Raw genomic sequence first — 57,093 nt, 5'->3', positions numbered from 1 at the left:
GAAATAGGAAGAATACTTGCAGAAGAGAGCCCACCAAAAAACAATGTAGATATGGTTGTACCAATACCTGATTCTGGAATACCTGCAGCTATTGGATATGCAAAGCATTCAGGATTACCTATGGAACTGGGAATAATTCGTAATCATTACATAGGAAGAACTTTTATACAACCAACCGCTGAAGTACGTAAAGTTAGAATAAAATTAAAATTCAATGCTAATAAGCACACTTTGAAAGGTAAAAACATAATTTTAATAGATGATAGTATAGTGCGTGGTAGTACGTTAACAAATATAATAGTTATGCTAAAGGATGCAGGAGTAAAAGAGATTCACCTCAAAATTTCAAGCCCACCAATTAAGCATTCTTGTTTTTATGGAATAGATACGCCAGAGTGCAAAGATTTAATTGCTGCAAATAAATCTGTGGAGGAAATTAAGGAAGTTATAGGAGTAGATAGCCTAGCCTTCTTGAGTATTGATGGATTATATCAGGCTGTTAAAGGAGAAGTGCGTAACAATGCTACACCACAATATTGTGATGCTTGTTTCACTGGTGATTATCCAATTGGCAAATAGTCTACGCAAGATCTTAAGTTTTTAAACCGCCAAAATTTCTCTTGGCCTTTACTAATTCCGATTCTCGGAGTGCACACATAATCTGGTTTGAGGTGAGATTCATAAACACAAAATTCGTGGCTTATAGTAAGGTCCTGTTTGTTATGTTCTTTTGTAATATTTAATCTTTTACACAATATTCCTGGCCCACCTAAATTTGCCTCAAGCGGTTCAATGAGCTTTAATCCCCGTATTAACACTGCTGCTGGGAACCCTTCTGCTTCTGTTACAATATTTAAACAGTAATACATTCCATATATAAAGTACACATATGAAAACCCCGGCATACCAAACATTACTGAGGTTCGGTTAGTATAACCCTTAGCTGCATGACAAGCTGGGTCACTCATTCCTATATAGGCTTCAACTTCGGTTATTATTCCACTAAAGTTAGAAAATTTCAGCATCTTTCCTAGTAACTCCCCGGCTACAACCAAAGTTGGCCGCTCGTAGAAATTTCTTGGTAGTATTGTGTTGCTCATCATAAAAGTATAAGTTACTTGCAGATGCAAGCAACTTATACTGAATTTTCACTACTTTACCTATTTTGAAGCAGCAGGAGCTTGATGCTTTTGTGATGCGCCGCTCAAGTCTTCTACATTTGTTGAATGCTGCTCCAAAAATTTTACTTCTTCAGAGCTTTGTTGTAATTGTGTTTGTGGCAATTGTGATGCTAACACTTCATGTAAAGGCTTTGCTTCATATTGCCTTCCTACTTTTACTTCTTTATGTGCAGCTAATTGCTCCATAGTAACACCATTACCCTCAATAAGTTCTACGGAGCCATTATCATGAATATTAATTTTAATATTACATTCTTTTCCTTGAGCATTCCACTTTAAAGTCATTTGATATGACCCATTAGCTACTTCATAAATTCTTGTTCCATGTTCATCAACCCGGCAACGTAGCCCCCTTGCTTTACTTTGAGGTAGCAATAATGTAATTGCTTTCACGCCATATTGTTTACACAAATCGTTATTTAGAATGTCACTCATGCTTATTTCTTTTGTATTACTACCTATCGCAATTCTTACGGCAGGCTCAATAATATTATCTTCATTTTTGCTTTCTTTAAGTTTTATAAATTCTATATCATTATTTTCTATATTTTTAGATATCTCTTCTTTAATTTGTTCAGCAATTTTGCCTATAATGTTCTTACCACCATATTTATTCTCATCCCGAGCAGTATATGTACATATACCATTACTATCCTTATGAATATAAGGTTTTGGTTTCTTTTTATTAGTGGTATTAGTAGAAGTGTTGTTCTGCATTATAAAGAACTCATTCCATTCTTCTGCATTATTAAGAGTGACATATTTAGGTACGTTCTCATCTAGTGTTGATTTAGGTACATTTTTAGTATCCGAAATCGAATTATTATCAGAAGGACTGATATTTAGATTAGAAGAAGTTTCAATTAAAGATACAGTTTCAGTGCTATTAGTTAACATATATGCCTCCATTATTTTTAATATATAAATGTTGGCATATAGATACCACGCCAATTAGTCAATATAAATTATGATGTTTAATGTTGAAAGCTCAAATACTCCTTTGCTTGATCGGTTAGAACGCGCCCTCTTGGTGTGCGCTTTACAAAACTAATTTTGATTAAATAAGGTTCTACTGTTTCTTCAATATTGCCAACATCTTCGGATAGCGCAATAGATATGGTGTCAATTCCAACAGGGCCTGAAGTGTTGAATAAAAATCTTAGATAATTCATATCAAGTTTATTGAGTCCCATTTTATCTACACCCAATTTTAGTAATACAGAATCAGCGACTTCATAAGTAATTTTTTTATCATCTTTCACTTCAACAAAATCCCTTATTCTTCTGAGTAACCTCAAAGCAATTCTTGGAGTGCCGCGCGCACGGCAGGCAATTTCCCGTGCTGCATCCTCTTCAATTTCAGCAGAAAGAACTCTTGCGCCTCTTTTTATAATATTAACCAGCTCCTCAAAGGAATAAAACTCAAGATGCAAAGGAATGCCAAAACGATCTCTGAGTGGCGCAGAAAGTAATCCAAGCCGTGTTGTTGCTCCAATTAGCGTAAATGGTGGTAGATCTATCCTTAAAGTGCGAGTAGATGGACCTTCACCTACTAATATGTCCAGGCAAAAATCTTCCATAGCAGTATATAAAACTTCTTCGATGCTGCGATTTAATCTATGAATTTCGTCGATAAATAGAACATCTTTTGCATTTAAAGTGGTAAGCACTGCGGCCAAATCTCCAGCTTTACTAAGTAAAGGACCAGAAGTTGCTCGAAAGCTAACTCTTAATTCTTTAGAAACAATTTGTGCTAAAGTTGTTTTGCCAAGCCCTGGAGGACCATATAATAAAACGTGATCTAAAGCTTCAGTTCTCGTCTGTGCAGCGTTTATAAACACTTTTAAATTTTGTATTAAGTCTTTTTGCCCGACAAAATCATCAAGTTGTTCAGGCCTGATGTTGATATTGCGCACATCTTCAGTATATTCTTTACCGCACGATATTGATTTCATAGTATTGAAAGCTCCTTAAGCGCCATGCGAATAATATCCTTAGTGTCCAGATTTGGCCTGTATTTTTTTATCGTATCATAAGCTTTCATTTTTTCATACCCAAGATTGATCAATGCTGAAAGGGCATCTTCATTAATTGGATGAAAATTATTGTTATTTATTTCTAGTTTACTCACTTTGCCACTCAATTCAGTGATGATTCGATTTATGAGTTTCAGGCCAAGTCCGCTCATCTTGAGTGCTACTTTATCTTCATTCATAATTGCCAAAAATAGCTGTTCTGGAGTTAATTTGCCCAAAATTGACATTGCAGTTTTATAGCTAACGCCGCTTACTTTGACAAGCAACCTCAAGCACTGCTGTTCTTCTTTGCTTATAAAACCATATAGCTGAGCGACATTTTCTCTGTTATTTGCATAGGTTTCGATAAGTAATTTAACTCTACTTCCGATGGAACATGCATTTAAAGTTTTGGCTGAAAGATACACCATATAGCCAACATCATTCACATTCAGGATTATGTGATCACTGCGCACTTCATCAACTATTCCGCTTAGATTTCCTATCATTTTTAACACTATATAGAGTTCAGTTTAAATACTCCTGGATCTTAGGTCAAGCAAACGAACATTATAACAGGGAAACGTGGCTAAAAAACCACTTGACAAACTCCGCCAGCCCCCTTATCATAAACACTGAAGCTATTTATTTATCTTCGCAATCTCTGCAGTGGATTAATGACAAAAAACTTAATGTATTTGGCGTAAATCATGCTTAATTTTTTGCACTATGTGCACCTTATTTCTTTATAAAATTTCTAGGCTTTTACCTAATATAAGCTGAAATGCGCTATTTAAAACATTAAAAAACGCCAACTTAAAAAATGGATAGTGAATAATTAGCTACCCTAGGGTTTCTTTTGCCTTTTTTTCTGTTTAGTAAATTTCTTAATGTTTATAATTTAGATTAGTTGCAGCTTAAAAGCAGCTGAGTCGTGGTTATTAAGCGTTTAGAATAAAAAAACGCCATACTTGAAAGTATAATGTAAGTAATTAGCCAACCACGGGGCTTCTTTTGCCTTTTTTTTATTTGGTAAATTTCTTAATGTTTGTAGCTAAACGACAACCGTCATCCCGCTGCTTGTTAGCGGGATCTATGTTAAGGTATGACGGTTAAGTAAGGGATCTATGTTAAGAGATACCGCGAATGAATCGCGGTATGACGTAGGACTGCTGTCATCCCAGTGCGTGGGCTTTGTTGCATCGCTCTTCGGATAGTAGGTAACGCACAATAAATTTATGAAGCTATCTCAAATTTAGCCATACCAATATCAGTGAACTTATTGAGCAAATAGCATTTAACAAGTAGTTCCTTCTCTCTATTTGTCTCAGATTTATTCCTAAAACTAAACCCGAATGTTTGTTTCAGTTGCGAGAAAAAACTTTCTATATAAGATCTTTTTCCATAACTCATCTCTTTTTTCCACTTCTTTATACCATCTTCATCATATGACTTTATGAGCTTGACTGCAGAATTTCTCTCAGCCATATAGTCTAACTTTGGATGCTCTGCTGCGTTGTTTTTCGGAGGAATTTTCGTTTTTATACCATATTGATTACACAGCTTATAGAGCTTTTCTCTGTCATATGCCCTATCTGCATATAGTACTTTTATGACATACTGAAAATCGACTTCTTTTAGCAAATCACAAGCTCCATAGTGATCAGCCGTTACTGTATTTTACAGCTATGGCTTTTTTGCTGTTTGTATTCAACATTACATGCAATTTTCTTGTCTGTTCATAGCTGCGATACTTTCTATCTTCGCTATTTTCTTTGCTATGACCAGGAGTGTTGTTGTATATACTAATTCCTGTACTGTCTATAGCAATTTCGATATCTTCCATATTATTTTCTGCAATCATTTATCTTAATATTAAGTTTCTTTTGATGATTGTGAATAGCTGATAACTTGCAAATTTTTCCCAATTTGCTCAAGGTATCCTGCTATAAACCCAACTGTTTGCCTCAGGCCTATTCTAAATAAACAAGTTATTATGTGCACCAAAATTACAACTTTATCGCTATAAATATTGTTGCCACCTGGTATTTTTGGACCATTCTCGTACCACTTTTCTATGGCTTCGTTGATATAATGAAAAATATTTCCTCTTTTTTCTAGAAATTTGTTATATTCGCTATGGTTACTGACCCTCATTTTTTGTGGCATATTTTTTCTTTCAAGGTTAAATGGCTATTTTATAATGAATTTTGTCAGTAGCCACCAGATTTTTTCAGTTGCTATGCAACAAAGCCATCCCAGTGTCGGCTACTTGGATGACAAGAAGAGGGTACTTGGATAAGAGGCATTGCCCTCCTGGTAGGCCCAAATTGCAATGTCCGTACAGTTATGGATTCATTCGCGGTATAGATTCCGCTAATGAGTAGCGGAATGACGAATTTGTTGTTTTTCAAATTGTAGGTAAACCTAAGCCACTTTAGCTATATATAATAGAATTTCGCTTTCTACTATCTTTCCAGTTGTTTTATACATAATTCTCGAATTTTGAAAATTTGCTCCATATCTAATTTCTCACTTGTATAAAATTTGTTTTCTTACTTCGAGACCTAATCTACCACAACTTTTATATGGCGTTTCTTTCCTGCAGATAATTTTATAAATGGCTGATCTTTAAAGCTTTCGAAATTTATTACATGATCAATATTGTTTACAACATTATCATTAATCTTGCATCCGTTGCCCTGTATTAAACGCTTTGCAGCGCCTTTTGAAGGTTCAAAACCGGTGTCATGTAGTAGGTCTACTAAGGATATGCCGCTTGCAACTTGTTCTTTTTTTATGATGTAATCAGGAAGTAGTGAGCTATCTTCATTCTCAAAAGCAGAAATTGCAGCAAATTGTGCAAGTTCCGCTTCTTTGTCACCATGACATATTTTTGTCACTTCTGTTGCCAAGACCTTTTTTGCTTCATTTATTTCTTGATCCTTTAAAGACTCTAATTTTCTAATCTCATCAATTGGCACATCAGTGAGCAATCTTAAAAAACGTCCAACATCTTGATCATCAACGTTGCGAAAATATTGCCAGTAGTCGTAAGGCTTTAGCATATTATCATCAAGCCACACTGCTCCACTTTCAGTTTTGCCCATTTTTTTTCCTTGTGCATTTAATAAAAGAGGCATGGTAAGGCCAAATAGCTCAGGTAAATTCAACTTTTTTCCAAGTTCAATTCCGTTTACTATATTTCCCCACTGGTCTGACCCTCCAATCTGCAGACGACAATCATATTTTTTGTTTAATTCAATAAAGTCGTAAGCTTGCAATAGCATGTAATTAAATTCTAGAAAGCTTAAGGTTTGCTCTCTATCCAGCCTGGTTTTCACACTATCAAAACTTAGCATACGATTTACAGAAAAATAAGCTCCTATATCACGCAAAAAATCTATGTATTTTATGTTATCCAACCAATCTGCGTTATTTACTATCATTGCACCAGTCTTGCTGTCATTAAAAGACACCATTTTCTCTAATATTCTCCTTATACTGGATGTATTTTGATTGATGTTCTCTACAGGCAAGATGCTTCTTGCTTTATCTTTGAAGGATGGGTCACCAATTTTTGTTGTGCCACCTCCAAGTAAGACTATCGGCTTATAACCAAATTTTTGTAGGTGACAGAGCATCATAATCTGAATTAGGTGACCAGCATGAAGACTTGGTGCTGTGCAATCAAACCCAATGTATGCAACTATATAATTGCTCTGCAATAATAATTGATCTAGTCCTTCAATGTTTGTGCATTGGTATAGGTACCCTCTTTCTTGGATGAAATTTAAAAATTCAGATGCGTGTTTCATTTTATAAACCCCAGTCTATCCTGTCATTAATGCCGAAGGTAACCCTAATAGAGAAGCCAGTGCCCAGACACTGGAACTTAATTATAAACAAGCACACTATACAACGTTTCCGATGAAATTGCATGAAAAACTGGATTCCAGTGTCAGCTACTTTCATGACACCACTACCTGTGCAGGAGTTGCCTTCAAAATTACAACGTTTGTGCAGTTGTGCACCAGCTATCCAGGCAATCAGTTCCATAACTCTTCTATTTTATAATACTCCCTTACTTCCGGCCTGAATATGTGAACCATTATGCCTTGAAAATTCAAAACTACCCAATTGCCTTCATCCATACCTTCTACATCTATTTTATCATGTGGCTTGAGGCTTTTTATTACGTGCTCAGCTAAAGCTTTAACGTGACGGCTTGAATCACCAGATGCAATAATCATATATTTTGCAATAACGGTTTTATTCTGCACATCAAAAGTTACTATATCATGACCTTTATTTTGATCTATTATCTCTTCAATTGTACTTCTTATCGATTCCATATCGCTAAGCATTGTTTACAGGTTATATGATTCATTTATAATTATATACTCAAAATTTCTAAATATGAACTATTTTCAACGCAACTACTTGTTAAAGGTATTACCTGCATCTATTTTATCATCATGTTTTTAGCATGTACAATGTATATACTTTTTATATAATTGAAAATAGCTTTTTACTAGTATTCATTATGGGCAAGACTCTCATCTACTTAATCGGCTTTCCAGGCAGTGGTAAGTTTACTACTGCAAAGGAACTGTGTAAAATCATTGGTGCAGTAATAGTAAGCAATAATCTATTCAATAATATTATATTTGATATTGTTAAATTACAAAACGCTGAAGTTCCAGATGACCTATGGGAAAAAATTTTTGCAGTTAGGGAAAATGTATTAGCAATACTGGAAAAACACTACGTAAAATCAAAACATTATATATTGACAAATGAATTGATAGAGGGTGATCCCTATGACCAAAGATTATATAACTCAGTGGTAAATTTAAGTAAAAAAATGGACATGGAAATTTTTTCTGTAGTATTACATTGTAATAATGAAAAACTAGTAAGACGTGTCCAATCAGAAGAGAGATATCAGGAAAATAAAATTACTGATCCGGATTTTGCTATAAAGAAAATTGAAGGGAAAAGGCTATTTATACCTGAGGGTTCGCTTGAAATTGATAACTCGAACTTGAGTGCAAAGGAAGTTGCAAAGAAAATTGTTGAAGAGATGAAGAAAGAAAAAAATGGAAAATTAATTAAAACTTCTGTAACAAATCATTTAAAAACAGAGCGTACTCGTGGTTGAGCAGAAAGATAAGTACCGTCCTTGTGTTGGCATAATGCTATTTAACAGACAAGGACATGCCTTTATTGGAAAACGCTTTGATAGCGATTCTTACTGGCAGATGCCACAAGGAGGTGTTGATGATGGTGAGGAACTGGAACAAGCAGCGTTACGTGAGTTGCTAGAGGAGGTTGGTACTAATAAAGTAAAGGTTATAACTAAAAGCAAGGATTGGATATACTACAACTTGCCTGAAGAAGTTATACCAATATGCTGGAATGGAAAATATTCTGGTCAAAAGCAAAGGTGGTTCTTAATGAAGTTTTGCGGAGAGGATGAGGACATTGATATTAATTATACTGGTCATCCAGAGTTCAAAGAGTGGCGTTGGCAAGGTATAGATAGTTTAGTAGCCAGTGCTATATCATTTAAAAAAGAAGTTTATAAAACAGTGATAGAAGAGTTTTCTTCTATAATAAAAGCCTCAACAATAAGCTCATGATAGTAGATTCTCATTGCCACTTGATTTATTTTTCTGACGATGAAATACCAAAAGTAATTTCAAGGGCAGAGCAAAATGGTGTAAAGGTTTTGCATAACATATGCGTAAGCATTGACGATGTTCCTAAGTTATTAAAAATTTCTTCATCCTATGATCAGGTCTACTCCTCTGTTGGTATACATCCGCTTGATGCTGCTATAGAAAACGGTGAGTGTATACATGTTGATGAATTAGTTGAATTTACCAAGAACCAAAAGGTAATTAGTATCGGTGAAACCGGGTTAGATTTTTATAAATCTGACAACAAAGACAATCAGAAAAAAAGTTTTGCATTACATATAGAAGCGTCAAGAATAACTGGACTACCTTTAGTTATTCACACAAGAAGCGCTGATAATGAGATGATCGATATGTTAAGGTCAGAAATGAAAGCCGGTGCTTTTAGTGGAGTAATGCACTGCTTTGCTTCCTCTAAAGAACTTGCTTATCAATCTATAGATTTGGGGTTATATATTTCATTTTCTGGAATTATTACTTTTAAAAATGCGAGCTTACTCAGAGAAATTGCACAAAATGTACCACGCGAGCGTGTTTTAGTCGAAACTGATGCACCATATCTATCACCTGAGCCTTATAGGGGAAAAAAGAATGAACCAGCAATGGTGAAATACGTTGTTGATTGTTTGGCAGAGTTGTGGAATGAGTCACCAGAACAAGTAGCGAAGGTAACCACAAGCAACTTTTTTAGGCTGTTTGAGCTATAAAGAAGCTCTATAAAACCATTAATTTGCTTACGAACCTAAAGATTTCACCAGCTCTCTCACCGAGTTTACAGACTTATTAAACATTTCTTGTTCACTATCATTCATTTTAACTTCTAGGATCTTTTCAATTCCGTTTTTTCCAATAATTACAGGAACACCAATAAACAACTCTTCTACACCATATTCACCATTAAGGTAAGCAGCACATGGTAATATGCGCCTCTTATCTTTTAAATATGATTCTAACATGCATATAGCTGAAGATGCAGGAGCGTAGTATGCAGATCCAGACTTAAGCAGATCAACTATTTCTTTACCGCCATTGCGAGTGCGTTCAACTATTTCATCGACTTTTTTCTGTGTGATAAGACCCATATCGATAATTTGAGTAAGTGGAACTCCAGCAACTGAAGCACAATTGATTAGTGGTACCATAGTGTCGCCATGTCCTCCAAGCACAAAAGCAGATATATCTTCAACTGAGATATTTAACTCACTTGCAAGAAAGTAACGAAAACGGGAAGAATCAAGCACTCCTGCCATGCCAACAATCATATTAGTTGGAAGGTTTGAAAATTTATGCACCACTGAAACCATAGCATCCAAAGGGTTGGTAACCACTATTACAAACGCGTTTGGAGAATATTTTTTAATATTTTCGCCAACCTCCTTCATTACTTTAGCATTGGTTTGCAGGAGGTCATCCCTGCTCATTCCAGGTTTTCTAGCGATGCCAGCGGTTATTATAATTGCATCGGAGTTTTTTATATCTTCATACCTATTTGTGCCAGTAATATTGACATTAAATCCATCAATAGGGGATGATTCTGCTATGTCGAGTGCTTTACCTTGTGGTATTCCATCACTAATATCAAGTAAAACAACATCACCGAGTTCCCTTAGTGCAATCATATGGGTGAGAGTTCCACCGATATTTCCTGCACCGATTAAAGATATTTTTTTTCTTTGTACTGTCATTTTCTACTCCTTTGTATTTACTTTTATGGTTTTACCTTCCCAAGGCGATAAGCTATCAAACATACGAAAATCTTGCGGTAAATCTATAGGATTATACACAACCCTTTTTGTCTCTATATCATATCTTACTTCCTCATAACCAGTGAGAGGGAAATCTTTTAACATTGGATGACCTTTGAATCCATAGTCTGTTAGAATCCTACGCAAATCAGGGTGATCAGAAAACTCTATTCCATACATATCAAACACTTCACGCTCAAACCACAAAGCCGTACTAAATATCTTCGCTACACTTGGAGGCATGTCGCTTTCACATAACTGAAGCTTTATGTGTACTCTAATATTATGCACAATGCTGAGTAGATTGTATATTAGCTCGAAACGCTTCTCTCTATTTGGATAGTCAACCCCAAAAATATCAACTAATAGTTCAAACCTACACTTTTCATCATCACGTAGAAAGAATAGGTACTTTTCAATTTCATCTAAAGTTGAATATATTACAATAATGCCATCATCTTTTTGAATGCACTCGCATTTGGTCTTTTTTTGTATATACTTTGCAGTTTTATCCATTCCGAGTCCGTTTTATTTTGTTTTGTAGGCATAGCATTCCATATAGCAACGCCTCAGCGGTTGGTGGGCATCCAGGGACATACACGTCAACTGGCACAATTCTATCACAGCCTCGGACTACTGAATAAGAGTAATGGTAATAACCACCACCATTTGCACAACTTCCCATGGAAATAACATACTTCGGGTCTGCCATTTGATCATAAACCTTGCGCAATGCTGCTGCCATTTTATTAGTTAGTGTGCCAGCAACAATCATCACATCTGATTGACGTGGGCTTGCACGAAACATTATACCATATCTATCAAGATCATAACGGCTGGATGCAGTATGCATCATCTCAACTGCGCAACATGCAAGACCAAATGTCATTGGCCACAATGAACCAGACCTTGCCCAATTCATTACATAATCTGTTAAATCACCAAATTTAGTGACAAGAAACCCTTCTTTTTTATAACGACCCCAGTCATCATTAGATAGAATTTGATTTGTCATAAACTACTCCCACTCTAATGCACCTTTACACCATTCATAGATAAAACCTATAGTGAGTATTGCAAGAAATACCATCATAGACCAAAATCCACCATAGCTTATCTTAGATAAAGAAACAGCCCAAGGAAAAAGAAAAGCAATTTCTAAGTCAAATATTATAAATAATATTGAAACTAGGTAAAATTTAATGTCAAAATTTTTCCTTGCACTGGATAGTGGATTGAAGCCACACTCATATGTGGAAAGCTTTTCACCATCTGGCTTACTCACTGCAAGAAACATAGGCAATATACCTAAAGCAAAAGATACTACAATTGATACGCAGATAAAGATTACTATGGTTAAATATTCGCTCATTTAACAAAACATATAACACTATGAGTTTACATGCTTTCCTAACTTTTTACCACCTAAAATATGCACGTGAAAGTGTGGTACAACCTGCTCTCCATTTTCACCGTAGTTAGTGACTAATCTATATCCTGTTTTTTCTAGATTATATTTGTGTGCTATCTCTCTTACAGTTTTGAAGAAATCCGCTATTTCCTCTTCAGGAGCTTTTAGAATGAAATCATCATATGAAATATATTGATTTTTTGATATAACTAAAATATGAACTGGTGCGTCAGGGTACTTATCATGAAAAGCTAGTACATTTTCATTTTCATGTACCTTCTCACAAGGTAACTCACCTCTTAATATTTGAGCAAAGATGTTATCGCTATCATAAACTTCATTGCTCATATTTTAAGAGCGACCTTTCCCTCTTTCTTCGTTTTTCTCTACATTAGGTGTAGATAGTGGTTTTATCGCATCACCAGAAGCATCTTCAAGATTTAAAGAGCTTACAAGTTCCCTTACTTTTACCATGTCCTGCTGTTCTTTCAAAAAGGGTTCTATTCCACTTACCCTTTTTCCAGTAATAACTCCTGGTTGTAAGTGATACATATCCCCAGGAACAGTTAGACTATGATGTCTTTCCTCTATTTTTTTAGCTTCACTCATAATACTCCCCTATAACTTATTTTTGCATTCCACAACTTTGCGACTTACCTGCTTTTATAGCTTCTTGCGCCCATTTTTTCTCACCTGAAGCTATAGTTTCTGAAGGCTGACCAACATCAGACTTCACAACTTTGTCTGATGACTGCTTTTGATTATCATATTCCTTATACAATTTTTCTGCAATACCATACAGCAATTTTAAGTCTGTGTGAACTTTAAATTCTCCACCAGTAATTTTTGCTAGATCTTTAAGGTTACCGTCAACTTTTTGTTTAATTTCTTCAATAGCAAGCTTTTTTATCTCCTCTGGACTCTTTCCTTTATATTTAATGTCTTCAATTATTTTTTTAACATCAACTTCAATTACAATTTTATTTTCTTCTTTAAAGATAGTTACATTTGGCAGGTTTTGCTTTATTTCACCTAATCGTTCTGGCGTCAAATAGGGTATATCCCCTGTCAGAGTCCTTGATGCTAAAAAAGTTACCTTTCCTGTTCCTTTCTTTTGCTCCATTATTTGGACACCAAGATCCTCACTAGCTTGTGTGGTTTCTATAGGTGGATCATATTCTTCAAGTGGGTTGCCAATAATAGAACGTCCGCCATTTTTTATGTCGTGCCGCATTTCATCCCAGGACTTAAACCAATTCTTTGGCCATATAGGGTACACTGCACCCTTGACTAGAACTTTTACACCTCTACCCAGAAAACTTCCTACTCCCGAAGCTGCATTACCAACTTTAGCTAGTATAGAAGTAGATTTTTCATTTTTTCCTGTGAACATATATACCTCCAAGGTACTTTCTACAACTAAATACATTTTAATTATAGACGAAAAAATTTAAACTTCTATATCCATTATAAGATAGAATTATAGGGATTGCAACCATTATTTGCACATTGTCTAAAACATGTAGTATTTTCGCTACTTTTATTGTTCAATTTATTATAAAGAATACTCTAAATTATGTTTAAATGGAACACAAATAATATCATTGATGCAACTGGCGGAAGAGACGTAAATGGTTGTAATTGGATACATAGCTCAAATATTTCAACGGACACAAGAAGCATAAAAAAAGGTGATTTATTTATTGCCCTCAAGGGAAAGAATTTTGATGGCCATAATTTTTTGCATGAAGCGTTTTTAAAAGGGGCTATCGCTGCAATAGTGAGTGAGGGTAAATATAAAAGTTTCCCTCTCATTATTGTACAAGATACCCTGAAAGCTTTGCACGATATGGCATCATATTACATTAGAAATGTTCTTATTGATGCTAAAGTTATTGCAGTTACAGGCAGTGTCGGAAAAACCACTACAAAGGATATGCTACACACTGTTTTATCGCAATATGGAGTGTCCCATGCAAACGAAGGTAACTTAAATAATAATATAGGATTGCCTTTGACAATTCTGAAAGCTCCAAAAAACTGCCAGTACTTAATTCTTGAAATGGGAATGAATAAAGCTGGTGAAATAAAAGAATTATCAAAAATTAGTAATCCGAATATTGCAGTTATTACCAACATCGAACCTGCACATACTGAAAATTTTTCATCACTATTTGACGTTGCACAAGCGAAGTTAGAAATTCTGTATGGTATGAAAAATAACGGTACTTTGGTTTTAAGCAGAGATAATAAATATTATGATTATCTCTCATCACACGCCAATAGAAATGTAATAAGCTTCGGTAAAGATAAAAATGCTGAAGTTTGTTTACTAAACTTAATAAGAAACGATGAATCTTCTGTCATTTCAGCACTATCTTCTGTCATCCCAGTGCTTGACTACTTGGATCCAGGAAGTTCAATTGCAAATGAGCATATCAGACGGTTGTATAATAAAGACTGGATTCCAGCGTCACGCGCTGGAATGACATCAAACCGAGTTGCTAATAGATTAAGTTTAAAAATCAGGCTGAGTGATAATCAAATTATAAACTGTAATTTACGTGTACAAGGTGAGCATTTTGCTTATTCGCTACTTGCTGTTGCAGCAGTTGTGCAAAGCCTCGGACTTGATTTATCAAAATTACCACTTGCACTTAAGAATTTTAGTGTAGCGAAAGGTAGAGGCAATATTCATAAGGTCAAATGCAATAAAAAATATATACATTTAATTGATGACTCCTATAACGCCAGCCCTGCTTCGATGAAAACTGCAATAAAAACTTTGAGTACATATTCTAATCAGAGAAAAGTAGCTTTGCTTGGTGATATGTTGGAACTTGGTGATGAAAGCATAGAGTTTCATACAGATTTGGTTAAGATTATCACAGAAAATAATATAGATAAAGTTTATACAGTTGGTAAATTTATGTTAGAATTGCATGAGCTTTTGCCAGATAATATAAGAGGCACGCATTTTAATGATTCTAATCAATTGAAAAGTGATTTAGCTAACATTATTCAGAATAATGACGCAATTCTAGTTAAAGGCTCACGAGGAATGAAAATGGATCTTATTGTACGGGAATTCGTAATAAAATATTAAGCGAAATCATTGTATTAATTTACAGTAACAAATTATTAGGAACTTTAATTGTGACAAAACGTGTAATTATTTTTGGTGGAACGGGGTTTATAGGGAAACACATCGTAAGACGCTTGGCAGCAGAAGGATATTTAATAAAGATATTCACTCGTAATCAGGAAAAAGCTGCTTGTTTAAAATTGTGTGGCAATTTAGGACAAATATCAATATTTAAAGGCGATTTTTTTGATGAAAAATCAGTTCTGGATGGTATGGAAGAATGTGATGTAGCTATAAACTTAGTGGGAATATTATATGAAGCAAAAAAGCACGATTTTTACGCTGTTCACGTTAAAATAGCTGAAAGGATAGCAAAAGCTGCAAAAATGAAAAATGTACCTATGATGATACATTTTTCTGCTATGGGAATAGAAAATAGCAAGTTGTCAAAATATGCCAAAAGTAAATTGGAAGGTGAAAAAGCTGTAACTTCAGCATTTCAAAAAGCAATAATAATTAGGCCAAGCCTTGTATTTGGTAAAGAAGACAACTTCTTTAATAAATTTGCAAGATTAGCAACTATTCTTCCTTTCTTACCACTAATTGGCAATGGAACAACTAAATTTCAGCCAATATGTGTAACAGACTTAGCTGAAGTGGTATATCGTATTATCAGTTTTAATAAGCAAGACAAGAAAATTTATAACATGGGTGGACCAAAGGTTTACTCTTTCAAAAGCTTATTGAAGTTTATTCTGAATGTTACTAACAGAAAGTGTTTGTTGATCAATGTATCTTTTCCAATGGCAAAGTTAATAGCTTTCTTTTTAGAAAATAAAATTATTTCTATGCTGCTAAAACCAATAACCGGAGATACGAACCCTATGCTTACTCAAGATCAGGTGAAAGTTATGATGAATAGTTCAATCGAAAAGTCAGTTGACCTTGAAACAATGAAGGTTCGACCATTAGCAATTGAAAATGTGGTGCCAGAGTACTTGAAGATTTATAGAAAGTATTGATAAAAGAGTGTGCCCGGTGGGATTCGAACCTACGACCCACAGCTTAGAAGGCTGTTGCTCTATCCAGCTGAGCTACGGGCACACAACATATATAAAATGCTTCTTAGTACAAGTGAAGTCAAGTACTTCGTGTGAATATGATGTTTATCTTGCGACACCTTGTCATTGCAGTTGTGTGTCGCGCGCTGCCAAAATTGGATGCGAGAAGTCTATTTATTTTAGAAAATATTATATAGAAACTTACTTGACACCCTTCGCCAGCGCCCTTATCATGATAGTGAAGCTATTGTATTTGCTTTTGCCAATCTGCAGATTAAAAGGTAAGGATTACTTAATGTATCGGCGTCTTATGTTCAATTTTTTGCAGTATATAGATACTGTATGTCTTTACAAAACTTCATCTACATCTAGATTTTTATCTAAATAAGCTGAACGCGCTTATAAAGCGTTACAAGACATCAAAAAATGCCAATACTCGACAGAGATAGTAAAAGACTAGCTAACTCGGGGATTCTTTGTCTTTTTTTCTGCTTAGTAAATTTCTTAAACATTTGCAGCGTAAGTTAGTTGCAATTAAAAGCGGCTGAATCTCGCTTGTCAAGCGTTTAAAACATAAAAAACGCCAATATTTTAAAGCGGATAATAACCACGGGGCTTCTTTTGCCTTTTTTTTCATTTGGTAAATTTCTTAATGTTTATGGCTAAACGACAACCGTCATCCCGCTGCTTGTTAGCGGGATCTCTTGTTAGCGGCTGAGATACCGCGAATGAATCGCGGTATGACGGTGTAATGATGGTTAAGTATCCCGCTGCTTGTTAGCGGGATCTATGTTAAGGTATAGTAGGGGGATCTATGTTAAGAGATACCGCGAATGAATCGCGGTATGACGGTGTAATGATGGTTAAGTATCCCGCTACGTGTTAGCGGGATCTATGTTAAGGTATAGTAGGGGATCTATGTTAAGAGATACCGCGAATGAATCGCGGTATGACGGTTAAGTAGGGTGTCATTCCAGTGCTCCTTTTTTTGTCATCCCAGCGTCACGCGTTGGTTTCAACATTATATCATGAACTTTCTAAAATTCATTGAACTGTGCTTTCAAACGGTAGTGCCGGGGTGTGAGTATAACGATTATCAGTATATAAAAGTCATAGCAGACAGGCTGGAAGCAGCGAGCGCTGGTGAAGTGAAACGAATAATATTCAATATGCCTCCGCGCTCGATGAAGTCCATGTGCATAAGCGTTGCGTGGCCCGCATGGATACTGGGAAACCAACCAACTGCGAGAATAATAGTTGCAAGTTATTCTCAGCGGCTCAGCGAAAAGCACTCGCTCGACACCAGGTGCGTGATGCAGTCTAGTTGGTATAGAGCGCTATTTCCAGAGATAGAACTATCCAAAGACCAGAATACCAAATATAAATTTCAAACAGTGCAGAGAGGATACAGAATCGCAACATCAGTTGGTGGAACACTAACTGGTGAAGGTGGTGATTTTATCATTGTGGACGATCCGCTCAGTTCTGCTCAAGCTTTGAGTGAAACGCTTAGAAAGCGTGCCACAAACTGGTTTGATCAGACTTTAGTAACCAGGCTGAACGATAGAAAAAAAGGAGTCATCGTTCTTGTAATGCACAGGCTACACCAGGAGGACTTAACTGGACACCTTCTCTCCAAGCCAAAAAACATATGGCATCATATTTGTTTGCCAATGATTTCTGAAAATAAGCAGGTTATTTATTCAATCAAAAAGCCAATGCCTCCCGTTCCTGTCATCCGAGTAGCTCAGCACTGTGCGACCAGGCGATTATATAATAAACCAGCGTCACCTGTAAGGATATTATATTCAAGAGAAGAAGGTCAGTTGTTATATCCCCTCGATGGAGGAAAAGAAGAAGTTGAGATAATAAAAGCTGAACTTGGGAGTTACGCTTTTGCTGCTCAATATCAACAAAACCCTCTGCCGCTTTCAAGTGGTATAATTAAACCAGAGTGGTTGAAACGCTATAAAAAATTTCCTGATAATCTCTCGCATATAACACAAAGTTGGGATACTGCGGTTTCAACAAGTAACATGAGCAACTTTAGTGTCTGCACCACCTGGGCAAAAATAGATAATAAATTCTATTTACTCGACGTATATCGCGCAAAGCTTGAGTATCCAAAGCTTAAAGAACAGGTTTTGTCACTAGCTGCAAGATGGACGCCACACGCAATTTTAATCGAAGCAAAAACAAGTGGTCAACAATTGGTGCAAGAGCTAAAGACAAACAGTGATTTACCGATTATTGAAATAGTGCCACATGATGACAAGCTCACTCGATTTCATCAAATTGTTCCGATTATAGAGTCTGGCAAGGTTTTTCTGCCACATCAAGCAGTATGGCTGAACGATTTTGAGTATGAGATTTTAATGTTTCCTGAAACGCGCCACGACGACCAAGTGGACAGTACCGTGCAATATTTGCAGTGGGTGAGAAACAGTACCTCCAGGGTTGCAGCTATACGAGCATTGTGATTTGAGTCTACCAGTACTGGGATGACAGCTAGGAGACAACCGTCATCCCGCTACTTATTAGCGGCTGAGATACCGCAGCGGTATGACGGTTCGCGGCGGCATGACGATAAGCTCGTCATCCCGCTTTGTTAGCGGCTGGGATACCGCGAATGAATCGCGGTATGACGGTTCGCGGCGGCATGACAATAAGCTCGTCATTCCGCTACTCGTTAGCGGAATCTATGCTGAGATATCGCGGCGGTATGATGTAGGGAAACCTTTCTTGGGTTAGCTATATCAATAGCATTGCTTTAAAAAGAGTGCCCATATTTTCAGTCAACCTTAAGAATTCACTAAAGATCCTATTCTTTTGTTCATCACTTGCGCTTTTCATTAAAGCCTGGGTTCTTTCTTTTATGCCAAAAAGATATAAAAATTCCCTTTGAGTTAAAATCTCACAATCTACATGCTTTAATGGATCTCTTAACGCTTGAAAGTTCACAAGTGCGGTAATATCACTATTACCAACATTCTCAAGAAAATTAGCATACTTATGTTGTTTTATCGATTGCAAAGTGCTCTTATATGCGGGGTATACATAACCGTAATCTACAATCAAAGCAGCTCCTTTATTATTATATATCTTCTTCTCAAGTTTTTTTAATATTTCAACCCCAACTGAACATATTTCCACCACTGCACCATTAAAAAATTTTCCATTTGTCATCTGAGTAGCTGACACTGGAATCCATGATTCTTTTTTTCTGGATTCCAGTGTCACGCACTGGCATGACACCAAGAGACTGCCATCATCTTGTTTTGTCACCATATTTTCATACCACCCCTCATCATGATATACAAACTGATCTATCGGAAGAGCGTCAAAGAACTCATTTGCTAAAAAAATGGTTGGTTGTTCTGGTAGGTTGTCAATATTTTTGTGCCAATTAACATCTAAGCTTTTTAATTTTTCCTTTTGTATCTTCCGTAAAGTAGGGCTTATTTCAACTAAGTGGATCAACATTGAATTAAAAAAGCTGCTGTATTTTTTAGTGACTCTTATTATATCGTGAATGAGTGTTCCTTTGCCTGGCCCAAGTTCAACTAGAGAAAATTTTGATGGCTTTCCTAATTTTTCCCATGTATGCATTATCCAAACTGCAATTACTTCACCAAATAATTGGCTGATCTCAGGTGCGGTAGTAAAATCACCATCCTTACCAAGCGGTAATTTACTTGTATAATAGCCGTATTTTTCATGGTACAAAACGGCATTCATGAAATCACTGATGGATATTGATCCTTGACTTTTGTCAATTAATTCGTGTATATAAGTGAGCATGTTATTAATAAATGTTTAACTATAGCGTGCCATAATATAAAATAGTAGAGTATTTATATATATAGTATAAACTTAAGTTTGTGAGTAATAGTGCTTCAGTTATGGACGACAAAAACACCGATTATGTTGCCCTTATACCTCAAGATGATAGTATTGAATACAAATTTGAAGAAGCTGTCAATTTTATAGAAAACAAGGTTATAAATGCTGATGGGCTAACTTTAGCGGAAGTGTTTCAAGTGCTAGTTCAAATGCTAAATGGTGATCTAGAATTGGTAAAAAAAGTACTAGCATGTGCTAATATTATGGCAAAGCATGGAATGAAGGTAGCAAAAGAGTCGCAATTAAGCAGAGCTGATGTTCGCCGAGCTTTGGAAGGTAGAGAAAGTGTTGTCAATAGACAAGATTTTATAAAGAAACCACCTCTTCCACCTGCTATAAAATCGACCAAAAAGAAAAGTAGAGGTCTTTAAATGGCCGAATCTATAAAAAAATTTACTGTACAATGTGACTTCAAAGGGCAAAGTTCACCTTTTGCAATATATATAGGAAATCCAAAAAGCGATGCTCATCCAATTCATCATCAAGATTCCTGGCTTGTAAAAGAACGTGGAGGGAATATCCCTAATAAAGTAAAAGAAAGTCTACAAAAATTATATAAACTATCTCAAGAAAATGGAGTCTCTTTCTCAGAGTTATGCGCGTATGCCATTACTGTGGTTAGTAATAATGATAAAAAAAGTGACGACAAGGAGTAAGATAGTTTAATCCCTCAATATTTCATTTATAGAGATTTTCGATCTCGTCTTTTCATCCACTTTTTTTACTATGACTGCACAATAGGTTGAAATATTATTTTTAGATGGAATAGACCCTGGTACCACTACAGAATAAGGTGGCACTTCGCCGTAAAATACCTTGCTAGTTTCTCTATCAATAATCTTTGTTGATGCCCCAATAAACACGCCTATGCCAAGGACTGATCCTTCTCTCACTACCACACCCTCGGCCACTTCGCTACGTGCTCCAATAAAGCAATTATCTTCTATAATGACAGGTGAAGCTTGAATAGGCTCAAGAACTCCACCTATTCCCACTCCACCAGAAATATGACAGTTTTTTCCTATTTGCGCACAGCTACCAATCGTTGACCAGGTATCTATCATTGTTCCTGAATCAACATATGCACCAACGTTGATAAAACTTGGCATTAGAACAACATTTGTACCTATATAAGCAGATCGGCGAACAAAACACCCAGGAACTGCTCTAATTTTTAACCGGCGAAATTTCTCCTCATTCCATTCACTAAACTTGTTACCGATCTTATCAAACCAGCAATTGGTATTATCTATTATTTTATTTTCTTCGGTGAGAAAATGTAATAATATTGCTTGCTTTATCCACTTATGTACTACCCATTCTCCACTTGATAGCTTTTCTGCTACTCTAATTTTGCCACTATCAAGGAGCTCAATTACCTCTTTAATTGCTATTCTTGCTGTTTTCTTTAGATTACAGTCATTAAATTTTTCTCTATTTTTCCAAATATCTTTTATCTCACTCTGTGTTTTTTTTAGTTGCAAACCTTCCATTTGTTATATATATATTGATATTAAATTTGTAGCTCGTATCATTTGGGCTTGTTACTACTTATATGTAAGTGCTATGAAAATACAATGTAATAGTTGTACTAAAACTTACTTAGTATCTCCTAAGCAAATTGGCGCGTCTGGAAGAAAGGTAAAATGTACGAACTGCAATCACATATGGCATGAATATCTAGAAGAAGTGTCAAACAAATCGCACTCTGCTAATATACAGGAAAAAAAAGTTAGTGGAAGGAATTTTTTACAAAATCTAGCATTTACCACTCTAGCTTTTGCAACAGCTACAGGGTTATGCGTCGTAATTGCTAACGGCATCTTTCCTAGAGAGATGAACAAAGCATACAAAACGATCAGTTTATACAAGGATTCAATAAGCTATAAATTAGGGTACAAAAAAGAACAAACAGAAAGTCCAAATGTAAAAAAACTTGCTGTAAATAAGTTTTATCAAGACTACCTTTTTTTATCTAATTTAAGATCTAGTTAAATAGGCATACCGATATCGGTCTCTAGCTACTCAGATGGTGCTTAGGGTGACAGAGTTTTGAAAATAAGTTATTTTTTAGCAAAAAAGGCAGCTCATGAGTATTAAAATTGCACCTTCTATACTTTCAGCAGATTTTGCAAAATTAGGGGAAGAAGTAAGAAAAATTAGCGATTTAGGTGTGGATTACATACACATAGACGTTATGGATGGGAATTTCGTTCCAAATATTACAATTGGTCCTAGCGTTGTTTCTGCAATACGTAAATATAGCAATCTTCCTTTTGATGTGCATTTAATGGTCAAATCTCCTGGTAACCACATTGAAAGCTTTATAAATGCTGGTGCTGATATTATCACTGTACATGCAGAAGCAGAGACACACCTTGAGAGGTTGATAAGAAAGATAAAGTCATACAAAAATGTAAACGACGAAAAAAAACCGATTCAAGTTGGAGTTTCAATTGTTCCTTCAACTTCTCCAAGTGTGCTTGAATATATAATACATGAGCTAGATATTGTGCTGATTATGACAGTCAACCCTGGCTTTGGAGGGCAGGAATTCATTCATTCACAGTTGAACAAGATATCTACTATAAAAAAAATGATACAAGAGCGTAACCTTAAAACACAAATTTCAGTAGATGGTGGAATTAACTTTTTTAACGCAGCTGATATAATAAAAGCAGGTGCAGATATTTTAGTTGCGGGATCGGCGATATTCAAGGCTGAAGATATTAAGAAGGCCATAAACTATCTTAAAAATCCATCGTAGTAATCCTATATAGCTAAAGTGGCTTAGGTTTACCTACAATTTGAAAAACAACAAATTCGTCATTCCGCTACTCGTTAGCGGAATCTATGCTGAGATACCGCGGCGGTATGACGTAGAAAAACCTTTCTTGGGTTGTATCCGTTCAGCTAAGCGGTGTGAGAGATGATAGATAAGAGGTTTTGGAAAGGATTGAGACCCCTTTGTTTCCATGTCAAGTATAATGAAATTATCCGTTCAAGTTCCCCACTTCGATTGGGTAAAATATGAATTTTTGCGATAAACGACATAATGCCGTATCTGCTGTTCAGCATGGTTGTTTGTCAGCGGAATGTTTTCTGGGTCATCTAAAAATTTCCACATCATTCTTTCAGATTTCAAAATATTCTTTGCAACTCGAGAAGCTCCAATTGCTTCAGGTAAACGGCTTCAAGTAATACCTTGTACGTTTTCGCAACTTTCTGGCACGTCTGGTAAATCTAAAAACATCTATCTCATTTTTTAGCAAGGCCTTTTTTAGTGCAAATAATTCAGTGGCTACGTTTCTTAAGTAACAGCCCAGAACTTTAACTTCAACTATGTGCTAATCTTTCAAAATCTCTTGATAAATGTGCCCAACAGATTTGCCTATTCTTATCGGCAAAGTAGTTGTATACTGCGTACCTGTCGTAAGCTATTGCGATTGCAGAACTTACTATTTTGTAAAACCTTCATTCCTCTTGACTCTGTCAATTTTATAAAACTTGCTGTATTACTGGCAAACATCCAGCACCAACCAAGTTTACCTTTGTTATAATGGCTCGTTTCATCGATATGCAGAACTTCACTTTTACTTACTTCTTGCTCGATTTGCTCATATGCTTCTTGGCATTTTTCTGCAACTCTAGCCTCGCTATTTGACACGCTACCAACACTGATGTCCAGGTTGAAAATATTTTTTATAATATTTGCTACTTCTCTTTTCGAGTTCTTGTAAAATCCGCTCAGCGCCGCAATTGTTGACTTAACTTTTGGACCAAATGTATCCGCAGTAACACCTTCTGGTAGCCTGCTACTTTTTCTTTTTCCACACTTGCAACAGCGGCCATTGGTATTCCACAACATAAGCTGGCAAATCAACTTTTTGATGAATGTATGGCTCTTTCGATATCGCAATTTCTCCTCCGCACTCGCAAGAACTCTATTTTCACCACTTCATCTGCTTCCATTTTAGGGCGATACTTTCCTTCATGCCCAATCTGTGCCCCTATTTTCCTGTCACTTTTTTTCTTTTTCTTCTTTAGCTTGTATAACTCTTTTGAGCTCGGTATCGATGAATTTTGTGAATTCAGACCTAGTCTTTCTTTCAATTCAGCATTTTCGATTCTTAGCGCCTTATTCTCAGATCTAAAATTTTCGTTTTCTATCTCTAACCTCTTTATCTCTGCTTTTAGTTGCTCTATCTCTATTTTAAAGCTTTCACAGAGCTTGAGAAGACTAGCTAGTAGATCAGACATATTTACCACACATACTACTTGTGATATTATGTTTTTAGCACTCCTTGTCTACTTTTTATTTTACCGCTCCGCTGAACGGATACCTTTTTTTTACTGTTTGAGTATGTAAGGATTATGACGACCTATCCCAAACCTCAACTATATCCTCACTAAACTCTATTATCTTTGTTTTTTTAAACTGATAACAGTTGTTAATGAATTGAATCCCTAAATCTCCTACAAAAGGAGTGGCATCATTGCCTAAAATTTTACCACTGCGGCATATTATCAACCTGTCGATTAAATTACACTTTAATAGTTCTGTGATTAACACTCCTCCACCTTCAACTAATAATCTTGTTATACCAATTTCTGAAACAAGTTTTAATGCCATGTCCTTTAGGCAAACCTTACCTGCGTTGCTTGAATTAACTACTAAGTAGTTAATGTTTTTTATTTTTTTCTCTACTTCTTTATTTGTGATGACCCAAGTTATTACTTTGTCTGCAGTCTTTGCAATGTTATGCTCTTCCTTTAATCTCCCTTGACTATCTATAATTAGCCTTATTGGCGATCTACTTCCGAGTCCTGGTAATCTGCAAGTTAAGAGTGGATCATCATTAATAAGAGTATTGCTGCCAATCATAATTGCATCATATTTCGTTCTGAGCTCATGCACCCAGTTTCTCGTATTTTCACTTGTTATCCATTTGCTATCGCCTGTAAATGTTGCGATTTTTCCGTCAAGAGTTGTTGCGACTTTGCAAGCTATAAATGGTCTATGTAATTCTTTAGTGGTGAAAAAACCGACATTCAGTTCTTTTGCCTCTTTTTGCATAATACCTTGCTCAACTTCAATTCCTGCTTCTTTCAGAGCTTTCATGCCTCTGCCTGAAACTTTACTATCTGGGTCAATAGTTGCAATTACTACTCTTTTTATGCTAGCTTTTATGATTTTTGCAGTGCAAGGCCCCGTGACTCCGTGATGACAACATGGCTCAAGAGTGATATATATAGTTGCGCCATGAGTTGAATCTTTAGCGTTTTGCAAAGCGACTACCTCCGCATGCGGACGCCCACCAATCCCTGTGTATCCCTCACTAACAATTGTACCATCCTTTACAATAATACACCCGACAGCAGGATTTGGTGCAACATTTCCAAGATTTTTTTCTGCAAGCCTTAATGCAATTGACATGAAATGATCATCAGTCATTAGAAAGAAGTCATTTCGTATGAGGTATCAAAAATTCTTCTGTGCTCGTGTATAGCAAATCTATCTGTCATACCTGAGATATAGTCACATATTATTACTGAACGCTGAGATTCACAAGCGAGTTTGCTCCACTCTGTGGGAAGTAATCCTGGGTTTTCATAAAAACATTGAAAGAGTTCCTGTATTATGCGTTTTGCTTTGTTCATCGTTCTACTCAGTTTATAGCTTCTGTATATTTTCTCCATGTTGAATCTTTTCATTTCTTTTGTAGCATTCGCAACTTCTGGTGAAAATGTGACTAGCATTTTATTTAGACTTCTTACGTCTTCTACGCTTTTTATTTTGTGATCTTCAATATTTCTTTCAGTCTGAGAAACAACATCACTTATCATAGTTCCTATAGTTCCACTCAGTGATTCATGTATGAGTTTGCTCTGAGGCAATTCTGAATATCTGCTCCTTATGTCTTTAAACATTTTTTCAATTAAAGGAACATTCAGCAAATCTTCGATGGTTACTAAATTCGCCCTGAGTGCATCATCAAGATCGTGAACACTGTAAGCAATATCATCGGCAATTGAAGCAACTTGCGCTTCAATGCTTGAAAATTCTTCAAGTTTTAGATCATATTTTTTGTTGTATTCTAATAACAGCTGATTATTTGTAGAAGACTCCGCGTTTTGACCAAGCAAGGGACCGTTATGTTTTGCAACTCCTTCAATCACCTCCCAACTTAGATTCATACCATCAAAATCAGCATGTTTTTGTTCGAGGTAAGTTAAAATCCTTATAGCTTGAACATTATGATCAAACTCATACTTCTCGTTATCAAGATTCAAATCTTGAACTGATTTCTTTAGAGCATCTTCACCTGCATGACCAAATGGAGGATGACCAAGATCATGTGCGAGCGCTATGCATTCAGTGATATCCTCATTTAAGCCAAGTCTACGCGCAATGGACCTTGCAATTTGTGCAACTTCAAGGCTATGAGTAAGCCGAGTGCGATAGTAGTCGTGCTCATAATTGATAAAAACTTGTGTTTTGTACTCCAATTTTCTAAACGCATTAGAGTGAATGATACGGTCCCTATCACGCTGAAAGCAGCTGCGATTCTCATCTTCTGGCTCTTTGAAGTATCTCCCTTTTGTTTTGCTTGGAAAACATGCATAATTTAATAGAAAGTTATTGTTTGACATGTAAAATTTCTACTATAATAAGTTATCAATAATAAACGGTGGTTACTATGTCAACAAATTACAACATCAACTTAACTGATAATGCACTAAAAAAAATCCACTCTCTTGCAGAGCAGGAAGGGGATAAGAGTTCCATTTTACGGGTTGCAGTTTCAGGTGGTGGATGTTCTGGCTTCAAATACAATTTTCTTATGGATCAAATGAATAAAAATCTATCTTTGGATGATGAAGACGATGATTACGATGATGAGTTTGATGACGAAGACGAAGATGATGACTATGAAGAAAGTGAGGACTATAGAAGCCACTCCAGTTTTAGCGAAAAAGGTAAAGATATAGTAATTAATGATGAAAATGGAAACCCTGTATTAATGGTTGATAATTGTTCAGCAAAATTTTTAAATAACTCAGTTATAGATTATACTGAGGATCTCAGTGGTTCTGGTTTTCAAATAAAGAATGCCTTTGCTAAGTCTCAATGTGGTTGTGGTAACAGTTTTTCGGTTTAATTATTACTAAAACTTAGATGCCTTCTGGATCTTTTAAACATGGGTGGTAATGTAGCACTAGAACTAACTTCCGTAGATAAAAGCTTCAAGAACAATTCTGCTGTTGTAAAGGATATCAACTTAAGTGTCACAAGAGGGCAAGTAGTAGCGCTGATTGGCGATTCAGGTGCAGGGAAAACAACTATATTGCAAATCGCAGGCTTGTTGGACAAGCCAACTTCAGGTATAGTTACGATAGATGGAATAAATTGCACACAAGCCAGTAATAAGCATAAAACTCATGTAAGAAGAAATTTTCTTAGTTTTGTTTATCAATTTCACTATTTGTTACAAGAGTTATCGGTGTTGGAAAATATTATGCTTCCTCAACTCATTGCAGGAAAAAGCAAAGCTGAAGCAAAAAAAAATTCGCAAGCAATGTTGGAAAAATTTGGTCTGGAAAACAAAGCAAGTAGCATGGTATCTGAAGTTTCGGGTGGGGAAAGGCAGAGAGTTGCAATTGCAAGAAGCATTGTAAATTCTCCAAAGCTTTTACTTGCAGATGAGCCAACAGGAAACTTAGATCCAACAAATTCTTTTAACGTGTTTTTACTGCTACATTCATACGTAAAGGAAAATAACAGCTCTATGCTTATAGTAACACACAATCATCTCCTTGCAGAAAAGGCAGACTGCATTTTCCAATTGAGAGATCGATCATTAGTGAAGTTGTGAATAGGAAAAATAGCACAATTTCTATGCCTTATACTTATCTAACCAATGATCATTAACAGAGTACAACTCGCATGAAATGCTTTCATTGCTTTTTATACACGGACTTTTTAACTTACGCTGTTTACTTAGGGAACACCCCGATAACATAAACACAGCTAAAACAAAAAATAATAGCTTTTTAAACATAACAAAACCTTTTCATTTATATTACTACACTCATTTCTCTTGTTTGTAAAGATTAGGCATATTCTTTTACCCTTACCTCTTTTTTGACCTTTTGAAAAGAAATAGTTGCACTATTCAAGCGCAGTTTTATATAATTGTCCACGATTTGAGTCACTTCCTCTTCTTTATTCTTTAGAAAGTGATTAGTATCATCTATTGTATAGTAGTTCATGTGATCACTTCTTACTGAATTTATCAACCTTTTTGCTAATTCTGTTACATCGCTTTCTTCTGAGATTGTATCATTACTGCTTTGTATTATAAGCCCAGAAACTGGACAGGGAGAAAGAAAAGAAAAATCGTACTTAGTTACCGGAAGAGAAAGAGCAATAAAACCCACTATCTCAGGGCGGCGCATTGTTAGCTGCATAGCCACCCATGCTCCAAAAGAAAAACCAGCTATCCAAATTGGAACATTGCTAGGATTATGTTCCTGAAGCCAATCAATGGCTACCGCAGCGTCAGTTAATTCTCCTATACCCTTATCAAAAGTTCCGGTAGATTTTCCCACACCACGAAAGTTAATTTTCAATGCAGAAAAATTGTTATCGATAAAAGACGTATATGTACTATGTACAATTTTACTATCCATATTACCACCATATTGAGGATGATGATGTAAAACCAGCACAACCGGCGCGTTGGCATCTTTGCTTTGGTGGTATTCACCTTCTATCTTTCTTGTTGCATTATTCAAAAAAACTTCAACCATGGTAACCCCTAATAAGAACCCGCTTGACAGGTATTAATGACGTGAGTTATTAATTATGTATTAATTTCGCTGTTTTTGCAATAAATTTTTTATCGTGTTAAAGCTAACGTACATAGTTATGGCTATAGTTGATGGTAAACTTATTTAAGTGACAGATGAGTCCATTCTCTTTAGAAAATAGTGGTTGCGTATATGCTGATTACAATGCAACTGCTCCAATTAGTGAAAATGTAAAAAAAAGTATATTTGAGGTCTTGTTAAAACAAACGCTCAATCCATCATCACTACATAAAAGAGGACAAGAAGCGAGGAAGATTCTTCAGGATGCAAGAGATAACGTACGTGGTGCTATTGGCGTCTCAAGTGATAAAGAAATAGTTTTTACGTCTGGTGCAACTGAAGCGAATAACCTTGTTCTGAGAGGAATAGCAGGCTACCTGCATATAATTTCAGCTATAGAGCATCCTTCAATTCTTAATTCTGCATGTAATCCATATATAATACCTGTTAATCAGGAGGGCATTGTTGACTTTTTAGAGCTAGAAAAAATTCTAAGCGAACTTAAAGGAAACAAAGCAATAGTTTCAGTTATGATGGCAAATAACGAAACCGGAGTTATTCAACCTATTGAGGAAATAGCTGAAATAGCCCACAAATTTGGAGCAATTTGCCACACTGACACTGCTCAAAGTGTTGGGAAAATTAAAGTTAATATGGAAGATTTAGGAGTGGATTTACTCACTTTATCCGCCCATAAATTTGGCGGTGTAGCAGGCAGTGGAGTTTTAATATTCAATAAAGAACTTGCGATAGAACCTATTATAATAGGTGGTGGACAAGAGAAGGGATTTCGTGGTGGTACGGAAAATATTGTTGCGATTGCAGGCCTTTCTGCTGCACTGCAAAATATTCCAGACCTTCTATCAAAAATGGATGAAGTAAAGGAGCTACGTGATCAATTAGAGTGTGAATTATTAAATCTTGCCAGTGACATAAGAATCTTCGGTAAAAACTCTAAGAGGCTGCCAAACACAAGTTTTATTTATATGCCAGGAGTAAAGAGTGATGTGCAGCTTATGCATTTTGACTTGAATCATATTGCAGTTAGTAATGGCTCCGCATGTTCTTCTGGAAAAGTTGAGCCTTCCCATGTTTTGCTTGCAATGGGGGCAACAAAAGAGCAAGCAGAGTGTTCAATTAGAATCAGTATAGGTCCAGAAACTAAACCACAAGACATAAAAAAAATAGTGGATTGTTGGTATAATATCTACAAGCAGAACACCTTGGTATAGATAATACGTGGTATCATGCAGGCACTGGCCGAGCATTAGATGTAAAAAATTACTTTACAACCCCGCGGTATCTCTAGATCCCGCTAACAAGCAGCGGGATGACGGTTGTTAGGCTAGCTGTCATCCAAGTAGCTGACACTGGTTCCTTTATGACGGCAGTGCCCCTATGGTGTCATTCCAGTGTCCTGACTACTTGGATCTAGCAAGCTTTGCTTGCAAATAAGTCTAATACGTGTCGCGTTTTATGCCAAAACACAATTGGAGTTACATGCAAAATAGATCCCAGACTGGGATGACAAAAAAAGAGCACTGGAATGACACCATTTGCTGTGCAATTTACCTTCAAAAATGAATGTTCGTACAGCTATGGATTCATTCGCGGTATCTCACCATAGATCCCGCTGACAAGCAGCGGTATGACGGTTATCAGTAAACATGAATTACTTTAGCTATGCAATCAGGCTTCCTAAAAACACTTTGTAGCCAATCAATTCTTGAGTATAAAAAGAATTCCTTTAATAATAAGGTATGCTAATCAGGAATTTAATAAAACAAGCAACTCAAGTAGGAAGCAGTGAAAATGCAATACGGTATGTCGAATATCTCTATCAATTTGAGAAGTTTAGAAACACATTAAACCTCACTTTATCACTAATAAAGCAAAACAGGCTCTCATTTGAAATATACCAAGAGGGATTAGTGGATATGGAAGGGGGAGTGTGTAAGACAATCAGGTCTTCCAGTGTAAATAGATATGTTATTGTACTGAGGAAGTCAAACCCATACATTATAGTGCATGAACTTTCACACATGGTTGAAAATGAACTGAACTTAAGTTTGGAACAGGAATTTCTCCATAAAGTTTACCAGGATATTGAGCAGAACCTAAAGCAAGCAAATATTCTTGTGCAGAAAATTATCGGCCAAGTTATATTTAAGGAGATACAGGCTTATCAAACTGCAAAATCACGTGCATCTGAATTATTTGCACGCTATTTTGAGCTATTTGCTTGGGCGCAGGAGGTTTACCCTAAAGATAAAGAATACTTAATCCGCACTCAAGACTTAAACAAAGTGTTCCTTGCTACTGGCCAATGGAAAAAGAGCTACCTTGATTCACAAATGATGGAGAGAATAGATAAGGAAATCAAGGAATACAGCAATAAAACTGCCACTAAAGACGTAACCAAAGTGCAAAGCAGTTGGACTAATAAATTTTCTCCTGGGGGCAAAAAAATTAGCTCTATATTTGGAGATGATGATTAGCTTATAGTGCAGGTTTTCCTACGTCATGCCGCCGCGAACCGTCATACCGCGATTCATTCTTTTGGTGTACGAACATTGCAATTTGCAGGTAATTTGAGTAGTAGATGGTGTCATTCCAGTGCTTGACACTGGAATCCAGGAATTTGGATTGGGCACTAAGTTGGTGAGCATAAAAGTGGCTGATCTTATGTTAAAACACAACGTTCTTGATGAGATTACGGCAAGGCTGGATTCCAGTGTCAAGCACTGGAATGACACCATTTGCTGTGCAGTTTACCTTTAAGAATGAATGTTCGTACAGTTGTGCGCGGTATCTCATCAGCTAACACGTAGCGGAATGACGGTTGTCGGTAAATCTTTTAGCTATAGAAGTTAACTTTGCAGTTAACTTCTACAGCGTTTCAAAGTATAGTTTTGGTAATACAGTAACTAAATATACATGAAAACCATTTTAGCTGTTGAAACAAGCTGCGACGAAACTGCAGTAGCGATTGTAAATAGTGACAAGCAAGTCCTTGCTCACGAAATTCTCTCCCAAGCAGAACACAAAAAACGTGGTGGGGTGATCCCTGAAATAGCTTCACGTGCTCATATGGAGCATTTAAGTGGTCTAATAAAAAGCGCCGTGGAAAAATCTAACCTTAACTTTTGTGACCTCAATGCAATTGCAGCAACATCAGGACCAGGACTCATAGGTGGATTAATAGTTGGTACAATGATGGCTAAAGCAATTGCGCATGTAGCACAAAAACCATTCATTGCAGTGAATCACTTAGAAGCGCATGCATTGGTTATTAGGTTACTGCATGAGGTAAAATTTCCATTTTTAGTCCTACTAATATCAGGTGGTCACTGTCAATTTTTAATTGCACAGGATGTAGGTAAATACATTAAACTTGGAGAAACGCTCGATGATTCACTAGGAGAAGCATTTGATAAAGTTGCTAAGATGCTGGGTTTAAGCTACCCAGGAGGCCCATTAATTGAAAAGTTGGCTAAAAAAGGCAATGGCACAAGATTCAAACTGCCAAGGGCAATGATAAAACGTTCTGGATGTAACTTTTCGTTTTCTGGGATTAAAACAGCAGTAAAAAACTTAGTACAAGAACTTAAAATGAGCGAGCAAGATGTGTGTGATGTATGTGCTTCGTTTCAAGAGTGTATTAGTGACATACTGCTGGACAGGGTTAGTAATGCAATTATTATGGCCGAATCTTTAAATATCAAAATCAATGACTTTGTGATTACCGGCGGAGTTGCAGCAAATAATTTCTTGAGAGAAAAATTAAAACAACACATAAACTTAAACATATTTTTTCCCCCTAACGACCTATGTACAGACAATGCAATTATGGTTGGATGGACAGGAATTGAAAGGTTACAGAAAAATTATATAGATCCACTTAATTTTGCACCAAGACCTAAGTGGGAGTTAGAGAGTTATTAAAAGCTCTCAATTCTGAATTATAGCTAAAGTGACTTAGGTTCTCTAATTGCACATAAGTCAACAATAATTTTCACACAAATCAAAACAGCATATCTTCTCCATAATCCTTGGTAATTTTACATAAGTGAAAAGTAGCATATGGTTCTCTCCGCGGTCTGAGATGACAATAAACTTGTCAAGCCGCATTATACTTGTTAGGCGGAAGTGGACGGTAACATGTTTACCACGAAGTCTAACTAAGTTCTTGCTTGTCCCTTCCATCGGCATTGCTATCTTTATTTTCAATAAAATTATTGTCCTATGCTCTTTTGATGTTTATTGATAATAAAATTCTGTTTTATCAACCAACATCCTATGCATAATTACAGCTAATTTTCTTGCTACTGCTACAATTGCTTTTTTCATTCCTTTTTTCTTCGCAACTCCAGTTTTTTAATTTAAATGTCCTCTTGGTAACTGTAAGCATTGTTTGTGCAGCTTCATATAACATACTTCTACATTCCGCTGGTCCCATCTTTGATATGCTGCCATGCCGATCAACTTCTCCAGAAGAATATTGCCTTGGTGTCAACCCTATATATGCTCCAACTGTATCAGATTTCTCAAACCTATGTGGGTTATCAATTGCAGCTTTATACGTCATTGCTACTATAATCCCCACTCCTGGAACAGTAGTTAACAATTTACAATCATCGTCTTTTTCACCTTGTTCTGAAAGCATTTTGTCAAGCTTTCTTAATGACTTTTCTATTGCTTCCAAACTACAAACTAACGCTTCAATTGAACTCCTACTGATTTCATCCAAATTATTTATTGCCTCTTGTATTCTTAAAGCGAAAGTTTCAAATTTTGATCCTTTACCGACCATGTATCTTCAACAACCCTCTTATTGTTCCAATAACCTGCTGTTTGCTACACATTAGCTGTCTTCTGCTTCCAAGCGCTATTTTAATTTGACAACTGATTTTACTAACACTTCTCATCATCTGCGCTATACCCCTCGCATCGTTTTTATCATTCTTATTGATTCTTGCAGACAACGCTGCTGCCATATGCCTTGCATCTACACAAATTACTGGTAATCCAAAACTCCTTAACTCTTTGCACATTGATATTGACAACTATCCACTTTCTATTCCTATGGGTTCGTATTTTTTGCCTTGGCTAATCTGCTATTGCCTTACTTTCGCTTGCAACAACTTCTTCCTTAACAACTTTTCCTTTCTCACCAACGATACTTATAAAAGTTTCTTTTAATGAGATCGCTATAATATTTCATGACCTACTGTAAAAGTTTAAATTATTTTTGAAGAACCAATTCATTGAATTTGTTACTTCGTGCTAAAATAATGGAGTATGTCTCTCCATCATTCAATAGCAATTACAGTATGTTTAGCTATAATTTGAAAAACAAAAATTCGTCATTCTGCTACTAGTTAGCGGGATCTAGAGGTACCGCGGCGGCATGACGTAGGATTGCTGTCATCCCGCTGCTTGTTAGTGGCTAAGAGATACTGTGAATAAATCACGGTATGACGGTTAAGTATCCCGCTACGTGTTAGCGGCTGAGATAACGCGAATAAATCGCGGGATGACGTGTTGCTTGGGTCAGCTATAGAAGCAAAACTCATCATTTTGAAAGAGGAGGAGATTTTTCCGGACCCTCAGCAGGGATTGATTTTGGATCTGATAATTCTGTATTTACCTTGATTGGCTCTAATGGAGTTTTCTGCTCTTCCGGTTTATCATCTGGAATTGGAACAGGCCAATCCATAATGTTTTGCGGTATAACTTTTGCTTCTTTAGCTTCTTTTTGACCTGTTGAAGATGATGCATCAACTCCTGCATTTTTGGTAACTTCTTGTTTTAGTTGTTTATTTTCTTCTTGCAGTTGCTTTAAATTTTTCTTTAACTCGTCAATCTCTCTTATTTTTTGTTTTAATTGTTCAGATATAGTTAGTTTGTCTCTAGTCAATTTTTTGTTTTCTTGTCTTAACCCACTAGCTGTTCTGCTTGAGTTGTTGTTTACAGCTTGTATACCTTGGTCTTGCTGCTGCATGCTTGTTCCTCTACTTTCATATTCAACTTCAGTTTGAGTTGCCTGACCTTTTTCCTGCTGTAATATGTTCTGCAGTTGCTCTAGACTCTCTTTGACAGATGCCAGCTCTTCCTGTGTACACGTTAACATCCCTTCCTTTTCCTTAAGTTGATATTGAAGTTTTTCTATTTCCCTCTTCGTATTTTCTTCGCTTAGCTCATCTGCAAGTGATCTTCCAGGTTCAAGTTGTCGAATTTCCCTCTCTAAATCTTCCTTTTCTCTCTGTAATTCATTTAATTCTTTAGACAATTGGCTCGCCGTTTCAGCCAATGTATTGTTTTCCTTTTTTGTTTCCATTAACTGTTCTGCCAACTGCTTTTTATGATCATCCTTTAAACCTTCCACTATTTTCTTCAGGTCATTCTCCAAATTTGCATTCTTTTCCTTTAGTACAGTTAAATTAGCTTCACTTTGCTTCAATTTTCTCTGTAATTCTTTATTTGCCTCATTTGTTTCACCTTCCTTATCTTTCAACTGATCATTTAAGTTCTTTATTACATCATTTTTATCCTGTAGTTCTTCCTCTTGTTCCTTTATTCTTTGACCTCTTTCAAATATCGCTCGCTGTTGTTCATTGACTTTATCTCTCAAGGAGTCACGTTCTAATCTTAGATCCTCAAGCTGCTTTGCCTGCACTGCAAAATATTTAGCAAATGTTTCTTTTTCTTCCTCTAATTCCTCAACTTCATCTTTTAATCCTTCTTGCTCATACTCTTCTTCATCACCAGACATATCATCCTCAAATATTTCATCTTCATCACTAAATTCACTGCTGGTGGATATAGAACTTCTACGTGAAGAAGGTGTGCTAGGAGAGGAATACCCACTGCTGCTTGGTGTAGGTGACTGTGGTGATATATGTAGATCTTTTGTAAATATTTCCTCTGCTGGTACTTGCTGATCGTCTACACTCTTGGATATGCCAGTAAAAGCTTGATACAGAGTTTTTCCGTTGATAAAAACTTCTTTATTTTGTCCAACTAACTTTAATACTTCTTCTGAACTCGTTATTCCTCCAAATTTTGGCTCACCAATAACACTCTGTATACCACCAGAATCCAATTTTACGGTCATGCTACAGTCTATGCTGTTACCTTCAGAATCCTTAGCCTGCCAATTAATGGTCATTTCACATGAGCTTGAACCAGTAAAATCATAGTGCCTTTCGCTGCCTTTTTTGGTTGCAGTTATTTGACTATCTTTCCCTAAAGATATGTTATAAACCTTACCTTCACTGCTGGTCCTTAAAATATTGCTAATTTCTATTGGTTTTTCTTCATTTTCAAATCTAATTTTGAAGTCATTATCCTTTGTTGGATACACTAAGAAATTTTGACCAGGCAGAGACGACTTAAGTTCTTTATGCATTGCGTCTATTGATTGCTCAAATTTTTGGAACTCCTTTTCCCACTTTAAATTTATCTGTCCTGTAATGTCCTCATCTTTGCGTAAAGGACCAATAAAGTACCAGATTAAATTTTCTTCCTCCAGTCTTTTGATAAAATCCTGAAGATCGTTGCAAGATTCAATGACATTTAAAGTATCATTTTTCTTTTGTTCATCTACATCTAAACTTTGACTTTCAGCTATAAATACATTTTCGTTTTCCTGTGGCATAATTTTACATTTTAAAAAATATACTATAATATTAACAGATTTCTTTAAAAATCAACCAATTGTTGGATAAATAAACTTGAGCATTTGGCCAAAATGTTATATAGTAGTCACTTCAAGAAGTACAGTATGGACAATACCATTATAAGAAAATACGATATTAGAGGTATAGTAGGCAAAGATTTGCAGATTAATGATGGGTACGAGATAGGTAGAAAGTTTGGCCAAGCCGTAGCTAGTGTTTGTGTCGGCTACGACAGCAGAATAGATTCACCAGGTATAGAAAGAGAATTAATTAGGGGCTTAACTTTATCCGGTGCAAATGTTATACGCGTTGGGCTATGCTCTTCACCTATGCTTTACGCTGCAACACAAATCACACAGGCGGATCTTGGTATCATAATAACTGCCTCTCATAACCCCAGCGAATATAATGGCTTTAAATTTTTTAGTAATAAAAAAGTCTTCTCAGATCAAGAAATGAAGGAAATTATAAGCAGTCCAATTAAAAACAGCACAAGAATTGGAAGCTTAATTAACATAAATATATATAGTGAGTACATTAGCATATTGAAAAGTGCAGTGAAGAACGATACTACACAGAAATTAAAAATAGCCTGGGATTGTGGAAATAGTCCAGCAAGTGGAATTATAAGGTATATTGAAAAGATCTTGCCTGGTCATACGCACATCGTAACCAATAACTCTATAGATGGGGCATTTCCACTGCATGATCCAGATCCCATAGAGGAAAAAAATCTTGCTCAATTAATTGACATTGTGAAGGAATATGGATGTGATCTTGGCATTGCGCTAGATGGCGATAGCGATAGGGTGCGCTTAATTGATAATAAAGGCAACGTTGTTTCCAATGACCATTTATTTATAATTTTTGCACGTGAAGTGTTGGAGGAATATCCAGAAAGCAAAGTTATTGCTAACGTAAAAATGAGTATGAAAGTGCATGATTTTGTTAGCAAGTTAGGAGGGCAAGTTATCACCTGTGCTACTGGACATTCACTAGTTAAGAAGAAGATGGTAGAGGAAGAGGCAAAGTTTGCTGGTGAATTAAGCGGGCACTTCTTCTTTTCTGAGCTAAGTTTTGATGATGGGCTATATTCTGCTGTTAAAGCAGTTGACATTTTGCTTAAGAAAAACCAAAGCCTATCTCAGGTGATTGAGGATTTACCGAAGTTATATATCACTCATGAAGTGAAGATTGTAGTGAAAGATGAGAAAAAGTTTCAAATAATTGAGTCAATAAAGAAAACACTGGAGCAGCAAAATATTGTATTTTCAGATCTTGATGGTGTTAAGGTAACCGATAATAAAGGTTGGTGGCTTCTTAGGGTATCAAATACGCAAAACTGCATTACAGCAAGATGCGAAGGAGAGACTTTAGAGGGTTTTGAACTTACTAAAAAGGTTTTGTTCCATTACATTGATGAAGCAAGGTCTTTAAATTGTAGCTACTCACAGAAATAAATTTGATTTATAAAATTGACATGAAAGTATAAAGATAAATAGGCTAAATGTACTTATCACCTGGTCAGGCTGCAGCATTATTTCGTGTAACCGTTTGCGGGTCCACTTAATTCTGCAATTCTTTGATCTCACTCATGGAGAGGCCAGTAAACTTAACAATAGTGGTGACATCAACATTATTAGCTAGCATTGTTTTTGCAACTTCAATTTTTCCTTCCTTTTTAGCATCATCAAGTTTTTGTTCAAGAACAGCCCGTTCATCACGAATACGTTTTATTTCCTGTTCGTAGGCAATAAATTCTTTCTCTGACCAGTTGAATCTATTTAGTTCTTCATATGCCTTTTTAATTATTACATCACTACCTATTATCTTTTCCAATTCTTCTTCGCTAGTTTCATCTGCATATTTAAAATAATAGATCCATTTTTCAACTATACTCTCCAATTGGTCTTCTTTAGTTTTAGGAAATTTTGGTAACTCAATAAATGTAAAATAAAAATCTTTTAAATCATGTTCATAGCTATCTTTGTCTAACATTACATGATCTGACTTATACTCAGATTTATTAGGAAAGAGAATACAATCAGCAATAGCTATAAAAATGATTTCTTTAAGACCCTGATATTGATCACCTTTATCAGCTTGCCTTGAATAAGCTTTAGCAGCGTAATATTGAGCGCGTTTTTCAAAGCCTTTAGTTTTGGCAACTTGGTTAGGTAAGGAAGTAGTATTGCTACTACTCCCTCCCTTAGAAACGCAGCATGCAGGTTTCCCCACACTACGCTTGAGCCCCTTATCTAAGTCCTTCTTTTCTCGAACCGGCTTGTCCTTCATGATTCCTCAGAAAACATCATTCTTAATGGTGACACCAACAGTAGAGAACCTTCTCTTGAGAAAGAGCTTGCTAACATTTTTGTTTGTTTCACTCTTTCATCAAAATACTTTTTCCATTTTAAGTCAAGTGGATTTGCATCCGCCCTGATTTTAACATGTCGTCTGATAGGTATATCAATCAACCTAAGCAGTCTTAAATACCTTATCTCTTTCGGTTTGTTCTTGCATATGGGTGCAGCAAAGACCCATTGGCGTTGTTTCATTACCTTGAAGTAACGATTCTTTATCCAACGTAATCCTTTACGAGGATGTCTTTTCTTTGCCCATTTCCATAGAGCACACATAATTTCATGGTCTATTTTGTTAAAAGCTCTTTTCGCACACACATGGCTGTAGTAATTTCCCCATCCCCTTAATAGGGAATTGAGCAACTTGATTAGTACGGCCTGAGTGTTCGCTATGTTTGCCTTTATCAATGTACGTGCTTTATTAAGAAGTTTCTTAATACTTTCTTTTGAAGGTTTTATAATTAACTTCTTATTATACCTGCGTACATTACAACCAAGAAAGTCAAACCCTGTTGTAATAGATGTAATTTTTGTTTTCTCTTCGGAAAGGATAAGACCTCTCTCCTGAAGAAAGGACGATACTAGAGGTTTTACTTCATTTTCCAGTACTTCACGTGTGATTCCTGAAATGATAAAGTCATCTGCGTACCTGATTACATTTACTCCACTTCTGATTTTGCTTCTTCTTTTACTGCCAAGTTTACCAAATTGACTTTCCAATGATTTTTCAAGTCCATTTAGGGCTAGATTTGCTAGTATTGGAGAGATGATACTACCTTGTGGGGTACCTGCAGTTGTGGAATACAGAGTTTTTGATTCTAGGAAGCCAGCTTTTAACCAGCTATGAAGAATTTTCTTCTCCATAGGAATATGCTTCATGAGCCATTCATGGTTAATGTTATCAAAACACCCTTTAATATCACCTTCGAGTATCCATTGTAGTTGGTTACGGCTTGCCAGTAACAAGTGACAAGCCACAGTAGCGTCTGCGCAGGATCTTTTTGGTCTAAAACCATAAGAGTGACGATCACTGATCGTTTCAGCTATCGGTTCCAAAGCAAACAAGTATAATGCTTGCATGGCTCTATCTTTTATCGTAGGGATTCCAAGAGGTCTTCTTTTGCCATTAGACTTACTGATGTATATCCGTTTTAGCGGAGAAGGTTTGTATCCTCTTTGTTTTAATAGCTTTATTCCTTGAAATTTTGTGTTGCAAGTTGACCATATTTGACGATCTACACCTGCTGTGTTTTTTCCTTGGTTTTCAGTTACTCTCTTAACCGCCAAAGCTTTGCCGCTAAAAGAGCGTGTGAGAAGGTGTTGTAAAGTTTTCACCTTACCCCATCTGCCTTGTTGGACAGCCTTAACAATACGCCTCTGTAGCCTCATAACAACTTTTTGGCATTTCTTCCAGGGTAACTGGTTCCATGCTTCGGAGTTATTGGTAGGTGCACTTACAGTTGTACTTGTAATCATCTGCTTTCCTACCTTAAGTGGTTAACAAAGTTTCTTGTCATGAGGGACCAAATGGAAGTCTGCTCGTTTTCACGCGAATTAATGTTACAAATTCTATCCATTTCGTTACAAAATGGCATTCGCTTTCTCCATTATCCTTTACCTGCACATCCATCAGCATTCCTTGCGGGTTGCCTGCCATATAGGCGAAAATACAGGCTTATCCTGTTCCTTTTGTCATACAATAGTGGGTTAGGTGGCTTCTCTATACCGGTGATTTGCGTACATCCAGAAATGAAAAATGTCACATTACCTTTTGGTCGGAGCTTATCAGCATCTTTAGCTCTTTAATCGTTACGATACTTATGAAGCTTCACTTACGTTCACCATACCACTAAGCCTAGCCCTCCAACCACATGATGCTTGTAGTTTATGCTTTCTCTCACGATTGAGCATCTTCTTTATCAAGAGGAGGTTCATTGTCCGCGTCGCTCGGCACCAACTGGTTACCCAATTCGCACTGATGCGTAGACTCAGATGGCAAAACATCTGGTTCAATAAGCTTTAGAATCCTTTCAGTTTCTTTCTGAATGAATTCCTCTCCTTTTAAACAATATGACCGAAGGCTTTCAGGTCGCACCATCTCAATTATATACCTGTTCCCACTAGAGTCCCTGCAAAGAACATCAACTATACTTTGCTTATCAGAGGCAATTTCAGGATCCATTATAGTACTGAGGAATTCCACTTCTTGTATAGTATTTATCTCGGTAAACCCTAAAATATCATTCAAAAAATGTACGAGAATATTCTTATTTTTTTCAGTGCCAAATATTTTTTTGAAGGTTAAATCCAGCTTAGGGTCGAGAAACTTAGATAAAGCCATAGCCAAAGTGCTTAAAAATATTAATAATTATACACTATTATTAACAATTATTCAACCATATTTTTGAAGATAGCTATAGCTAACACGTCATAACCGCCACGAACCGTCATACCGCCGCGGTATCTTAGCATAGATCCCGCTAACAAGTAGCGGGATGACGAGCTTATCGTCATGCCGCCGCGAACCGTCATACCGCCGCGGTATCTTAGCATAGATCCCGCTAACAAGTAGCGGGATGACGATTGTGTATCGTGCTTTGCTAAAAATCACAGAATGCAGTCTGGTTACAAATAAACTATTTTGACAGTTAATGGGGTCTAGTTTTGATGTATGGACTATCCAAAGAAAAGGGTGGTATCATAACTTCAAAAACTTTTATGCTTTCTTCATTCAGAAATTCATACTTACCCTGCATTATTCCTGACGGTACATTTAAGTATGTTCCACTTGTGTATTTAAATACCTCTCCAGATTTTATCACAGGTTGTTCTCCGATAACACCAACTCCGGCAATTTCATTTACTTTTCCCTTATAATCTATTATTTGCCAATGACGACTTAACAATTGAATAGTTGATTGGCTTTTGTTTTTTATCTTAACGTTATACATCCATACATAGCAATTTTCATAAGGAATGGATTGCTCTTCAATATAAATTGGTAAAACTGTAACTTCAACAAAGTTGGTAGTTAGTGTGTATTCTATCATTATAAAATATTCATGATAAGAAAATAGTATTTTAATTATATACTTTTTTCATAGATTTTTCAAGTATACTTTAATTAGGAAATATCAATTTATAGTATGAATGAACCAGATGCGCTGAGCAAAAAAGTAATAGGAATAATAGGTGGTGGACAATTAGGTAAAATGACTGCTATCGCTGCAACAAAACTTGGACAAAAAATACATGTTTTTGCCAGTGCTAAAGACGATCCAGCTTGTTCTATTGCTGATGATTTCACAATAGCAGATTTCTCTGATAAGAAAGCGCTTGAATCTTTTGCACAGAGTGTGGATTTGGTCACTATTGAGTCTGAAAATATTCCATGTAGTGCAATTGATATCGATGTAAATTTTTATCCGGGTAAAAAAGCGTTACACATTGCGCAAAATAGGCTTAGAGAGAAAGATTTCATTAGAAGCTTGAGTATAAAAACTGCTGAATACAAAAGTATACAAAATTATAATGAGCTACTGAAAAGCAGTAGAGCTTTTGGCTATCCAACAAGGCTGAAAACAACAGAAATGGGTTATGATGGAAAAGGGCAATATGTGCTTGAGAATGATTCTGAAGTGAAGCAATTTGCTTCCTTTGATTGGAATACAGAGTACATTCTTGAAGCAAGTGTTGATTTACTGAAAGAGGTTTCAATAGTCGTTGCAAGAGATAAAAACGGTAAAGTAGCTTTTTTTCCTATAGCAGAAAATTACCACGTTGATGGAATACTTGATACTTCAACAGTGCCAGCTAAAATAGATAGTAAATTAACTCAAGAGGTACAACGAGCTGCAAAGAAAATAGCAAATGCGCTTGATGTAATAGGAATTCTGGCTATTGAATTTTTTGTTACTAAGGATAACGAATTGTTAGTTAATGAACTAGCTCCAAGACCTCACAATTCTTGCCACTGGAGCTTGGATGCATGTAACGTTAGTCAATTTGAACAGCTAGTTAGGATAATATGCGGGCTACCTATGCAGGAAGTAGTATTACGCTTTCCTTGTATGACGAAAAATATAATAGGTAATGATATATATGATTCTCATAAGTATTTGAGCAACGAAAAAGCTAGTTTAACCATATATGGGAAAAAAGAGGTTAGGGATAAGCGTAAAATGGGACATGTCAATATAGATTTAAGTTAACAGTTTTTCTACGTCATACCGCCACAACTGTACGAACATTGTGATATGATGAGATGTTACATAGTAAACGGTGTCATTCTAGCACCTCTTTTCCCGTCATCCCGCTGCTTGTTAGCGGGATCTCATTTCACTTTGTGAAGGTGTCATCCCAGCACCTCTTTTCCCGTCATTCCGCTGCTTGTTAGCGGGATCTCATTTCACTTTATGAAGGTGTCATTCGAGTAGCCTGACTACTTGGATCCAGGAATTTTATTAAGTTGGTAAGCATAAAAGTGGCTGATCTTATGTTAAAACACAACGTTCTTGATGAGATTACAGCAAGGCTGGATTCCAGCGTCAGCTACTTGAATGACAGCAGTCCTACGTCATGCCGCCGCGGTATCTCTAGATCCCGCTAACAAGTAGCGGGATGACGATTGTCGTTCAGCCATAAATGTTTAAGAAATTTACCAAACGAAAAAAAAGGCAAAAGAAGCCCCGTGGTTGGCTAGTTACTTACATTATACTTTTAAGTATGGCGTTTTTTTATTCTAAACGTTTAATAACCGCGATTCATCTGCTTTTAAGCCGCAACTAATCTAAATTATAAACATTAAGAAATTTACTAAACAGAAAAAAAGGCAAAGAAAACCTAGGGTAGCTAATTACTCACTATCCATTTTTTAAGTTGGCGTTTTTTGATGTTTTAAATGCTTTATAAGCGCATTTTAGCTTGTATAGCTAGAAATTTGATAAAGACATAAGGTGCACATAGTGCAAAAAATTAAACATGAGACGCCAAATACGTTGAGTTTTTTTGTCATTTAATCTGTACAGAGAAGATAAATAAATAGCTTCAGTTTCATGATAAGGGGGCTGGCGAAGGGTGTCAAGTAAGTTTTTTCGTTTCTATTTCCAATAAAAGTTTGTATGCAATAACACAGAAGCATGCACTGCTATTCCTTCATTTCTTCCAATATAACCTAATTTCTCTGCAGTGGTTGCTTTGATATTTACAAATTCATCATCAATTTCTAATGCTTTTGATATGAATTTCTTCATTTCTACTTTGTAAGGCGATATTTTAGGCTCTTCACAAACTATAGTAATATCTAAATTAGACACGCTGTACCCTTTTTCTTTTGCTTTTTTAGCAGCAAAGTCAAGAAAGTGAGATGAATTGCAATCTTTCCATTCAGAGGAACTAGGAGGAAAGTGCTCTCCTATGTCGCCACATCCCAGTGCTCCGAGTATTGCATCAACGATTGCATGTATTGCAACATCACCATCAGAGTGCGCTTCTATTGCCATGTTGTGTTCAATTTTCACACCGCAAATTTTTATAAAGCTTTCAGCACCATTTTGAACTTTAATGAACTTATGTATATCATAACCGGCTCCGACACGAAATTTTGGCTCTTCAAAAAGAAGCTTTGCCATATTGATATCCTCTTTTGTGGTTAACTTAAAATTGCTTTTCTCACCTTTAATAATCGCAACATGTTTTTTGTGCTCTACCATTAGTGATGAATCGTCAGTAAATTCTTTGACTGATTGATGGCATGATAATAATTCTTTGAAATTAAAAATTTGAGGGGTTTGTATGGCTCTGAGCTTTCCTCTTGAAATCGTAGATTCAATAAAACTATTACTCACCAATGACATAGTGTCTTCAACTTCTATTGCTGGAACTACTCCTTTATATTGATCATTAATCATAGATTCAACCAAGTTATCTATCAGAACATCTGACACAAAAGGCCTACAAGCATCGTGTATAACTACAAAATCTGGGTTAATTTTTTGTAAGCTTTCAAGCCCTAGGTTAACTGAACTTTGCCTGTTTTCTCCTCCGTATACAGGGCTTAGTAATTTAGTGTCTGTAATTAGTGATATAGCTTTCTCATAGAAACTTTCATGGTCTCTATTAATTGCTATTCTTATGTAATCTATATATTGGTTAGCCAGAAATCTTTTAATTGTATGAAATAAAACAGATTTACCTGCCAGTTTTATATATTGCTTAGGAATCGTAGAATTGCATCTACTGGCTACTCCCGCTGCAACTATTAATGCTGCTATTTTGTATTTCTTAGCGCACATATTTCTTTTTGTAGAAGCTTTCCTCTCTATCCAAGATTCTTTCCGAAAAATAAAATTTCTGACATCATATAAAAGTTACTTCCCCTATTAACTAGCATAATTATAATAGCAAAAGAGATATTTAGAGAGCTCAAAATCTATCTTTGCCTGCGGATTAAACAACTAAATTTTAGTAAAAAATGATAGTATTACAAATCGTAAAATACTTTCAACATAGGAAAAATAAATTGCATATTTTTCAGTAAATTAGCTATGCTAACCACATGCAAAAACGTCATATAACTATTTGTTTCATACTGCTTTTTATAATAGGGATGTTATTCCTGATGCGTCCTATGATTTTTCCATGTTTAATATCTATTATTATTGCATATTTGTTTAATCCGCTAGTAGTCAAGTTTGAAAAGTATAGAATACCACGTTCATGTTCTGTAATTTTTATAATACTTATTTTATTAATAGCTTTTATACTAGTCATAACATTTGTTTTACCTATTATATATGTTCAAATTACTTCAATATTAAATTTCTTAGTGAGTAAAGTGCCTTCATTAAAGTTTAAAGTAATCCCCTCTGTATTAGAATTTCTTAATATGAAAATCGAGGATAGCTTATTTGATCATTTATCTAAAAATCTAGCAGAAAATTACAGCAACTATGTATCTTATTTCATGAATGCTCTTGATATTGCTAGTAACTTTATAATCCAAGTGTTAAGTTCAAGCTTTAACACGGTATCATTAATGGTGATTACTCCTGTAGTGTTTTTCTATATATTACGTGATTGGCCTTTAATTATAGAAAAAGCTAGTAAATTAATCCCTATTCCTTACAGAGGAAAAATTGCAGATTATTTTTCCAAAGTGGATTTCATTATATCTAATTATCTAAAGGGGCAGGTAAATGTATGTATTGTCATGATGGTCTTTTACTCTGTGAGTCTGAGCATAATTGGATTGGAACACTCTATTGTTATTGGAATTTTATCAGGAATGTTAACGTTCATACCTTACGTAGGGCCATTATTATATACCATTATTGGGTTTTTGAGCGCTATCACTCAATTTAGTGGATGGTTTGAAAGTGCTGCTGTTTTGCTATTATTTGGTGTTGGACAATTAATAGATTCAAATATATTAGTTCCTTTATTAATAGGAAAAAAAGTTCATATACATCCAACTGTAATTATTCTGGGAATTACTATATGCGCTTCATATTTTGGATTTACAGGTATATTACTTTTTATTCCAATAATAGCAATGTTCAATGTATCAGTAGAATATGCAATCAATAAATATTTTAAAAGTGAGCTTTATAAAAACGGCTAACAGACCTTTTGCATAATCAATTTATGGTAAGAGGAGAAATGAGCCCAGAATACCTGACACATTTGAGGAGCGTAAGTAAATTTCTGCGCAAAAATTACTACCAGAAAGAGGTTACGTAAGAGGTTCAACGTGCAATTAAATTTATTTAACAACAATCAAGCTGATTATAGCCGGCAAAATTACATCATCTTAGATGAAAATAAGTACGTATATAATTCGGTAGTTAATGATTTATCTTGGAAATGTCTGATTCTTTTTGGACCTAAAAGCTCCGGTAAAACTCATCTTGCTCATATTTGGCAATCAATAAACGATGCAATCTTTATCAATGTGAATAACTTCGTAAGCGAGATTAGGTATAGCGATGCTTTTATTTTAGAAGACGTACAAAACATTAAAGATGAAGCCATGTTATTACATTGTTACAATTACATGAAAGAAAACGACAAGAGGCTGCTAATCACTTCTTCAATTTCACCAAAAAAGCTTAACTTCAAACTAAGAGATTTAAGTTCTCGAATATTATCAACTATCAGCGTAAAAATTTTGCCTGCAAGCGAGGAATTATTAAGAATTATGCTAATAAAACGATTTTCAGATAAACAGTTAAAAATTGATTTAAAAGTGATTAATTATATTTTAGCAAGAATAGAACGTTCTTTCTATAGCATTGATAAAATTATAGAAAAGATAGATAATGAATCTATAGGGTCAAATGTGACCGTTCCTTTTATTAGCACTTTATTAAAAAAAGATGCCATTTGATTTCTTCTTTTGTAAAGGTGTATATTAAAAATTTATTAACACCCATAACACTAACGTAATTGGAATCTCTACCTGTCCATGTTAGAATTATAATCAATGTTATGTTATAATAAATATAGATAGATACAGCTAAGAAGTATTCTATATTTATAGTAGAGCTCACTTTATAAGGTGTTTTTTATAGATTTAACGTTATAATTTAACTATGATAAGAGTAAGATTAAATTTAAGAAAAAGGTTAAAGCAAAAGTTTGTGATGTTCACTCTATTGATAAATGCTTTATTTGTCTCATATTTTCTCATAAGAAACACAGGGAACACTTCTAATCAAATTATAGCCAAAGAAATAAATATAGGAACTGATAATGAAAAATAAACAGTCGCAAAATAAAAAAGAAAATCTTTACATAACATATTACATAGATGCTTTAGCTTCAGAGAGGTCCGCTGCACAAAATACTCTGGAAAGTTATCGTTCGGATTTACACCAGTTTGAAGAATTTTTATTGGAAAGCGGCACTACCTTGGTTGGTGTAAACAAAACCAATATTAAAGATTATGTGAAATCTTTATGTACACAAAAAAAATATAAAAGTAGCTCTATATCAAGAAAAATATCCGCTATGAAAAATTTTTACAAGTGTCTATTTAATGACGGAATAATAGATTTTAATCCAGCGCCGGCTAATGATGCTGAATTAAAGAATCCAAAAGTTTCTCGTCCTTTGCCTAAGTATTTAAGTGTCGAAGAAATATTTTTGCTAATAGACACAGTGAGAAAATCAGCAAGCGAATCGAATAAAGAGATAAGCAGTAAAAGGCTATGTGCGATTTTAGATATCCTTTACTCTTCTGGAATGCGTGTTTCTGAACTAATTAGTATGAAATTATGTGAAGTGTCACATTTAATAAACAGTAATAACAAAGAATGCTATATAATAATAAAAGGAAAAAGTGGTAGAGAGAGGCAAATTCTTTTTAATGAACAAGCATTGCAGAGCCTTAGAAATTATTTATCAGTTCGTGATAATCTGATCTCTAAAGAAAAGGAATCCGATTGGCTATTCCCAGGTGATAAACCTAATAAACCAATTACAAGGCAGAGGGTCGGTCAATTAATGAAGGAGTTGGCAAGAAAATGCAATATTGATGAAAATAAGATCTCTCCACACGTGGTTAGGCATTCTTTTGCTACCCATCTACTAAATAGCGGAGCAAATATTGTGTTGATACAGAAAGTTCTTGGCCATACTAACCTTTCTACAACACAAATATATACTCATATTGCTAACGAAAAGTTAAAGGACAAATTAGCTGATTCGCATCCTATTACTCAGATGATCAATAATTAAATTTATTGTTTTTAATTTGTAATAAAGTTAAATTTAAATAAATTTATGTGAGTTTGTGATTTCAAGTTTATTGTTTAATTTCTTTCTTATATTATGGGAGGTATTCTATACTTTCATTACTCTCCCTGTAATTTTCTTTTCTGAGTGTGTAATAACCATTTTCCTCGTCTGTTCGGTGAGAGTTGTATTATTCATGCTGCGTTTATTATGTGGCATTAAATATGAAGTGAGGGGAATGGAAAACATCCCTAAGCAACCTTTTATCATTGCATCTAAACACCAATCTCCATTTGAAACATTTATTTTTATACTACTATTTAGAAAAGCGGTTTTTATTTTAAAACGTGAATTGAAATGGATTCCATTCATTGGTTTGCATCTTATAGCGCTGAAAATGATTTTTATTAACCGTTCAGATGGTATCAGTTCTATACGCCATATAATCAAACTAGCAAAAATGCGTATAAAAGAAAATAGAAGCATAATAATATTTCCTGAAGGTACAAGAACAACTATAAACCAAAATATAAAATATCAACCAGGTATTGCTGCTTTATATAGCGTATTATCTGTTCCTGTGTTACCGGTTGCTTTAAACACTGGTTTGTTTTGGCCAAAAAGCATACTTTCTCTGAGAAAGAATCCCGGAAAGGCAGTAATAGAAATATTGCCCCCAATATATCCTGGGTTAAACAAAAATGAATTCTTGCAAAGTTTAGAAAAAATTATTGAAGAGAGAAGCAGTAGATTAACCATAGGAAAAACTGATATTGCAAATTAACAAAAAAACTTTATAATTAAAAGAAAAGTACAGTATTTTAGGTATTAATATATGGCAAATCATAAGAGTGCTAAAAAAATGATAAAGGTAATAGCAAAGCGCACTTTAATAAATAAGATGCGGAAAAGTAAAACTCGCACTGCTATTAGAAATTTGGTTGATATAATCAAGTCTGGCGACAAAGAAAATGTTGTTCTGGCATTTCGGAATGCTGAATCTAATTTACACAAGTGTGTGAATAAAGGTGTTATTCATAGGAATACCGCTGCGCGTAAAATAAGTCGCTTAAATGCAAAAGTAAAAGCATTGATGACCGCTTAATACGGTTAATGTAAAGTTAACTGTATTAATATATACTCCTCAGTTTGTATATTCTGTATAAAATTTAAGTAGCTTAAGTGATGGATAAAAAAGTGCTATTAGAACTAAGTAATGGATTAAAAATCGAGCTACCTGTATTAAGCGGAACAACAGGTCCTGATGTGTTAAATATCAAGGATTTATATAAGATGACAGGATTATTCACTTACGATCCAGGGTTTGTTTCTACAGCTTCATGCTCTTCTACAATTACATTCATTGATGGAGATGAAGGAGTTCTTAAATATAGGGGACATAATATAGCTGATTTGGCAGAGAATAATAATTTTACTGCTGTGATTTATTTATTGCTCTATGGTGAATTACCCAGTTCAGAGCAACACAAAAAATTTCTTCTCAAAATACAAGAATCATCCAAAGTATCAGAGCAAGTTACAAATGTAATTAAAGCATTTCCAAAAACTGCTCACCCTATGTCAATCTTAGTTGCATGTTTTGCAAGTTTGTCAGCATCTTATCATGAAAAGCATGGCAACAATGTCAATGGTGAAGACCTAGATTTTGGAATTTCTGCAATAGCGCAAGTTTCCACAATTATTGCAATGATTTATAGGCATATCAACAATCAGGAATTCATAAATGCTAACAATGAATTAAGTTACAGTGAAAATTTCTTAAAGATGATATTTGGCGATGCTGTTGATAATGATAAAAGCGCCCTTTTTGCAAAAGCTCTGGATAAAATATTTACTCTCCATGCTGATCATGAACAGAATGCTTCTACGGCGGCTGTCAGATTGGTGGGATCGGCTGGTTCTAATCTGTTTGCAAGCCTCTCTGCAGGAGTTGCTACACTTTGGGGACCAGCACATGGTGGAGCTAATGAGGCAGTTATAAATATGCTAAAAGAGATAGAGCAAAGTGGAGATATAGATAAATTCATCGAAAAAGCTAAAGATGATAAAGATCCATTTAAATTGATGGGATTTGGACATCGTGTTTATAAAAATTATGATCCGCGCGCGCGTATATTGGAAGGCGCTTGCCATGAGGTTCTAAGTAAACTAGAACAAAATAATGAACTGCTTAAAATTGCAAAAAAACTTGAAGAAATAGCTTTAAAGGATGAATATTTTATCGTGCGTAAGTTATATCCAAATGTTGATTTTTACTCAGGTATAATAATGAATGCTATTGATATCCCCTCAAATATGTTCACGCCTATTTTTGCACTTGCAAGAACCACTGGTTGGGTTACTCAGTGGTATGAAATGATAAATGATAAAGAAACTAAGATCTGTAGACCAAGGCAACTCTATTTTGGTAAATAAATTTATTTTCACTTCATTAGACTTCTTGCATAACCCAAACTAAGTAGAAAAAAGGTGTCATCCGAGTAGCTGACACTGGTTCCTTTACGACGGAAGTGTCCAGAGGTGTCATTCCAGTCTGGAATCCAGAAAAAAGGATGGTGTCATTCCGTATCCGTTCAGCCAATGGCGTCAACTTAAGAACTTTCATTAGCAAACTCTCCTAAAGACATGATGGCGTTTAGGCTTATCTACTTTATTGCGGCTGTCCCGGTCGGATTTTAACTTTAGCGCGTATACTTAAAAAGGGCTTGAAAGTTTTTTGGCGCAATAAGTACCTGATAGAGTTTCTGCCTCATTACACCAAATAAAACTGAAAAATTTAAACGATACTCATACCAATTCTCATTATTAGTGAATCAAATAAGCGATATTGTAGAGTTATTTAATTGTGGAGTGAGAAAGAAAGGCAATAGTATGGCTTTTTTTCCATTGTTATCTATCCGTTTATTGTGCAGTGGGAATTGGTATCAGTAATTTGATATGGGTTCCAAGGCCCTTGTGCATCACATATATGAAGCGATAATATATTGCACATGACCAAGTTTGCCCAAAATTCTTGTAATACAGCCTCTCCAGAAAAATTCTCTAACTCTGCTCCTACTTTGAGTCGTTTATAGCACTCCTCTATGTGCCACCTTAACACATAAGCTTTGCTCCAAAGTCTCGGTCAAAAACTCTGTTTCTCAGTTGGCTAATGTCAGCACTATAACTCTTACTTTCTGTCCTTTCATTTTATTTTTTAGCTTTTCATTTTCTAATATAAAATCAAAATCTAATTCGCCAGCGTTCCCATAGCTTACTATAATTTCTTTTTTGCAAGCGAAAAATAAAATCTACTTCCAAATTATAATGCTGCTGAATGAATTTTACTGAAGACGATCATAGATAAATAATAATTTCTCTTGATTTAATAAACGCATTTGAGTGATAACTTCGGGTAATTGCTCTGCCGCCAACGTTTGTTCACCTATATTCCAAGCTGCAAGACGAGCACTGCAAATCAATGAAGTACACAAATCAACAAACAAATTGCCAATGGTGCCTGTTGTTCCATTTGGTTCAAACTCGGATACAATTTCCCCAGAGCTGGGTAATCTCATACCAGAACCATCTGCTGCAATAAGTCTATAGCCTCTCCAACTCAGGTTCATCCTGATAGGCTGTTTGGATGCTTAAATTCTTGAAAGCCTGTATGGCAAATCTTATATCTTGCTTTAGAAAAAGCTTGCTTTGAGGGTACATGTCAATGGCTCCATAAGTTCACATTCTATTCCCAAACTTTTTTTAACTAACTTTAAAATCATAGAAAATACTGTCGAAAAAGGAAGTTTTCTTGTTCGTGTAAAACTCAACACAATGGATTTTCTGAAAAGTTTTCGAGTATATTATATTTTTAATTTGTAGAATAAGGTTTTTTCCTTTTTGCATATTTCACCTAAAAAGGACACATTTTAGACTTCTTTGTTGAAATAAAACAGAAACAAAAGTGCTGTCCCTTGCACTCTTTGGATAATTTAATGATAAAAAATTTGGAGAGAAATTTTATACACAATCTCTGACATTTTTCCTTAAGTTGACGCCATTGCCTGAACGGATACAACTTAATTTTTAATCTGCAGGAGTCAAGTTGAGAATGTCCAATTTTCCACTTTCTTTATAGCATAACATACTTCAGCGCCTCTTGCTCCTCTTGAAGTCCAATGGGCTCACCACTTATGTGTAAATTAATCGTTAATGTTGTACACGTTCTTTTCTTTTTCTACTCTCTCTTGCTCTTCAATACAATATATAGCAAGCGGATTAGCTTTAAGTCTTTCGACTCCTATTTCTTCTCCTGTTCCATCGCAGTAACCGTAAGTGCCTAATTTTATTTTTTCTAACGCCTCCTTAATTTTTTCTTTTCTATCTTTTCGACGCTTGATTAATTCCTCGTTTCCACTATCTTCATCAGAATAGTATGTATCAATACTATTATCTTCTAGTTCTTGTTTCTCTAACTCAGCGAGTATTGATTGTAACTTTAAGCTGAAGTATTCCAGTTGTTTTACGCTCATATATTCTTCATCTTCTGAAGGAGTGTAATCTTCTGGTGACTTTATTTTTGGTAACTTTTCCATAATTGCATTATCAAAAAAATAATAAAACCTATATAATTTATGAACAAAAAATTATACTACCTCAAAGTAAACACTATAATTTATAATAAACATTTAAAAGCCTAGTATGATCGACTCAGTAAAAAAATTAGTAATAGATGATAAGAACTTTACCTATATAGTATGTATTTTTATCATAATGTTAAGTTTATCTTCATTTACACTTAAAAACACCAATAAACAAGAAGTTATGTTAACATTAACATGGATATGTGCTACATTTGTTTTGCAGATTTCTACAAATAATTTGTTTACATCTGATTATCATGATGGAATATTAGAGCAAATCTTTGTACAGCCACTCTCTTCTAGGCTTATAGTTGCTTATAAAATTTTCGCTCACTGGTTATTATTTGGGTTACCGATTTCAGTAATTTCTTCCATATTCAGCTTTGCAATTCTAGGCAATAGTATTGAACACTCAATAGCAGTTGGAGTGTCTTTATTATTTAATACGCTGATAATCACTAATATTTCAGCTACTGGAAATGCATTGATGATTGGTCAAAACAACTTAGCATCAGGAGTATCGCAAATTCTTGTTTTGCCAATGATAATGCCAACCTTTGTGTATTTTAAAATGCTAACTCAATTTGAAAATTTATCCTTGAATATTTATACACTACTAATCACCATCTTAGTTTTTGTTATTTTGATTGTTAACAGCACCATAACTACTCACATGGCACTAAAATTTGCTGTGGAACAGGATTGAAAAATCTTACTGTTATTCAGTAGACTTCTTGCATAACCTAGAAAAAAGGCAAATAGTTATTATAGATTTAGGTTTATCGACAATTTGAAAAACCTTCATTCCAGCATCCTTCCCTGTCATCCAAGTAGCCCTTCGTTGTCATCCCAGTGTCAAAAACTGGGATAACAGCTAACCTGACAACCGTCATCCCGCTACTTGTTAGCGGCTAAGAGATACCGTGACGGGATGACGGTTCGCGGTGGCATGACGATAAGCCTCATCATCCCGCTACGTGTTAGCGCCGCGGCGGTATGACGATTCGCAGCGGCATGACGAGAAAGGGGCTACTTGGATGATACCTTTTTTCTACTTAGTTTGGGTTATGCAAGAAGTCTATTCCTTCATAAGGAGAAGTAGTTAAAGGAATTTACTCTATTTCTCCCTCTTTTTTATTATTTTTAATCTATAGTTAACGTAAAAGAGATATGCAAAAACTCTATTGATCCATAGTCTGCAAATTATTAATAACACTTACTTTAAAGAACCTCACTTTACGCTGATCTTTGAGCGCTCTTCTGTGGTATTTTGTAAGAGTATAACTTGTGAAATCGTCTTCCCTATAGATTAAAGAGTTACACTGCTTTATATGTGATGCTATCCACTCTGCATAGTCCTGATGATCGGTTGCAATGAATATTTCCCCTGTTATAAGTATTTTTTTTGCTAATAAATTTAAAAATTCCGTATTAATTAATCGTCTTTTATTGTGACTTCTTTTTGGCCATGGATCTGGAAAGAGAATAAAGAATCTTTCAACACTGTTATCAGGAAAATTTGCAATCAATTCTCTTGCATCTTCTGTCCACATTAAAATATTTTTTATGTTCTGTATTTCTATGTTTGTTAGCAAGCGAGAAACCCCCTTTAAGTAGGGCTCACATCCTATAAATAATAGATCAGGTTCATTGAGCACCTGGTAAAGCATATTTTCACCGTTGCCAAAGCCTATTTCTACCCATATTCTTTTTTGTGAATTTACAATTTTCTCTATAGATTCCTTGCTGTTTTGAATAGAATATTTTTCCAATATTTCATCAACATCAGGTTTTAGCCTGGACCTTCTGGAGAACGATCTAATCCACTTGCTATTCTTAAATAGCATATTCTTGATACATATATAATTTTCTCACTATATTTTATATAGCTTAAACAATTCTCGAAATGAGTTAATGAAAAATTACTTGTCAATAATTGTTAATATTATATAATATATGAGTTCTAATAAAGTTTAAGTTAAAGGTATGAATAATAATAATCCAGTCGTAAATCTACCGGTTACTATCAGAAAGCTATCATCAAACAAATTTATAGAAGAGATATGTCAAGGCCAATTTGAGGATCAAGATAATACCTTGTTTGAAGATTCTTTTGTTAACAAAATTAAAGAAGGAGATGTGGTAGAAGGTGTAATTACAAGAATAAACCCTAACGACGTTGTGGTTGATATTGGTTTAAAATCTGACGGGAGAATTCTGATCAAGGAACTCGGTTGTAATGATGAGGTCATTATTGGCTCGAAAATCAGAGTTTATGTGGAAAGAATTGAAGATTATCATGGTAATGTTGTTCTTAGTCGTGAAAAAGCAATTAGGGACGAAAAATGGAATAAGTTGGAAGAAGATACAGTTACAAGGGCTGAAGTAAGCGGAGTTATTAAACGCTCAATTAAATGTGGCTTTATTGTTGATCTTGGTGACGGAATAAGCGCTTTTTTACCGCTGAGTCATGTGGATTTGAAGCAAGTAAAAGATGCGAAGCACCTTATTGAAACTGAACAAAAGTTCATCGTGCTTAAAATGGATAAGAAGCAGGGCAATATTGTAGTATCAAGAAAGCTGGTGTTAGAAAAATTGCACGCTGGTGAAAAAATTAAATTTTTAGAATCTTTAAATGAAGGCGATATAATAGAAGGGAAAATAAAAAGTATCACTCATTACGGTGTATTTGTCGGTATTCATGAATCAGATGTAGTGGGAGTTATAGATGGATTGTTACATATTACAGATATCTCTTGGAGTAGGGTAAGTCATCCGTCTGCAGTTTTTACTTGTGGTCAGACTATAAAAGTTAAAATTATAAAAATAGATAAGGAAAATGCTAAAATTTCCTTGGGTGTGAAGCAGCTAGAAGATAGCCCTTGGCAAGATGCAGAGTCAAAATATCCAGTTGATAGTGTGCATAAGGGTTATGTAACAAGCATAGAAGATTATGGATTATTTGTTGAGCTTAGACCTGGAATTGAAGGTTTAGTGCACTCGTCAGAAATAACTTGGGTTAAGAGTAATTTACCAGTTAGTAGTCTCGTAACAAGGGGACAAGAAGTATATGTAAAAATTCTCAGTATTGACATTGCTAAGAGTAGGATGAGTTTAAGCATGAAAAGGTGTGTAGACAACCCTTGGCAAGTATTTATCAATAAATATCCTCCTGGTTCTATTGTTTCTGGTGAAGTGAAGAATAATACCGGCTCATATGTATCTGTTGCTTTCGGTGATTCTGAAATAGATGAGAACGTAGAAGGGACAATATATGTGAAAGATTTTAGTTGGTCTAAAAATGGTTCAGATGAGATAAAGAAGTATAATGTAGGTGATAAAATAGAAGCAAAAGTAATAAGGGCTAACGTGAATCGGGCAAGAATTTATCTTGGAATAAAACAAATAGAGTATGATCCTCTTGAAGAACTGATAAAGAAAGTTAAGGTAGGTGATAAAATACAGGTTATTGTAGATAAGAGAGAAGATAATGGACTAGTCGTTGAAGTTGAGAACGATGTAACCCTTCTAATAGATCAAGAGCATTTACCCGAGAATAAAAAATTCTCTATATCAGAAAAAATAGAAGTTGAAGTATTGGGTGTTGAAGAATATAACATAGCATTATCTGCTAAGTGATAAGGTTTACTTATTTTGGCTTCATATAAATGGCAACAAAGTCTGATATAATAG

The 57,093-nt window shown here is 35.4% G+C and carries 57 protein-coding genes, 1 tRNA gene and 6 pseudogenes (2 of these 64 running past the window's edge); 28 read left to right on the top strand and 36 right to left on the bottom strand.

Going from position 1 to position 57,093, the window contains the following annotated elements:
* Positions 1-579, top strand: the 3' portion of a protein-coding gene (purF, locus tag ACQH3L_RS00600; RefSeq protein WP_425384837.1) for an amidophosphoribosyltransferase. It extends 807 nt beyond the left edge of the window; the window shows 579 of its 1,386 coding nt (coding positions 808-1,386); the start codon falls outside the window, past its left edge; it ends in the stop codon at positions 577-579.
* Here purF and ACQH3L_RS00595 read toward each other — a convergent pair.
* From ACQH3L_RS00595 to rsfS, 8 genes and pseudogenes are all read right to left on the bottom strand, one after another.
* Positions 561-1,100: a DNA-3-methyladenine glycosylase gene (locus ACQH3L_RS00595; protein ID WP_038199418.1), complete on the bottom strand. Its 540-nt coding sequence runs from the start codon at positions 1,098-1,100 to the stop codon at positions 561-563. The genes purF and ACQH3L_RS00595 overlap by 19 nt on opposite strands.
* A 60-nt stretch (positions 1,101-1,160) precedes the next feature.
* On the bottom strand, positions 1,161-2,078 hold the full coding sequence (locus tag ACQH3L_RS00590) for a hypothetical protein (protein ID WP_253303502.1): 918 nt from the start codon (positions 2,076-2,078) through the stop codon (positions 1,161-1,163).
* A gap of 77 nt (positions 2,079-2,155) precedes the next feature.
* On the bottom strand, positions 2,156-3,136 hold the full coding sequence (ruvB, locus tag ACQH3L_RS00585; RefSeq protein WP_010963048.1) for a Holliday junction branch migration DNA helicase RuvB: 981 nt from the start codon (positions 3,134-3,136) through the stop codon (positions 2,156-2,158).
* Complete coding sequence (ruvA, locus tag ACQH3L_RS00580; protein ID WP_010082382.1) at positions 3,133-3,705, bottom strand: Holliday junction branch migration protein RuvA; 573 nt, start codon at positions 3,703-3,705, stop codon at positions 3,133-3,135. Before ruvA ends, ruvB begins: the two co-directional genes overlap by 4 nt.
* A 727-nt stretch (positions 3,706-4,432) precedes the next feature.
* Positions 4,433-5,365, bottom strand: a pseudogene (locus ACQH3L_RS00575) (IS5 family transposase).
* Positions 5,366-5,763: 398 nt separating this feature from the next.
* Positions 5,764-7,014 carry a tyrosine--tRNA ligase gene (tyrS, locus tag ACQH3L_RS00570; RefSeq protein WP_007548582.1) on the bottom strand — a complete coding sequence of 417 codons (1,251 nt, stop codon included), beginning with the start codon at positions 7,012-7,014 and terminating at the stop codon, positions 5,764-5,766.
* 1 nt (position 7,015) lies between these two features.
* A complete protein-coding gene (locus tag ACQH3L_RS00565; RefSeq protein WP_010963049.1) occupies positions 7,016-7,255 on the bottom strand; it encodes a hypothetical protein in 240 nt (79 codons plus the stop codon).
* Positions 7,246-7,563, bottom strand: a complete 318-nt coding sequence (rsfS, locus tag ACQH3L_RS00560) for a ribosome silencing factor (protein WP_006279567.1) — start codon at positions 7,561-7,563, stop codon at positions 7,246-7,248. The genes ACQH3L_RS00565 and rsfS overlap by 10 nt, the downstream gene beginning before the upstream one ends.
* Before the next feature lie 179 nt (positions 7,564-7,742).
* Between rsfS and ACQH3L_RS00555 the strand changes: the two genes are divergently transcribed.
* Genes ACQH3L_RS00555 through ACQH3L_RS00545 form a run of 3 tightly spaced genes read left to right on the top strand, consistent with a single transcriptional unit; the run spans position 7,743 to position 9,605 of the window.
* Positions 7,743-8,360, top strand: coding sequence for an AAA family ATPase (locus ACQH3L_RS00555; protein WP_425384836.1), 618 nt, complete (start codon positions 7,743-7,745; stop codon positions 8,358-8,360).
* Between the two features lie 34 nt (positions 8,361-8,394).
* A complete protein-coding gene (locus ACQH3L_RS00550) occupies positions 8,395-8,841 on the top strand; it encodes an RNA pyrophosphohydrolase (RefSeq protein ID WP_007548581.1) in 447 nt (148 codons plus the stop codon).
* Positions 8,838-9,605, top strand: a complete 768-nt coding sequence (locus ACQH3L_RS00545) for a TatD family hydrolase (protein WP_010082353.1) — start codon at positions 8,838-8,840, stop codon at positions 9,603-9,605. Before ACQH3L_RS00550 ends, ACQH3L_RS00545 begins: the two co-directional genes overlap by 4 nt.
* Before the next feature lie 27 nt (positions 9,606-9,632).
* On the opposite strand, the gene mdh is transcribed toward ACQH3L_RS00545, so the two are convergent.
* Genes mdh through ACQH3L_RS00510 form a run of 7 tightly spaced genes read right to left on the bottom strand, consistent with a single transcriptional unit; the run spans position 9,633 to position 13,447 of the window.
* Complete coding sequence (gene mdh, locus ACQH3L_RS00540) at positions 9,633-10,583, bottom strand: malate dehydrogenase (RefSeq protein ID WP_007548577.1); 951 nt, start codon at positions 10,581-10,583, stop codon at positions 9,633-9,635.
* 3 nt (positions 10,584-10,586) lie between these two features.
* Positions 10,587-11,159: an NADH-quinone oxidoreductase subunit C gene (locus ACQH3L_RS00535; protein ID WP_425384835.1), complete on the bottom strand. Its 573-nt coding sequence runs from the start codon at positions 11,157-11,159 to the stop codon at positions 10,587-10,589.
* Entirely contained in the window at positions 11,152-11,658 is a 507-nt protein-coding gene (locus tag ACQH3L_RS00530) for a NuoB/complex I 20 kDa subunit family protein (protein ID WP_006279574.1), read from the bottom strand. Before ACQH3L_RS00530 ends, ACQH3L_RS00535 begins: the two co-directional genes overlap by 8 nt.
* Positions 11,659-11,661: 3 nt before the next feature.
* Entirely contained in the window at positions 11,662-12,015 is a 354-nt protein-coding gene (locus tag ACQH3L_RS00525; RefSeq protein WP_006279576.1) for an NADH-quinone oxidoreductase subunit A, read from the bottom strand.
* 18 nt (positions 12,016-12,033) lie between these two features.
* Positions 12,034-12,402, bottom strand: coding sequence for an HIT domain-containing protein (locus ACQH3L_RS00520; protein WP_010082356.1), 369 nt, complete (start codon positions 12,400-12,402; stop codon positions 12,034-12,036).
* A 3-nt stretch (positions 12,403-12,405) separates the two neighbouring features.
* Positions 12,406-12,663, bottom strand: coding sequence for a hypothetical protein (locus ACQH3L_RS00515; RefSeq protein WP_010082357.1), 258 nt, complete (start codon positions 12,661-12,663; stop codon positions 12,406-12,408).
* Between the two features lie 16 nt (positions 12,664-12,679).
* Positions 12,680-13,447 (bottom strand): hypothetical protein, encoded by a 768-nt coding sequence (locus ACQH3L_RS00510; protein WP_070356981.1) that lies wholly within the window; start codon positions 13,445-13,447, stop codon positions 12,680-12,682.
* A 183-nt stretch (positions 13,448-13,630) separates the two neighbouring features.
* Here ACQH3L_RS00510 and ACQH3L_RS00505 point away from each other — a divergent pair, with 183 nt between their 5' ends.
* On the top strand, positions 13,631-15,160 hold the full coding sequence (locus ACQH3L_RS00505; protein ID WP_022626416.1) for a UDP-N-acetylmuramoyl-tripeptide--D-alanyl-D-alanine ligase: 1,530 nt from the start codon (positions 13,631-13,633) through the stop codon (positions 15,158-15,160).
* A gap of 50 nt (positions 15,161-15,210) precedes the next feature.
* A complete protein-coding gene (locus ACQH3L_RS00500) occupies positions 15,211-16,161 on the top strand; it encodes a complex I NDUFA9 subunit family protein (RefSeq protein WP_010082395.1) in 951 nt (316 codons plus the stop codon).
* Between the two features lie 8 nt (positions 16,162-16,169).
* Here ACQH3L_RS00500 and ACQH3L_RS00495 read toward each other — a convergent pair.
* A tRNA-Arg gene (locus ACQH3L_RS00495) sits at positions 16,170-16,243 on the bottom strand.
* Between the two features lie 985 nt (positions 16,244-17,228).
* On the opposite strand from ACQH3L_RS00495, the gene terL reads away from it, so the two are divergent.
* The gene (gene terL, locus ACQH3L_RS00490; RefSeq protein ID WP_208571654.1) at positions 17,229-18,680 is read left to right on the top strand and encodes a phage terminase large subunit; all 1,452 of its coding nucleotides are present in this window, start codon (positions 17,229-17,231) and stop codon (positions 18,678-18,680) included.
* A 271-nt stretch (positions 18,681-18,951) separates the two neighbouring features.
* Here terL and ACQH3L_RS00485 read toward each other — a convergent pair whose 3' ends face one another.
* Positions 18,952-20,001: a class I SAM-dependent methyltransferase gene (locus ACQH3L_RS00485; RefSeq protein WP_010962785.1), complete on the bottom strand. Its 1,050-nt coding sequence runs from the start codon at positions 19,999-20,001 to the stop codon at positions 18,952-18,954.
* A gap of 101 nt (positions 20,002-20,102) precedes the next feature.
* Here ACQH3L_RS00485 and ACQH3L_RS00480 point away from each other — a divergent pair, with 101 nt between their 5' ends.
* Positions 20,103-20,474, top strand: coding sequence for a hypothetical protein (locus tag ACQH3L_RS00480; RefSeq protein ID WP_022626336.1), 372 nt, complete (start codon positions 20,103-20,105; stop codon positions 20,472-20,474).
* On the top strand, positions 20,475-20,759 hold the full coding sequence (locus ACQH3L_RS00475) for a DUF2610 domain-containing protein (RefSeq protein WP_010962783.1): 285 nt from the start codon (positions 20,475-20,477) through the stop codon (positions 20,757-20,759).
* Positions 20,760-20,765: 6 nt separating this feature from the next.
* Here the strand turns inward: ACQH3L_RS00475 and dapD are convergent, their stop codons facing one another.
* Positions 20,766-21,596: a 2,3,4,5-tetrahydropyridine-2,6-dicarboxylate N-succinyltransferase gene (gene dapD, locus ACQH3L_RS00470; RefSeq protein WP_010962782.1), complete on the bottom strand. Its 831-nt coding sequence runs from the start codon at positions 21,594-21,596 to the stop codon at positions 20,766-20,768.
* 73 nt (positions 21,597-21,669) lie between these two features.
* Between dapD and ACQH3L_RS00465 the strand changes: the two genes are divergently transcribed.
* Both ACQH3L_RS00465 and rpe read left to right on the top strand, forming a co-directional pair.
* The gene (locus ACQH3L_RS00465) at positions 21,670-22,098 is read left to right on the top strand and encodes a zinc-ribbon domain-containing protein (RefSeq protein ID WP_010962781.1); all 429 of its coding nucleotides are present in this window, start codon (positions 21,670-21,672) and stop codon (positions 22,096-22,098) included.
* Positions 22,099-22,192: 94 nt separating this feature from the next.
* Entirely contained in the window at positions 22,193-22,870 is a 678-nt protein-coding gene (gene rpe, locus ACQH3L_RS00460; protein ID WP_038198978.1) for a ribulose-phosphate 3-epimerase, read from the top strand.
* Positions 22,871-23,016: 146 nt separating this feature from the next.
* On the opposite strand, the pseudogene tnpC reads toward rpe, so the two are convergent.
* From tnpC to ACQH3L_RS00445, 3 genes and pseudogenes are all read right to left on the bottom strand, one after another.
* Positions 23,017-24,363, bottom strand: a pseudogene (tnpC, locus tag ACQH3L_RS00455) (IS66 family transposase).
* Positions 24,364-24,475: 112 nt separating this feature from the next.
* Positions 24,476-25,558: a bifunctional diaminohydroxyphosphoribosylaminopyrimidine deaminase/5-amino-6-(5-phosphoribosylamino)uracil reductase RibD gene (ribD, locus tag ACQH3L_RS00450; protein ID WP_425384834.1), complete on the bottom strand. Its 1,083-nt coding sequence runs from the start codon at positions 25,556-25,558 to the stop codon at positions 24,476-24,478.
* Positions 25,558-26,757, bottom strand: coding sequence for a deoxyguanosinetriphosphate triphosphohydrolase (locus tag ACQH3L_RS00445; protein WP_070356885.1), 1,200 nt, complete (start codon positions 26,755-26,757; stop codon positions 25,558-25,560). The genes ribD and ACQH3L_RS00445 overlap by 1 nt, the downstream gene beginning before the upstream one ends.
* A 47-nt stretch (positions 26,758-26,804) precedes the next feature.
* Here ACQH3L_RS00445 and ACQH3L_RS00440 point away from each other — a divergent pair, with 47 nt between their 5' ends.
* Entirely contained in the window at positions 26,805-27,266 is a 462-nt protein-coding gene (locus ACQH3L_RS00440; RefSeq protein ID WP_010081891.1) for a HesB/IscA family protein, read from the top strand.
* Positions 27,267-27,305: 39 nt separating this feature from the next.
* A complete protein-coding gene (locus tag ACQH3L_RS00435; protein ID WP_010962776.1) occupies positions 27,306-27,980 on the top strand; it encodes an ABC transporter ATP-binding protein in 675 nt (224 codons plus the stop codon).
* A 238-nt stretch (positions 27,981-28,218) separates the two neighbouring features.
* Here the strand turns inward: ACQH3L_RS00435 and ACQH3L_RS00430 are convergent, their stop codons facing one another.
* On the bottom strand, positions 28,219-28,917 hold the full coding sequence (locus ACQH3L_RS00430; RefSeq protein WP_425384833.1) for an alpha/beta hydrolase: 699 nt from the start codon (positions 28,915-28,917) through the stop codon (positions 28,219-28,221).
* A 155-nt stretch (positions 28,918-29,072) separates the two neighbouring features.
* Between ACQH3L_RS00430 and ACQH3L_RS00425 the strand changes: the two genes are divergently transcribed.
* Both ACQH3L_RS00425 and ACQH3L_RS00420 read left to right on the top strand, forming a co-directional pair.
* Entirely contained in the window at positions 29,073-30,209 is a 1,137-nt protein-coding gene (locus ACQH3L_RS00425) for a cysteine desulfurase family protein (RefSeq protein ID WP_425384832.1), read from the top strand.
* A gap of 528 nt (positions 30,210-30,737) precedes the next feature.
* Complete coding sequence (locus tag ACQH3L_RS00420) at positions 30,738-31,475, top strand: WD_0702 family putative metalloprotease (RefSeq protein WP_425384831.1); 738 nt, start codon at positions 30,738-30,740, stop codon at positions 31,473-31,475.
* Between the two features lie 39 nt (positions 31,476-31,514).
* Here the strand turns inward: ACQH3L_RS00420 and ACQH3L_RS00415 are convergent.
* Positions 31,515-31,616 (bottom strand): annotated as a pseudogene (locus ACQH3L_RS00415) (WPE palindromic element domain-containing protein); the annotation flags it as partial.
* On the opposite strand from ACQH3L_RS00415, the gene ACQH3L_RS00410 reads away from it, so the two are divergent.
* The gene (locus ACQH3L_RS00410; protein WP_022626335.1) at positions 31,594-31,758 is read left to right on the top strand and encodes a hypothetical protein; all 165 of its coding nucleotides are present in this window, start codon (positions 31,594-31,596) and stop codon (positions 31,756-31,758) included. The pseudogene ACQH3L_RS00415 and the gene ACQH3L_RS00410 sit on opposite strands and share 23 nt — an antisense overlap.
* A gap of 156 nt (positions 31,759-31,914) precedes the next feature.
* Positions 31,915-32,922, top strand: coding sequence for a tRNA (adenosine(37)-N6)-threonylcarbamoyltransferase complex transferase subunit TsaD (gene tsaD / locus ACQH3L_RS00405; protein ID WP_010962772.1), 1,008 nt, complete (start codon positions 31,915-31,917; stop codon positions 32,920-32,922).
* A gap of 352 nt (positions 32,923-33,274) precedes the next feature.
* On the opposite strand, the gene ACQH3L_RS00400 is transcribed toward tsaD, so the two are convergent.
* The 3 genes from ACQH3L_RS00400 to ACQH3L_RS00390 form a co-directional block, all read right to left on the bottom strand.
* A complete protein-coding gene (locus tag ACQH3L_RS00400) occupies positions 33,275-33,790 on the bottom strand; it encodes an IS110 family transposase (protein WP_022626334.1) in 516 nt (171 codons plus the stop codon).
* A complete protein-coding gene (locus tag ACQH3L_RS00395) occupies positions 33,780-34,043 on the bottom strand; it encodes a hypothetical protein (protein WP_007552904.1) in 264 nt (87 codons plus the stop codon). Before ACQH3L_RS00395 ends, ACQH3L_RS00400 begins: the two co-directional genes overlap by 11 nt.
* 509 nt (positions 34,044-34,552) lie before the next feature.
* Positions 34,553-36,637, bottom strand: a complete 2,085-nt coding sequence (locus ACQH3L_RS00390; RefSeq protein ID WP_265017975.1) for a hypothetical protein — start codon at positions 36,635-36,637, stop codon at positions 34,553-34,555.
* Between the two features lie 126 nt (positions 36,638-36,763).
* Here ACQH3L_RS00390 and ACQH3L_RS00385 point away from each other — a divergent pair, with 126 nt between their 5' ends.
* On the top strand, positions 36,764-38,119 hold the full coding sequence (locus tag ACQH3L_RS00385) for a phosphomannomutase/phosphoglucomutase (RefSeq protein ID WP_425384830.1): 1,356 nt from the start codon (positions 36,764-36,766) through the stop codon (positions 38,117-38,119).
* 106 nt (positions 38,120-38,225) lie between these two features.
* Here the strand turns inward: ACQH3L_RS00385 and ACQH3L_RS00380 are convergent, their stop codons facing one another.
* The 5 genes and pseudogenes from ACQH3L_RS00380 to apaG all read right to left on the bottom strand — a co-directional run bounded on the left by ACQH3L_RS00380 (position 38,226) and on the right by apaG (position 42,072).
* Entirely contained in the window at positions 38,226-38,954 is a 729-nt protein-coding gene (locus ACQH3L_RS00380; protein ID WP_007550709.1) for an Rpn family recombination-promoting nuclease/putative transposase, read from the bottom strand.
* Positions 38,951-40,498: a group II intron reverse transcriptase/maturase gene (gene ltrA / locus ACQH3L_RS00375; protein ID WP_006280223.1), complete on the bottom strand. Its 1,548-nt coding sequence runs from the start codon at positions 40,496-40,498 to the stop codon at positions 38,951-38,953. Before ltrA ends, ACQH3L_RS00380 begins: the two co-directional genes overlap by 4 nt.
* A 37-nt stretch (positions 40,499-40,535) precedes the next feature.
* Complete coding sequence (locus tag ACQH3L_RS00370; protein ID WP_173862902.1) at positions 40,536-40,679, bottom strand: hypothetical protein; 144 nt, start codon at positions 40,677-40,679, stop codon at positions 40,536-40,538.
* Between the two features lie 438 nt (positions 40,680-41,117).
* Positions 41,118-41,363, bottom strand: a pseudogene (locus tag ACQH3L_RS00365) (PD-(D/E)XK nuclease family transposase); the annotation flags it as partial.
* 307 nt (positions 41,364-41,670) lie between these two features.
* Positions 41,671-42,072, bottom strand: a complete 402-nt coding sequence (gene apaG / locus ACQH3L_RS00360) for a Co2+/Mg2+ efflux protein ApaG (RefSeq protein WP_007549064.1) — start codon at positions 42,070-42,072, stop codon at positions 41,671-41,673.
* A gap of 96 nt (positions 42,073-42,168) precedes the next feature.
* Here apaG and ACQH3L_RS00355 point away from each other — a divergent pair, with 96 nt between their 5' ends.
* A complete protein-coding gene (locus ACQH3L_RS00355; RefSeq protein WP_010082017.1) occupies positions 42,169-43,233 on the top strand; it encodes a 5-(carboxyamino)imidazole ribonucleotide synthase in 1,065 nt (354 codons plus the stop codon).
* 888 nt (positions 43,234-44,121) lie between these two features.
* Here the strand turns inward: ACQH3L_RS00355 and ispD are convergent.
* Positions 44,122-45,315 carry a 2-C-methyl-D-erythritol 4-phosphate cytidylyltransferase gene (gene ispD, locus ACQH3L_RS00350; protein WP_425384829.1) on the bottom strand — a complete coding sequence of 398 codons (1,194 nt, stop codon included), beginning with the start codon at positions 45,313-45,315 and terminating at the stop codon, positions 44,122-44,124.
* Between the two features lie 263 nt (positions 45,316-45,578).
* On the opposite strand from ispD, the gene ACQH3L_RS00345 reads away from it, so the two are divergent.
* From ACQH3L_RS00345 to ACQH3L_RS00320, 6 genes are all read left to right on the top strand, one after another.
* Positions 45,579-46,643, top strand: a complete 1,065-nt coding sequence (locus ACQH3L_RS00345; protein WP_010963061.1) for an AI-2E family transporter — start codon at positions 45,579-45,581, stop codon at positions 46,641-46,643.
* A 129-nt stretch (positions 46,644-46,772) separates the two neighbouring features.
* Positions 46,773-47,408: a DnaA ATPase domain-containing protein gene (locus ACQH3L_RS00340; RefSeq protein ID WP_425384828.1), complete on the top strand. Its 636-nt coding sequence runs from the start codon at positions 46,773-46,775 to the stop codon at positions 47,406-47,408.
* Positions 47,409-47,773: 365 nt separating this feature from the next.
* Positions 47,774-48,760 carry a site-specific tyrosine recombinase gene (locus ACQH3L_RS00335; protein WP_138264755.1) on the top strand — a complete coding sequence of 329 codons (987 nt, stop codon included), beginning with the start codon at positions 47,774-47,776 and terminating at the stop codon, positions 48,758-48,760.
* A 55-nt stretch (positions 48,761-48,815) separates the two neighbouring features.
* Positions 48,816-49,541, top strand: a complete 726-nt coding sequence (locus tag ACQH3L_RS00330; RefSeq protein WP_010963063.1) for a lysophospholipid acyltransferase family protein — start codon at positions 48,816-48,818, stop codon at positions 49,539-49,541.
* Positions 49,542-49,592: 51 nt separating this feature from the next.
* Positions 49,593-49,862: a 30S ribosomal protein S20 gene (gene rpsT / locus ACQH3L_RS00325; RefSeq protein WP_010081981.1), complete on the top strand. Its 270-nt coding sequence runs from the start codon at positions 49,593-49,595 to the stop codon at positions 49,860-49,862.
* An 80-nt stretch (positions 49,863-49,942) separates the two neighbouring features.
* A complete protein-coding gene (locus ACQH3L_RS00320; RefSeq protein WP_010081982.1) occupies positions 49,943-51,193 on the top strand; it encodes a citrate synthase in 1,251 nt (416 codons plus the stop codon).
* Positions 51,194-51,382: 189 nt separating this feature from the next.
* Here the strand turns inward: ACQH3L_RS00320 and ACQH3L_RS00315 are convergent.
* The 3 genes and pseudogenes from ACQH3L_RS00315 to ACQH3L_RS00305 form a co-directional block, all read right to left on the bottom strand.
* Positions 51,383-51,567 (bottom strand): annotated as a pseudogene (locus tag ACQH3L_RS00315) (IS4-like element ISWosp8 family transposase); the annotation flags it as partial.
* A gap of 137 nt (positions 51,568-51,704) precedes the next feature.
* Positions 51,705-52,663 (bottom strand): annotated as a pseudogene (locus tag ACQH3L_RS00310) (transposase); the annotation flags it as partial.
* A gap of 296 nt (positions 52,664-52,959) precedes the next feature.
* Positions 52,960-53,352, bottom strand: a complete 393-nt coding sequence (locus ACQH3L_RS00305) for a TraR/DksA family transcriptional regulator (protein WP_010963040.1) — start codon at positions 53,350-53,352, stop codon at positions 52,960-52,962.
* 106 nt (positions 53,353-53,458) lie between these two features.
* On the opposite strand from ACQH3L_RS00305, the gene ACQH3L_RS00300 reads away from it, so the two are divergent.
* Positions 53,459-54,106, top strand: coding sequence for a heme exporter protein CcmB (locus tag ACQH3L_RS00300; RefSeq protein WP_425384827.1), 648 nt, complete (start codon positions 53,459-53,461; stop codon positions 54,104-54,106).
* A 475-nt stretch (positions 54,107-54,581) separates the two neighbouring features.
* Here ACQH3L_RS00300 and trmB read toward each other — a convergent pair whose 3' ends face one another.
* On the bottom strand, positions 54,582-55,247 hold the full coding sequence (trmB, locus tag ACQH3L_RS00295) for a tRNA (guanosine(46)-N7)-methyltransferase TrmB (protein WP_012673367.1): 666 nt from the start codon (positions 55,245-55,247) through the stop codon (positions 54,582-54,584).
* Between the two features lie 139 nt (positions 55,248-55,386).
* Here trmB and ACQH3L_RS00290 point away from each other — a divergent pair, with 139 nt between their 5' ends.
* Positions 55,387-57,039 (top strand): 30S ribosomal protein S1, encoded by a 1,653-nt coding sequence (locus tag ACQH3L_RS00290; RefSeq protein ID WP_038199371.1) that lies wholly within the window; start codon positions 55,387-55,389, stop codon positions 57,037-57,039.
* 29 nt (positions 57,040-57,068) lie between these two features.
* Positions 57,069-57,093, top strand: the beginning of a protein-coding gene (locus tag ACQH3L_RS00285; protein ID WP_010963035.1) for an HU family DNA-binding protein. 254 nt of this gene lie beyond the right edge of the window; only the first 25 of its 279 coding nucleotides appear in the window; it begins with the start codon at positions 57,069-57,071; its stop codon lies beyond the right edge, outside the window.

The sequence above is a fragment of the Wolbachia endosymbiont (group A) of Sturmia bella genome (genome assembly GCF_964030905.1).
GTDB classification, from domain to species: domain Bacteria; phylum Pseudomonadota; class Alphaproteobacteria; order Rickettsiales; family Anaplasmataceae; genus Wolbachia; species Wolbachia pipientis.
Note: the sequence above shows the minus strand (reverse complement) of the source record. Positions and strands in the feature narration are given on the sequence as shown.

Bases quoted from the DNA above. Each gene is read 5' to 3' on its own strand.
- tsaD (WP_010962772.1), top strand. From the start codon at position 31,915: ATGAAAACCATTTTAGCTGTTGAAACAAGCTGCGACGAAACTGCAGTA.
- ACQH3L_RS00300 (WP_425384827.1), top strand. From the start codon at position 53,459: ATGATCGACTCAGTAAAAAAATTAGTAATAGATGATAAGAACTTTACC.
- ACQH3L_RS00535 (WP_425384835.1), bottom strand. From the start codon at position 11,159: ATGGATAAAACTGCAAAGTATATACAAAAAAAGACCAAATGCGAGTGC.
- terL (WP_208571654.1), top strand. From the start codon at position 17,229: ATGAACTTTCTAAAATTCATTGAACTGTGCTTTCAAACGGTAGTGCCG.
- ACQH3L_RS00355 (WP_010082017.1), top strand. From the start codon at position 42,169: ATGAATGAACCAGATGCGCTGAGCAAAAAAGTAATAGGAATAATAGGT.
- ACQH3L_RS00555 (WP_425384836.1), top strand. From the start codon at position 7,743: ATGGGCAAGACTCTCATCTACTTAATCGGCTTTCCAGGCAGTGGTAAG.
- trmB (WP_012673367.1), bottom strand. From the start codon at position 55,247: ATGCTATTTAAGAATAGCAAGTGGATTAGATCGTTCTCCAGAAGGTCC.
- ACQH3L_RS00445 (WP_070356885.1), bottom strand. From the start codon at position 26,757: ATGTCAAACAATAACTTTCTATTAAATTATGCATGTTTTCCAAGCAAA.
- ACQH3L_RS00505 (WP_022626416.1), top strand. From the start codon at position 13,631: ATGTTTAAATGGAACACAAATAATATCATTGATGCAACTGGCGGAAGA.
- ACQH3L_RS00480 (WP_022626336.1), top strand. From the start codon at position 20,103: ATGGACGACAAAAACACCGATTATGTTGCCCTTATACCTCAAGATGAT.
- ACQH3L_RS00305 (WP_010963040.1), bottom strand. From the start codon at position 53,352: ATGGAAAAGTTACCAAAAATAAAGTCACCAGAAGATTACACTCCTTCA.
- ACQH3L_RS00525 (WP_006279576.1), bottom strand. From the start codon at position 12,015: ATGAGCGAATATTTAACCATAGTAATCTTTATCTGCGTATCAATTGTA.
- ACQH3L_RS00400 (WP_022626334.1), bottom strand. From the start codon at position 33,790: ATGGTCGGTAAAGGATCAAAATTTGAAACTTTCGCTTTAAGAATACAA.
- ACQH3L_RS00440 (WP_010081891.1), top strand. From the start codon at position 26,805: ATGTCAACAAATTACAACATCAACTTAACTGATAATGCACTAAAAAAA.
- ACQH3L_RS00515 (WP_010082357.1), bottom strand. From the start codon at position 12,663: ATGAGTGAAGCTAAAAAAATAGAGGAAAGACATCATAGTCTAACTGTT.
- ltrA (WP_006280223.1), bottom strand. From the start codon at position 40,498: ATGATTACAAGTACAACTGTAAGTGCACCTACCAATAACTCCGAAGCA.
- tyrS (WP_007548582.1), bottom strand. From the start codon at position 7,014: ATGAAACACGCATCTGAATTTTTAAATTTCATCCAAGAAAGAGGGTAC.
- ACQH3L_RS00290 (WP_038199371.1), top strand. From the start codon at position 55,387: ATGAATAATAATAATCCAGTCGTAAATCTACCGGTTACTATCAGAAAG.
- rpsT (WP_010081981.1), top strand. From the start codon at position 49,593: ATGGCAAATCATAAGAGTGCTAAAAAAATGATAAAGGTAATAGCAAAG.
- ACQH3L_RS00530 (WP_006279574.1), bottom strand. From the start codon at position 11,658: ATGACAAATCAAATTCTATCTAATGATGACTGGGGTCGTTATAAAAAA.
- ruvA (WP_010082382.1), bottom strand. From the start codon at position 3,705: ATGATAGGAAATCTAAGCGGAATAGTTGATGAAGTGCGCAGTGATCAC.
- ruvB (WP_010963048.1), bottom strand. From the start codon at position 3,136: ATGAAATCAATATCGTGCGGTAAAGAATATACTGAAGATGTGCGCAAT.
- ACQH3L_RS00335 (WP_138264755.1), top strand. From the start codon at position 47,774: ATGAAAAATAAACAGTCGCAAAATAAAAAAGAAAATCTTTACATAACA.
- ACQH3L_RS00385 (WP_425384830.1), top strand. From the start codon at position 36,764: ATGGACAATACCATTATAAGAAAATACGATATTAGAGGTATAGTAGGC.
- ACQH3L_RS00545 (WP_010082353.1), top strand. From the start codon at position 8,838: ATGATAGTAGATTCTCATTGCCACTTGATTTATTTTTCTGACGATGAA.
- rsfS (WP_006279567.1), bottom strand. From the start codon at position 7,563: ATGCTTAGCGATATGGAATCGATAAGAAGTACAATTGAAGAGATAATA.
- ACQH3L_RS00435 (WP_010962776.1), top strand. From the start codon at position 27,306: ATGGGTGGTAATGTAGCACTAGAACTAACTTCCGTAGATAAAAGCTTC.
- ACQH3L_RS00465 (WP_010962781.1), top strand. From the start codon at position 21,670: ATGAAAATACAATGTAATAGTTGTACTAAAACTTACTTAGTATCTCCT.
- ACQH3L_RS00430 (WP_425384833.1), bottom strand. From the start codon at position 28,917: ATGGTTGAAGTTTTTTTGAATAATGCAACAAGAAAGATAGAAGGTGAA.
- rpe (WP_038198978.1), top strand. From the start codon at position 22,193: ATGAGTATTAAAATTGCACCTTCTATACTTTCAGCAGATTTTGCAAAA.
- ACQH3L_RS00345 (WP_010963061.1), top strand. From the start codon at position 45,579: ATGCAAAAACGTCATATAACTATTTGTTTCATACTGCTTTTTATAATA.
- ACQH3L_RS00595 (WP_038199418.1), bottom strand. From the start codon at position 1,100: ATGAGCAACACAATACTACCAAGAAATTTCTACGAGCGGCCAACTTTG.
- ribD (WP_425384834.1), bottom strand. From the start codon at position 25,558: ATGACTGATGATCATTTCATGTCAATTGCATTAAGGCTTGCAGAAAAA.
- dapD (WP_010962782.1), bottom strand. From the start codon at position 21,596: ATGGAAGGTTTGCAACTAAAAAAAACACAGAGTGAGATAAAAGATATT.
- ACQH3L_RS00590 (WP_253303502.1), bottom strand. From the start codon at position 2,078: ATGTTAACTAATAGCACTGAAACTGTATCTTTAATTGAAACTTCTTCT.
- ACQH3L_RS00565 (WP_010963049.1), bottom strand. From the start codon at position 7,255: ATGGAACTGATTGCCTGGATAGCTGGTGCACAACTGCACAAACGTTGT.
- ACQH3L_RS00420 (WP_425384831.1), top strand. From the start codon at position 30,738: ATGCTAATCAGGAATTTAATAAAACAAGCAACTCAAGTAGGAAGCAGT.
- apaG (WP_007549064.1), bottom strand. From the start codon at position 42,072: ATGATAGAATACACACTAACTACCAACTTTGTTGAAGTTACAGTTTTA.
- ACQH3L_RS00425 (WP_425384832.1), top strand. From the start codon at position 29,073: ATGAGTCCATTCTCTTTAGAAAATAGTGGTTGCGTATATGCTGATTAC.
- ACQH3L_RS00550 (WP_007548581.1), top strand. From the start codon at position 8,395: ATGCTATTTAACAGACAAGGACATGCCTTTATTGGAAAACGCTTTGAT.
- ACQH3L_RS00485 (WP_010962785.1), bottom strand. From the start codon at position 20,001: ATGCTCACTTATATACACGAATTAATTGACAAAAGTCAAGGATCAATA.
- ACQH3L_RS00320 (WP_010081982.1), top strand. From the start codon at position 49,943: ATGGATAAAAAAGTGCTATTAGAACTAAGTAATGGATTAAAAATCGAG.
- ACQH3L_RS00510 (WP_070356981.1), bottom strand. From the start codon at position 13,447: ATGTTCACAGGAAAAAATGAAAAATCTACTTCTATACTAGCTAAAGTT.
- ACQH3L_RS00475 (WP_010962783.1), top strand. From the start codon at position 20,475: ATGGCCGAATCTATAAAAAAATTTACTGTACAATGTGACTTCAAAGGG.
- ACQH3L_RS00520 (WP_010082356.1), bottom strand. From the start codon at position 12,402: ATGAGCAATGAAGTTTATGATAGCGATAACATCTTTGCTCAAATATTA.
- ispD (WP_425384829.1), bottom strand. From the start codon at position 45,315: ATGTGCGCTAAGAAATACAAAATAGCAGCATTAATAGTTGCAGCGGGA.
- mdh (WP_007548577.1), bottom strand. From the start codon at position 10,583: ATGACAGTACAAAGAAAAAAAATATCTTTAATCGGTGCAGGAAATATC.
- ACQH3L_RS00390 (WP_265017975.1), bottom strand. From the start codon at position 36,637: ATGCCACAGGAAAACGAAAATGTATTTATAGCTGAAAGTCAAAGTTTA.
- ACQH3L_RS00370 (WP_173862902.1), bottom strand. From the start codon at position 40,679: ATGGCAGGCAACCCGCAAGGAATGCTGATGGATGTGCAGGTAAAGGAT.
- ACQH3L_RS00380 (WP_007550709.1), bottom strand. From the start codon at position 38,954: ATGAAGGACAAGCCGGTTCGAGAAAAGAAGGACTTAGATAAGGGGCTC.